This is a genomic window from Cellulomonas sp. NPDC055163, assembly GCF_053607065.1.
This window is the reverse complement of sequence record NZ_JBSGSU010000016.1, coordinates 1-54,781: the sequence shown is the minus strand read 5'-3', so window position 1 is coordinate 54,781 and position 54,781 is coordinate 1. Positions and strand designations below refer to the sequence as shown.

The window sequence follows — 54,781 nt, the reverse complement described above, 5'->3', positions numbered from 1 at the left end:
CCGCGCCCGCGGACACGCAGGCCGCTCGGCAGCGTGAGGACGCCCTCGCCGGACGGGTCCCAGGTGCTCATGGGCGGACGCTAGCGAGCCGGGTCGACCCGGGGCGAGGGGGCGCTCAGCGTCGCCGGGCGCGGCCGGCGCGCGTCGGGGCGGGGTCGTCCTCGGGTCGTCGCATGAGCGAGCCCATGAGCTGCGCGAGCCGCCGCCGGGTCACGAGGCGGCTCACGGCGACGAACGCCCGGTTCGCCGTGCCGGAGACGACGCTCGGCGGCGGGTTGCGGCGGTCGAGCGTGCGCAGCGCCGTGGTGACGACCTGCTCGACGGTCTGGCGACGCGTCCCGTCGCCGCTGGTCCGCCACTGCGCGACGTCGAAGAACTCGGTCTCGGTCGCACCCGGGGACAGCGCCAGCACCCGCAGCCCGGTCCCGAGCGCCTCGCCCCACAGCGCCTCGGTGAAGCTCAGCACGAACGCCTTCGTCGCGCCGTAGACCGCGAGGTTGGGGTTGCCCTGGTACGCCGCGATGCTCGAGAGGTTGACCAGCACGCCGTTGCCCGCGGCGCGCAGGTCGTCGACGAGCGCGTGCGTGAGCTCGACGAGCGCGAGCACGTTGAGGGTGATCTCCTCGCGCACCCGGTCGGGGTCCTCGTCGTGGAACGGGCTGTGCGTCGCGAAGCCCGCGTTGTTGACGAGGCTCGTGACCCGCAGACCCTGCCGGTCGAGCTCCGCCACGAGGTCGGCGACGGCGGACGGCTCCCCGAGGTCGAGCGCGATCACAGTTGCCCGGACCCCGTGCGCGGCGACGAGCTCGGCGGCGAGCGCGTCGAGGCGGTCCCGCCGCCGGGCGACGAGGACGAGGTCGGAGCCGCGCGCCGCGAGCTGGCGGGCGAACTCGGCGCCGATGCCCGAGCTCGCGCCCGTGACGAGGGTCGTCTGGTCGCGGTAGTCGACTGCGGGCATGGCGGGTCCTCCGGGCGTACGCGGGCTCCTCGGACGCCGGGCGGCGGGGAGCGGTGCTCCCACTCTGCGCGCGCGTGCGCCCGGGGGCACGTCGGCGCGCAGCGCGCGCGTGCGCCGGGCGGCTCCTCGGCGCGTGGGCGGCCCACCCCGCGAGCGGGGCGGCCTCAGCCCAGCAGCTCCTCGAGCGCGCCGCTCGTGAGCAGGTGGTCGACGACCATCGTGCTGGCCCCGAGCACCCCGGCGCGGCCCTTGGTGCGGCTCGACACGATGCGCAGGTGCTGCGTCGCGAGGGGGAGCGAGCGGCGGTAGACGACCTCGCGGATCCCGGCGAGGAGGTGCTCGCCGGCCTCGGCGACGCTGCCGCCGAGCACGATGACCGACGGGTTGAGCATGCTCACGCACGTCGCGAGCACCTCGCCGATGGCCCGGCCGGCGTCGCGGACGGTCCGCAGCGCGGTCACGTCGCCCGCGCGGACGAGGGCCACGACGTCGGCGCTCGTGAGCGCCGGCAGCCCCGCGGCGGCGAGCTCGGCGGCGATGGCCCGCCCGCCGGCGACGGCCTCGAGGCACCCGGTGTTGCCGCAGCGGCACAGCACGTCGCGCCCGCCGGGGACCGCGATGTGCCCGACGTCGCCCGCGGCGCCCTGGGCCCCGCGGCGGATCGCGCCGTCGCTGATGACGCCCGCGCCGATGCCGGTCGCGACCTTGACGAAGAGCAGGTGGTCGACGTCGGCGAACTCGGTGGCGTGCTCGCCGAGCGCCATGACGTTCACGTCGTTGTCGACGAGGACCGGGGTGCCGAGCAGCGCGCCGAGGTGCCCGGCGACGTCGGCGTCGTCCCAGCCGGGCATGATCGGCGGGTTCGTGGGGCGGCCGGTCGCGTGGTCGACGGGTCCGGGCAGCCCGACGCCGGCCCCGACGAGCTCGGACGTGTGCCGCCCGGTGTGCTCGACGAGCTTGGCGGCGATCGTCGCGACGTGGTCCAGCACGGGCCGCGGGCCGTCGGAGATCGCGATGGTCTCGAGGTGCTCGGCGAGGACGGTCGAGGCGAGGTCCGTCACCGCGACGCGGGCGTGCGTCGCGCCGAGGTCGATCGCGAGCGTGATGCGGGCGCCGGGGTGGAACGCGAGCGTCGCGGGCGGGCGGCCGCCGGTCGAGCTGGCCTCGCCCGCAGGGGTCACGAGGCCGGCGGCGAGGAGCTGGTCGACACGCGCGGAGACGGTCGAGCGGGCCAGGCCGGTGAGCTGGCCGAGCTCGGCGCGGGTGCGCGGCTGCCCGTCGCGCAGGAGCTGGACGACATCGCTGAGGTCCCCGGAACGTCGTTCACCTGCACCCATGCGCGCAAGTCAAGCACACGCGCAGAAGTCCGCCGACAGTCAGGCATGTTTTGCTTGACTTCCGGCAGAAGTGGACTAGCGTCCGTCGCATGGTCGATGACGACTCCCGCGGCGGTGCCGGTGCAGGCGATGGGCGCACAGACGGCGCCCACCGAGGCGATGCCCTCACCGGCGGCGCGCTCGCCGGCGGAGCGCTCGCCGGCCGCGCGCTCGGAGGCACGGCCGACGCCCCGCTGCTCCAGATGCGCGGCATCGTCAAGCACTTCCCCGGCGCGAAGGCCCTCGACGGCGTCGACCTCGACATCCTCCCCGGCGAGGTGCACTGCCTCCTCGGCCAGAACGGCGCCGGCAAGTCGACGCTCATCAAGGTCCTCGCCGGCGCGCACAAGCCCGACGCCGGCACGCTCACCTGGCGTGGCGAGCCGCTCGCGGTGACGACTCCCGTCGCCGCCATGCGCGCCGGGATCGCGACGATGTACCAGGAGCTCGACGTCGTCGACGGGCTCACGGTCGCGGAGAACGTCTACCTCGGCCACGAGCTCACGAGCGGCGGCTTCACCCAGCGTCGCCGGGCCCACGCCCGGACCCGCGAGCTGCTCACGCGGCTCGGGCACGGCGACATCCCGCCGCACCGCGAGGTCGGGAACCTCTCCGCCGCGGGCAAGCAGGTCGTCAGCATGGCGCGCGCCCTGTCGCACGACGCCCGCCTCATCGTCATGGACGAGCCGTCCGCGGTGCTGGACTCCGAGGAGGTCGCGAACCTCTTCCGCGTCGTGCGGGAGCTCACCGCGGCGGGCGTCGCCGTCCTCTACATCTCCCACCGGCTCGAGGAGATCCGCCAGATCGGCGACCGGATCACGGTGCTCAAGGACGGCCGCACGGTCGCGTCGAACCTGCCCGTGGTGTCGACCCCGACCCCCGAGCTCATCCGGCTCATGACCGGGCGCGCCGTCGAGCAGGTGTTCCCGGCCCGGCCCCCCGTCGCCCCGGACGCCCCGACGCTGCTCGACGTCGACGGCCTCGCGCTGCACGGGGTGTTCCACGACGTCTCGTTCTCCGTGCGGGCCGGCGAGGTCGTCGGGCTCGCCGGGCTCGTCGGGTCCGGGCGCTCCGAGATCCTCGAGACGGTCTACGGCGCGCGCAAGGCCACCGCCGGGCACGTCCAGGTCGCCGGGAGGCCGCTGCGTCGCGGGTCGGTCGACGCCGCGGTGCGCGCCGGGATCGGGCTCGCCCCCGAGGAGCGCAAGAGCCAGGGCCTGCTGCTCGACGAGCCGCTCTACCGCAACGTCACGCTCTCGACGTTCGGGCGGTTCGCGCGCGGGCCGATGCTCGACGAGCCCGGCGAGCGTGCGGCGGCGCGCGAGCAGATCGCCGCGCTCGACCTGCGCCCCGCCGACCCCGACCGCGCGACCCGCACGCTCTCGGGCGGCAACCAGCAGAAGCTCATGCTCGCCCGCTGGCTCGTGCACGGCTGCACGGTCCTGCTGCTCGACGAGCCCACGCGCGGCGTCGACGTCGGGGCCCGCGCCGAGATCTACGCGCTCGTCCGGGCGCTCGCCGACGCCGGGACCGCCGTCGTCGTCGTGTCCAGCGAGATCGAGGAGGTGCTCGGGCTCGCGCACCGGGTCCTCGTCGTGGCCGAGGGCCGGGTGCTGCACAGCGGCCCCGCGGAGGAGATCGACGAGCACCGCGTCCTCGACCTGATCATGGAAGGAAGTGCCGCGTGAGCGAGCAGAACCCGCCGACCCTGGCGACCGCCGGCGGCGTGCCGCCCGACCCGGAGCACCCGTCGCGCCTCCAGCGCACCGGACCGACGCCCGGCGCCGGTGCCGAGCGTTCCGGCCGCGGCCTCCTGCACGGCGCCGCCGGGCGCAACATCGGCCTCGTGATCGCCCTCGCGGCGCTGTGCGTGGTCGGCGTCGCGACTGCCGGCGACCGGTTCGCGAGCATCGACAACGTCATGACGATCCTGCGGCTCGCGGCCGTGATCGGCGTCCTGAGCATCGGCATGACGTTCGTCATCACGGGCGGCGGCATCGACCTCTCGGTCGGCTCGGTGCTCGGGCTCGCGTCGGTGTGGGCGACGACCCTCGCGACGCAGACGATGGCGCAGGACACGCACTGGATCGTCATGGTGCTCACCGCGCTCGCGGTCGGCACGGTGTGCGGGCTGGTCAACGGGGTCCTGGTCGCCTACGGGCAGGTCGTGGCGTTCATCGCGACCCTCGCGATGCTGGTCGGCGCGCGCGGCCTCGCCGAGGTCATCGCGAACCGTCAGACGCAGATCGTCACCGTGCCGGAGTTCCTCACGGTGTTCCGGGCGGAGCCGCTCGGCGTCTCGGTGATCGTGTGGATCTTCGTGGTCGTCGCGATCGCCGGCTGGGTCCTGCTCAACCGCACGACGTTCGGCCGGCGGACCCTCGCGGTCGGCGGCAACCCCGAGGCCGCGCGGCTCGCGGGCATCCGGATCCGTCGGCACACGATGTACCTGTACGCGCTCTCGGGCCTGACCGCGGGGATCGCGGGCGTGATGATGCTCGCCCGTACGACCGCGGGTTCCTCGACGAACGGGCAGCTCTACGAGCTCCAGGTCATCGCGGCGGTCGTCGTCGGCGGGACGCTCCTCGCGGGCGGGCGCGGCACGATCGTCGGCACCGTGCTCGGGGTGCTGATCTTCTCGACGCTCACGAACGTCTTCACGCAGAACAACCTCTCGATCTCGGCGCAGTCCGTCGCGCAGGGCGCGATCATCGTGCTCGCCGTGATGCTCCAGCAGCGGTTCGCGGCCCGCTCGCGCAGCAGCTGAGCCACCCCCCACCTCGCCCCCCGGGCTCCGCTCCGTCCGAGCGGGCCCGCACCCCCGCACGGCCACCGCAGGAGTCAAGGAGGATTCCCATGTCCGCACGCACCGTCGCCCGCCCCACCCGGCTCGCCGGGACCGGCACCACCCGCACCGCCCGCCGCCGCCTGCTGCTCACCGCCGGCGCGCTGCTCACGACGGCCGGTCTCGTCGCCGGCTGCACGTCCAACGAGCCCGCGGAGGACGACGACGCCCCGCAGGCCGCGTCGAACTCCGGCGGCGAGAACGACGAGTCGGGCGAGACCGTCCGCATCGGCTTCTCGGCGCCGGCCGCCGACCACGGCTGGATGGGCGCCATCACGAAGGCCGCGGTCGACGAGGCCGACAAGTACGACGACGTCGAGCTCATCGTCGCCGAGGCCACCAACGACGTGAACCTGCAGATCAGCCAGGTCGAGACGTTCATCAACGACGGGGTCGACGCGATCGTCCTCCTGCCGTTCGACGGCGCCGCGCTCACCGAGGTCGCGACGGAGGCCATGGAGGCCGGCATCACCGTCATCAACGTCGACCGCGAGTTCTCGAGCCCGTTCGCCGCGCGCACCACGGTCCTCGGCGACAACTACGGCATGGGTGTCAGCGCGGGCACGTACGTGTGCGAGCAGGTCGGCGACAACCCCGACGCGGTCGTCGCGGAGATCGCCGGCATCGACTCCCTCCCGCTCACGCAGGACCGCAGCCAGGGCTTCGCGGACGCGCTCGCCGACTGCGGGCTCGACGTCGACAACCGCGTCGCCGCCGACTTCACCGTGCAGGGCGGTCAGCAGGCCGCCGCGAACCTGCTGCAGGCCGCCCCGAAGATCGACGCGCTGTGGAACCACGACGACGACCAGGGCGTCGGGGTCATGGCCGCGATCGACGAGGCCGGGCGCGACGAGTTCGTCATGGTCGGCGGCGCCGGGTCCGCGAACGTGATGCGCTCGATCGAGGCGGACGACACGGTCCTCAAGGCCACGGTCATCTACCCGTCCACGCAGGCCGCCGACGGTGTCCGGCTCGCCCGGCTCATCTCGCAGAACAAGTCGATGGGCGACCTCGTCTCGGTCTCCGTCCCGCGCACCGTCCAGCTGTACGCGCCCGTCGTGACCAAGGGCAACGTCGACGAGTACCTGCCGACCGCGTTCGAGTCCTGAGCGGCACGTGAGCGGCACGTGAGCGGCACGGACGAGCGGGTCGACGGGAAGGGGAGGGGCATGGCGCAGCACGAGGACGGCAGGCTCGGCGTCGGGATGATCGGGTACGCCTTCATGGGCGCCGCGCACTCGCAGGCGTGGCGCGTGGCGCCCCGGTTCTTCGACCTCGCGCTGCGCCCGGAGATGACGGTCGTCGCGGGGCGGGACAGCACCGCGGTCGAGGCGGCGCGCGCCCGGCTCGGCTGGGGTGCCGCCGAGACCGACTGGCGAGCGGTGGTCGCCCGTGACGACGTCGACCTCGTCGACGTCTGCACCCCGGGCGACACGCACGCCGAGATCGCGATCGCGGCGCTGCAGGCCGGCAAGCACGTGCTGTGCGAGAAGCCGCTCGCCAACACCGTGGCCGAGGCGGAGGCCATGACGGCCGCCGCCGAGGCCGCGGCGGCGAAGGGCGTCCGCGCGATGGTCGGGTTCACCTACCGCCGGGTCCCGGCGATCGCACTGGCCCGCCAGCTCGTCGCCGAGGGGCGCATCGGGCAGGTGCGGCAGGTGCGGGCGCAGTACCTGCAGGACTGGATCGCCGACGCCGAGGCGCCGCTGTCGTGGCGGCTCGACAAGTCCGTCGCCGGGTCCGGGGCGCTCGGGGACATCGGGGCGCACGTCGTCGACCTCGCGCAGCACGTCACCGGCCAGGTCCTCACGGGCGTGAGCGGCCTGCTCGAGACGTTCGTGCACGAGCGGCCCGTCGCCGCCGGGTTCTCCGGGCTGCACGGCTCGGCGGGCACCGAGCGCGGGCCGGTCACGGTCGACGACGCCGCGGTGTTCTTCGGGCGGCTCTCCGGCGGTGGGATCGCGACGTTCGAGGCGACGCGGTTCGCGTGGGGCCGCAAGAACGCGATCCGCCTCGAGATCAACGGCTCGCACGGGTCGATCGCGTTCGACTTCGAGGACATGAACGTGCTGCACCTGTACGACGCGACCGACGAGGCGCGCGTCGCGGGCTTCCGCCGGATCGTCGTGACCGAGCCCGAGCACCCGTACGTGGGGGCGTGGTGGCCCGCGGGGCACGGCCTCGGCTACGAGCACGGGTTCGTGCACCAGGTCGTCGACCTCGTCGGGGCGCTCGCCGCGGGGGAGCAGCCGACCCCGTCGTTCGCGGACGGCCTGCAGGTGCAGCGCGTGCTCGACGCGGTGGAGCGGTCCGCGGCCGACGAGAGCCGCTGGACGTTCGTCGACCCCGGCCCCACCGCGCCCGCGCGTGCGTCCGACGACGGCCTGCCCGGTGCCGTCGCCCCCGAACCGAAGGAGAGCTGACGTGGCACGACCGATCACGCTGTTCACCGGCCAGTGGGCCGACCTGCCGCTCGAGGAGGTCGCCCGGCTGGCGTCCGAGTGGGGCTACGACGGGCTCGAGCTGGCCTGCTGGGGCGACCACCTCGACGTGCGGAGGGGCGCCGAGGACGACGCGTACATCCAGGACCGGCTCGACCTGCTCGAGCGGTACGGGCTCAAGGTCTGGGCGATCTCGAACCACCTCACCGGGCAGGCGGTGTGCGACGACCCGATCGACCAGCGCCACCACGACATGCTCCCGCCCGACGTGTGGGGCGACGGCGACCCCGAGGGCGTCCGGCAGCGCGCCGCCGAGGTCATGCAGCTCACGGCCCGCACCGCCGCGCGGCTCGGCGTGCAGACCGTCGTCGGGTTCACCGGCTCGGCCATCTGGAAGTACGTCGCGATGTTCCCGCCGGTCACCCCGGAGCTCGTCGACGCCGGGTACCGGGACTTCGCGGACCGCTGGAACCCGGTCCTCGACGTGTTCGACGAGGTCGGTGTCCGGTTCGCGCACGAGGTGCACCCGAGCGAGATCGCCTACGACTACTGGACGACGGTGCGGACGCTCGAGGCGATCGGTCACCGCGAGTCGTTCGGCCTCAACTGGGACCCGAGCCACTTCGTCTGGCAGGACCTCGACCCCGTCGGCTTCCTGTGGGATTTCAAGGACCGGATCTACCACGTGGACTGCAAGGACGCGAAGCGCCGGGTCGGCAACGGGCGCAACGGCCGGATGGGCTCGCACCTGCCGTGGGCCGACCCGCGACGCGGCTGGGACTTCGTGTCGACCGGCCACGGGGACGTCCCGTGGGAGGACTCGTTCCGGATGCTCACGACCATCGGGTACGACGGGCCGATCTCGGTCGAGTGGGAGGACGCCGGGATGGACCGGCTCGTCGGGGCGCCCGAGGCGCTCGAGTTCGTGCGGCGCATGGCGTTCCCGCCGCCGACCGCCTCGTTCGACGCGGCGTTCAGCACGCGCTGACGTCGGGCGGAGGGGCCCGACGGCGACGCTGCCGGTGCGGGGGTGGGCGTGGGGCCCGGCGCGGGGGTGCCGGGCCTCACGCGTGCCCGGGCCGTGCGGGCGCGGGCGGCGGGCCGCGGGGGTGCGGGCCGTGCGGGTGCGCGCCGCGGGGGTGCGGGGGCGGTGGTCAGGTCGTGGCGTCCGGCTCCCGTCCCGTCCTCAGGTCCTGGGCCAGCATCACGAGGATGCCGCTCGGTCCGCGGAGGTAGGTCAACCGGTAGACGTCCTCGTAGGTCGCCACGCCACGCAGCGGGTGGCAGCCGTGCCGCGCGGCGACCGCGAGGGCCTCGTCGAGGTCGTCGACCGAGAAGGCCACGCGGTGCATGCCGATCTCGTGGGGCCGCGTCGGTGCGGTCTCGATCGCGTCGGGGTGCAGGTACTGGACGAGCTCGAGGCGGCCGTGCCCGTCCGGCGTCTGCAGCAGGGCGATGCGTGCGTGGTTGCCGTCGAGGCCGACGGCGGTGTCCGCCCACTCCCCGCTGACGGTGTCCCTGCCGAGGATTCTCAGTCCCAGGTCGGTGAAGAAGGCGATCGCCGCCTCGAGGTCGCGGACCGCGATGCCGACGTTCTCGAGCGCGATGGGCATGGGCACCACGCTACCGAGGGCCCGGCGACCGTGGGCGGTCGAGCGGCTCGGCCGCGCCGCCCACGGTCGCCGGTGTGCTCAGCCGAGGAAGACCTGCGCGCAGAGCACCCCGCGGGGGCCCGTGACGCAGCCGATCCCGACGGAGCTGTACGAGCGCAGGATGTTCGCGCGGTGGCCCTCCGAGTTCATCCAGCCCGTCATCATCGCGTCCGGGGTCCGGTAGCCGAGCGCGATGTTCTCGCCGACCGAGCGTGCGCGGCACGCGGTGAGGATCGGCCCGAGCGGGTCGTGCTCGAAGCGGTTCTCGGCGACGAGCACGCCCGCCCGGGCGACGGCCTGCTGCGTCGCGCAGTCCGACACGACGAGCGCGGGCAGGCCCGCGGCGGCGCGCTGCTCGTTCGTGAGCGTGACGAGGGTCGCCGCGTACTGCTGGTCCGTGGTGAGGCCGGGGGTGGTCGGCGCGGGGGTCGCGACGGGGGGCGCCGTGCCGGGCTGCGACGCGGACGGCACGGGGGTGGGCCGGGGGGTGCGCGTCGGTGCCGGGGCCGGGGTGCGGGTCGGTGCCGGGGTGGCGGCCGGGGCGGTGGGGGCCGGCGTCGGCGCGGCGGTCGGGGCGGCCGTCGGGGTCGGGGCGGCCGTCGGCACCGCGGTGGGCTCCGGGGCGATCGTCGGGACGATCGTCGGGGACGGCGTGGCGGTCGGCGCCGGCGTCGGGCGCGGGTGCCCGGGTCGGGGCCAGCGACCGTGACGGTAGCCCGACGAGGCCGACCAGCCGCTGCCGGCGGAGTACGCGGTGTACCAGGCGGCGGGCGAGTGGCCGGGCTGCCAGTCGCGCCCGGCGGTGTAGGCGGCGTACCAGCCGCGTGCGGAGGCCTGCGCACCGGCGCCACCGTCGCGTCCCGGCGCCTCGGACTGCCAGGGCGCGACGGCCCACGCGGACGCGGCGCCGGTGCACAGCGCGAGGGACATGACGACGATCGCCCGGGCGCGGAACCGGTGCCGGCGCGCTCGCGCGACACGCGCGCGGCGGACGTCACGCCGTCGCGGTTCGGTCGGGGTCGTGCTCTGGGTCGGGTTCATCTCCAGCACGTTATAGAACCGTTATCTACCCTGACCGCCCGTTCGGATTGGAGTTCTCTCATCCGGCGGGCGTCGCGGTCGGGGGCGTCGCGGTCGGGCGTCGCGCGCGTGCGACCGTAGACGCCATGACCGCCGACGAGCACGGGCTGTTCCCCGGTAAGCACTTCATCAGCACGGCGCTCGAGGCGCTCGAGACGAAGACCGCGATGTCCGGCGAGCTCGCGCGGCGCTACCTGCAGCGTGCGGGGATGGCCGGGGTCCTCATCGGCATCTTCTACGGCACGTACTTCGCGGTCGTCGCGGCGTTCACCAGCATCGACGTCGGCGCCGGGACCCTCCAGCCGCTCGGGCGGATCGCCGGTGCGCTGGCGTTCGGGTGGGCGCTCGTCTTCATCTACTACACGAAGTCCGAGCTGCTGACCTCGAACATGATGATCGTCTCGATCGGGGCGTACCACGGCCGCACGACGTGGGGGAAGGCGGTGCGGCTGCTCGGGCTCTGCTACGTCGGCAACCTGCTCGGCGGGCTGTTCGTCGCGGTGCTCGTCCGGTTCTCGACCCTCGTCGACGGGCTCGCGCTCGACGTCATGCTCGCGTCCGTCGAGCACAAGCTCGACTACGTCGCGTCGGGGCCGGCGGGCTGGGTCGACCTGCTCGTGCGGGCCGTGCTGTGCAACCTGATGATCAACCTGGCCATGCTGCTGGTCTACAACGGGCTCATCCGGGACGACCTGACCAAGAGCCTCGCGATGATCGTCTCGGTGTTCGTCTTCGCGTTCCTGGGCCTCGAGCACTCGGTCGCGAACACCGTGCTGTTCACGATCGTCGGACTGAAGGAGGGCATCGACGTCGGGCTCGCGGCCGCGAACGTGGGGATCGCGCTCGTCGGCAACTTCCTCGGCGGCGGCGTGCTGATCGGGCTGTACTACGCCTACGTCAACGACGACTCCCGGTACCTGCGGACGCCCGCGGACGGCTGACCGCCGGACGGCTCGGCCCGAGCCGTCCGCGTACGCCCGCCGCACGGGTGGGCGTACGCGGACGCGCCGGTCAGCGGGAGGCCGCGGCGGCGGCGCGGCGGACGAGCACGAACCACACGACGCCGGCGACGACGTGCATGAGCGCGAGCCCGACCTGCGTCCCGGTCGCCGCGTCGACGGTGAACGGCATCACCACGGTGAGCAGGCCGAGGGCGAGGCCGACGGCGGCGAGCGCGCGCCACGCCCGGGCTCCCCACCGGCGAAGCAGGAGCAGCAGCGCCGTCGCCAGCAGGACCGGGACCACGGTCATGACGCCGACCATGACGAACGTGACCTCGGTGGCGGGCGCGTCGGGCGTCTGCTGGACGAGGAAGTCGGCGCCCACGGCGCGGGACACGACGAGGACGAGGAGATTGACGACCACGGCGACGCCCGCGACGGTCAGGCCGGTGCGCCAGGTGGTCGCGGCGGTCACCCGGAGAGGTGCGGACGTGCGTGCGGGGACGGGCGTGACGGTGCTCATCGTTGCGCTCCTCGATGGTTGACATGTTCAAGTATTCGAGAGTTGCGCATGGTGCTTGACCATGTCAACCATCGAGGCGGCCAATATGCTGACCCCATGAGGGACGCGGACCAGGACCCCGGCTGCGGAGGTGGTTGGGCGCCGCAGCCGACGCTGAGCCAGCGCCTGTTCGCGGTCGCCGAGCTCGCGCGCGCGGGATTCGCGGAGACCGTCGGCCGCCACGGGCTCACACCCGTGCAGGCGCGCGCCGTCCTGATGCTCGACGAGCCCATCGCCATGAGCTCCGTCGCCGGCCACCTCGCGTGCGACGCGTCGAACGTCACGGGCCTCGCGGACCGCCTCGAGGCCCTCGGCGTCGCCGAGCGGGTCCCGAGCAGCGACCGCCGCGTCAAGCTGCTCCGGCTCACCGACAAGGGAGCGGCGCTCCGCCGCGACCTCGGGCGCGAGCTCGCCCGGGGATCCGCCGTGACGGACCGGCTCACCGCCGCCGAGCGCGCGCAGCTCGAGGTGCTGCTCGACACGATGCTGACGCCTGACGCCTGACGCCTGACGCCTGACGCCTGACGCCTGACGCCTGACGCCTGACGCCTGACGCCTGACGCCTGACGTCGGGCGGCCATGAGGGGCGCGCGCACGGAGAGAGTCGCGCCGCCGCTACGGTGACCTGCGACCGCCCGGGGCTGCCGGGGGACGCGACCGGGAGGTGCTGCCGTGGACGCTCCACGCCGCCGGCCGACCCTCGACGAGGTCGCCCGCCGTGCCGGGGTCTCCCGCACGGTCGCCTCGCGCGCGGTCAACGGCGGGCCCGACGTCAGCCGGGCCAAGCGGGAGGCCGTCGCCCGGGCCGTCGAGGAGCTCGGCTTCGTGCCCAACGCCACCGCGCGGGCGCTCGCGACGCACCGGGCCGGGGCGGTGGTGCTCGTGGTCGCGGGCGACGACCCCGCGCTGTTCGCCGACCCCTTCCACGCGCGGCTCGTCATCGGGGTCGCCTCGGTCCTCGAGGAGGCGGACCTCGACCTCACGCTGCTGCTCGCCGCGTCGGCGCGGGGCCAGGCGCGGCTCGAGCGCGCGCTGCGGGCGGGGCGGGCGGACGGCTTCATGGTCGTCGCGGCCCGTGCGGACGACCCGCTGACGCGGTTCGCGGCGTCGACCGACCGGCCCGTCGTCTTCGGTGGGCGCCCGCCGCGCGGGGAACCGGGCACGTACGTCGACGTCGACAACGTGGCAGGCGCGCGCCTCGCGACCGAGCACCTCCTCGCCCTCGGGCGGCGCCGCGTCGTGCACCTGGGCGGGCCCGCGGGCCTCGACGCGTCGGCCGCTCGGGAGCAGGGGGTCGCGGAGGCGCTCGCGGGCGCGGGTGCGCCGCCCGCGCCGGTCGAGCGCGCCGACTTCGACGTGGCCGACGCGTCGCGGGCGATGGCGCGGCTCCTCGTAGCGCATCCCGACCTCGACGGCGTCGTGGCCGCGTCCGACAACATCGCCGCGGGGGCCCTCCGGGCGCTCCGTGCCTACGGGCGCTCGGTCCCGGAGGACGTGGCCGTCGTCGGCTTCGACGACCTCCCCGTCGCGCAGCAGACCGAGCCGGCGCTCACCACCGTGCACCAGCCGATCGAGGACCTCGGTCGCGAGCTCGCCGCGATGCTCGTGCGCCTCCTGGAGGGCGGCTCGGCGTCGCCGGTGATCCTCCCGACGCGGCTCGTCGTGCGCGGGTCGGCCCCGGCCGTCGGCGGGTAGGTCGCCGAGCCGATCGCCTCGGACGTCGGTGGGGGGCACCGGGCCGGCGTGCGCTGGCCGGGTCCGCGCTGCCTCTCCGGGTCGTGCCGGTGCCCGTGACGGGTGGCGTGTCGGACCCCGGTGGCAGCGTGGGCGCATGGAGATCACACGTCTGCAGCCGGCCGGGCTCGTGCAGAGCCCGGCGTTCAGCCACGTCGCCGTCGTCCCGCCGGGGGCGACGACGATCTACGTCGGCGGCCAGGACGGCGTCGACGAGACGGGGGCGCTCGTGTCCGGCGAGGTCGCCGCGCAGTCGGTCCGCGCGATGGAGAACGCGCGCGTCGCGCTCGAGGCGGCGGGGGCGACGCTCGCTGACGTCGTGCAGTGGACCGTGCTGCTCGTCGCGGACGCCGACCTGAACGCCGCGTACGGCGCGATCGCGCCGCTGCTCGCCGGGCCCGGGGCGCCGCCGCTCGTGATCGCCGCCCGGGTCGTCGGGCTGGGCGTCCCGGGTGCGCTGATCGAGGTGAGTGCGATCGCCGCGGTGGTCCGGGACTGAGTGCGGGAGCGCGCTCCCGGGGCTCCTGGACGCGTCAGCGGGCTCGGGGGCGGCGGCGCGCTGGAGCCGGCCCGCGGAACGCCGGTGCACGGGACCCCAGGACGCCGCCCACCAGCGCGGGGGCAGGGCCGGGCGGCTCGTCTTGACGGGTGCACCGGGTGAGGCGCAGGATGGCGGCGCAAACTGGAAGCGCTTCCAGTTTGAGCTCGCGCGATCCGCTCCAGCCGACACCGACGTCGGCACGACCCCCGGAGAGTCACCATGGCAACCCCCGCACGCAGGCGGTGGGGCATCGTCGCCCTGACCGTGTGCGCCCTCGCCCTCAGCGCCCTCACCGCCTCGCCGGCCTCCGCGGCCAACGACGTGCTCGACCCGACGACCCGCCTCTACGTTGACCCGCACAGCACGACCAAGGACGCTGCGAAGGCCCTGCGCGGGCAGGCGAAGCGCGACGCCCTCACGCTCAGCCGCATCCCGAGCGCCACCTGGTTCACCGAGGGCACGCCCGCCGAGGTGCGGCACGACGTGCGCACGCTCGTGCGCCGCGCGGGCCACAAGGTCCCGGTGCTGGTCGCCTACAACCTGCCGTTCCGCGACTGCGCGCTGTACTCGGCCGGCGGCGCCGCGGGCGCCGACGCGTACAAGGCGTGGGTCGACGCGTTCGCCGCCGGGATCGGCGACGAGGAGGCCGTCGTCGTCCTGGAGCCGGACGGGCTCGGCGTCATCCCCTGGTACACGACGCTCGACGGTCAGCTCGAGGGCTGCCGCCCCGCGGAGCTCGACCCGGCGACGACCGGGGTCCAGCCGTCCGCCGAGCGCTTCGCGCTGCTGCGCTACGCCGTCGAGCGGATCGCGCAGCAGCCGAACGTCGCGCTGTACCTGGACGGCACCGGGCCGTCGTGGCTCGCCGTCCCGGAGATCACCGACCGCTTGCTCAAGGCCGGGGTGCAGGGCGCCGACGGCTTCTTCCTCAACGTCTCGAACTACGAGCGCACCGAGAACGACGTGCTCTACGGCACCTGGATCTCGCAGTGCCTCGCGTACGCGACCGTCGTGGCGCCCGGCAGCGTCGCGGAGTGCGGGCACCAGTACTGGAGCGGCGGCCCGGCGAACGACTGGACCGGCGCCGTGCTGCGCAACACCGGCATCTGGAGCGACACGGCGGAGGACCCCACGCTCAACACGGCGGGCATCACCTCGCGCTACGAGCTCGTGCTCGGCGGCGTCGAGCCGACGACCCACTTCGTGGTCGACACGAGCCGCAACGGCCAGGGCCCGTGGACCGCGCCGGCGGGGAAGTACACCGACGCGGAGACGTGGTGCAACCCGCCCGGACGTGGTGCCGGCCTGCGCCCGACGACGCAGACGGGCAACGAGCTCGTCGACGCCCTGCTGTGGATCAAGGTGCCCGGCGAGTCCGACGGGCGCTGCCTGCGTGGCACCGCCGGACCGACCGACCCCGAGCGCGGCATCGTCGACCCGGCCGCCGGCCAGTGGTTCGTCGAGCAGGCGCGCGAGCTGGTCGCGCTGGCTCAGCCTCCTCTCCGCTGAGTCGCGTGCACCGCGCCGGCCGCGAGGCTGCGGCGCGACCGAGGGCCTCGGCGGTGAGTGCCGGGGCCCTCGGCCGGCGCGTGGGGATGTGCGCCGCGGCCGTGAGGTCAGGCCGCGGGATCGCTCGCGCGCGCGCCCGTGGGCGGGATGTCGTCGGCGCCCTCTCCGGGTGCTGGGTCCGCGACCGTGTGCGGCGACCCGAGCGGCCGCGAGCCGGGGCGGTACCGCTGGACGCCGCCGTCGCCGCGCCGCTTCGCCTCGTACATGGCGATGTCGGCACGGCGCAGCAGCTCGGTGGGGTCGTCGCCGGGGGCGCCGTCCACGACACCGAAGCTGGCCCGCACGACGAGCCGGTGGCGCTCGACCTCGACGGGTGCCAGCAGCGCGTCGACGATGCGGACCAGGACCGCATCGACCGCGTCGCGGTCGAGCCCCGGGAGCAGGATGGCGAACTCGTCGCCGCCGAGGCGGGCCACGGTGTCGCTCGCGCGCAGGGAGGCACTCATCCGCTCCGCGACCTCGACGAGGAGGCCGTCGCCCACCGCGTGCCCCAGCGTGTCGTTGACGGACTTGAAGTCGTCGAGGTCGACGAGCACGAGGCTCATGCGCTCTCCGGGGGCCGCGCTCGACACCGCGGCCCGGACGCGGTCGCCGAACAGCGCGCGGTTGGCGAGCCCCGTGAGCGCGTCGTGCGTGGCCTGGTGGCTCAGGCGCTCCTGCACCTCGCGGGTCTCCGTGACGTCGCGGGCGTTGCTGACCCAGCCCTCGACGTGCGGCTCGTGCACGAGGTTCGACGCGACGACCTCGAGCCACCGCCACGACCCGTCGGCGTGCCGGAGCCGCATCTCGTAGGTGGCGGCGGCGCCGGGCGTGCCCGCGACCGACGCGACGGCGGCTCGCGCCGCGCCGTGGTCGTCGGGGTGCGCGAGCTCCAGGACGTGCCGTGCCAGCAGGCTGTCGGGGTCGCGCCCCAGCACTCTCAGGACCGACGGGCTCACGTAGCGGATCGTGCCCCCGGGCTCGGTGATCGTGACGATGTCGCTGCTGTTCTGCACGAGCAGGCGGAACTGGCGTTCGTGCGTGCCGATCACCGACAGCAGGGCGGCGTTCTGCCGGAACGCGAGGAGCTGGCGGACGATCACGAGCGCGGTCAGGGTGACCGCCGCGGCGACCACCACGAGACGGTCGGGCGCGTCCTGCACGGACGTGCGGACGAGCAGGACCGCGACGGCGGCCACCGCGACGTAGGGCAGCGTGCTGAAGGTGCGCGGGCGGGCGGCCGGCGCACCGGTGCGCGCGGCGTCGGCGACCTGCAGGTGCGCACTCAGGGCGATGGTCACCGAGGCGATCGGGTTGAGGAGGAGCTGGACGTCGACGTCCGGGCGGACCGAGAGCAGCAGCACCCCGACCGCCGACCCGAACCCCCCGACGAGCGCGGACACCGCGCGGAGGTAGAGGGCGCGCCGCGGCACGACGCCGGAGCCGGCGAGCGCGGCCTTGGCGGCGAGGAGCACCGCCATGAGCGCCGGGGCCATCACGGGAGCGACCTGCGAGACGGTGCTGCGGGTGATCTCGCCCCCGGCGAACGTCACCACGAGGTGCCACATGAGGACGCCGGCCGCGATCACGAGCGTGGCGACATCCAGGGCGAGCTCGGCCTTCTGGGTCCGGGTGCGCAGCCCGAGCGGGATCCGCACGATCGAGGCCGCGAGCAGGACGGCACCCATCACCTGCGGCACGGTGTGCGCCGGCGCCGGGAGGTCGGACGCACCGGTCACGATCACGAGGCGCACCGCGATCGACGCCGCGATGAAGGTCATCCCTGCGGCTGTCAGGCGCCAGACGGTGCGGGCCACCACGGGCGTCGTGGGGTGCTGGGCCGCGCGCCGGCAGAGGCCGACCGCGAGCGCCGCGACGAGCGGGTTGAGGACGTGGCCGAGGGTGGGCAGCACGGACCACCCGGTGATCAGCTCCGCCACGAACGCGACCGTGTTGAGCGTGGCCAGTGCGACCAGGACCCGCGCGAGCGTCGCGCGGGGCGCGGAGGGGACGGCGTCGCCCGCGACGGCGTGGTTCATCGGGCACCCCCCTGGACGACGCTCCGGGCGGGGCGACGTCGAGCAGATCGGCACTCCGGGTGCTGCCGTGAGCGTCGCCGCGGGTGGATCCGCCGTGCACCTCCCGCCGGATCAGCGGGTGCGGAACGGTCCGTGCAGCGCGGCCCACTGCAGCAGCAGGATCGTCTTGGCGTCGGCGATCTCGCCGGTGAGCGTCATCGCGAGCGCGCGCTCGAACGGCAGCTCGACGACGTCGATCTCCTCGCCCTCGTCGGCGACCCCGCCGCCCGCGGTGGTCCGCTGCGCCGGGGTGTAGCGCGCGGCGGAGAAGTGCAGCCGCTCGGTGACCGACCCGGGGCTCATCCAGACGTCGAAGACGTGCTCGAGCTCGCCGATCTCGACGCCGGTCTCCTCGGCGGCCTCGCGGCGGATCGCGGTCTCCGGGTCGTCGTCGTCGAGCAGGCCCGCGGCGGTCTCGAGGAACATCCCGTCGGGGTGCCCGTTGACGTACACGGGGAACCGGAACTGCCGCGTGAGCAGCACGGTCGCGCGCTCGGGGTCGTAGAGCAGCACGGTCGCGCCGTTGCCGCGGTCGTACGTCTCGCGCTGCTGGCGGGTCCAGCGGCCGTCGGTGCCGAGGTACTCGAACGTCGTGCGGCGGAGCACGTGCCACGCGGCGGCGAGGAGCTCGACGCCCAGGACCCGGACGCGAGGGTTGCCCGTGAGGTCGAGGCCGGTGCGGTCGAGGTCCGTGCGGCCGCGGTGGTCGGGGACGCGGGTGCCGGGCCGTGCGGTGTCGGCGTCGGAGTGGCGGGTGGGCTCGTCGAGCGGCGTGTAAGGAGGCATGTGTGGGACACTACGTGCATCATCCGGCAAGAACAAGGAGAAACGTGCAATGCTGACCGCGCAGCGCCGCGACGTCCTGCTGTCCCGGCTGCGCGACGAGGGTCGCATCGTCGCCAAGGACCTCGCCGCCGAGCTCGGGCTGTCCGAGGACACCCTCCGGCGCGACCTGCGCGAGCTCGCCGCCGCGGGGCTCTGCCAGCGCGTCTACGGCGGGGCGCTGCCCGCGTCCCCGGCCACGGCCGACTACGCCGCGCGCCGCACCGTCGGCGTGCCGAGCAAGGAGCGCGTCGCCGCCGCGGCCGCCGCGCTCGTGACCCGGGGGAGCACCGTGATCCTCGACGGCGGCACCACCGCGCTCGCGGTCGCCCGCCTGCTCCCGCCCGACCTCGACGCGACGGTCGTCACGCACAGCCCGACCGTCGCAGCCGCGCTCGTCGAGCACCCGCGCGTCGAGATCGTGCTGCTCGGCGGGCGGATCTTCAAGCACTCGGCGGTCGCGTGCGGGGCTGCCGCGGTCGAGGCGGCCGAGCGCGTGAGCGCCGACGTGTTCCTGCTCGGCGTCACCGGCGTGCACCCCACCGCCGGCCTCACCACGGGCGACGCCGACGAGGCTGCGATGAAGCGCGCCCTCGCCCGCCGCGCCGCCGACACCTACGTGCTCGCGAGCGCCGAGAAGATCGGCGCCGCGTCGCCGTTCACGGTCCTGCCGCTCGGGGAGGTCGCCGGCGTCGTCACCGACGTCGACCCCACGGACCCCACGCTCGTCGAGCTCGCCGGTGCCGGGGTACCGATCGTCCACGCCTGATCGCGGTCGCGCCGCCCCGCCCCGCCTCGCCCCGACGCGACGCGACGCCCGACCCGGCACGAGGGGAATGCCGGGCCGGGCGTCGGGCGCGCGTGCGCCGGAGGGGAGTCAGGCCGACGTGCGCCGGCGGGGAGTCAGGCCCCCGTGCACGTCGCGGTCGGCGTCCCCGGGTCGCCCGACGCGAGGAACCCCGCGGTCGTGCTCGCGCCGGGGGCGAGCACGCTGTTCCACGACGCGCTCGTCAGGGCCCCGCCGGACACCGTCGCGTTCCACGCCTGCGTCACGGTCGAGCCGGGGACGGTCGACCGCCAGCCCGTGGTCCCCGCGGCGCCCGCGGTCACGGTGAGCTCGCCCTGCCAGCCGCCGGGCCACCGCCCGACGACCCGCACCGCCGCCGCGCACGTCCCGGTGCCCGCCGTGGGTGTGGGTGTGGGCGTGACGGTGGGAGTGGCAGTGGGAGTGGGGTTCGGTGTGGCGGTGGTTGTCGGGGTGGGCGTCGGGGTCGCGGTGGGCGTGGGCGTAGGCGTGGGCGTCGTCGCCGGTCCGCCGATGCTGAGGTCGCTGCACAGGTAGTACGACTGGTCGGAGTGGCTGGCCTGCCAGATCGTGTAGAGGATCGCGCGGCCCGACCGCCCGCTCAGGTCGACGTCGGTGCGGTACTCGCTGGCCGGGGCGTACCGGCCGGTGACCTGGAGCAGCTGCATGTCGGACCAGGCGGGCGCGGCGCGCGTCGGGTCGAAGCCGGGCTTCGTGACGTAGACGCGCAGGTAGTCCGCGCCGTGCTTCGCCTGGTCGGTCAGGGTGAGCGTGAACCGCTGCGGGACGGTCGTCGCGACCCACGCACCGGGCGTGTCGAGCGCGGCGTACCGGTCGCCGCCGGTGCGTCCGCCCGAGCAGAGCTGGCCGTCGGGGATCTCCTGCTCGTGGCGGCCCGCGACGCCCTCGCGGTAGAGGCCGTTCCAGTTCCACATCGCGGTGGTGTCGGCCTGCCACGCCTGCGCGCACATCGGGTCCTGCGCCGCCATCGCCGGGTCCTGGAAGCGCGAGCCCCAGACGTCCCAGCAGCGGTAGTTGCGTGAGGGCGGGTCGGTCACGGAGCCGTGCGCCGCGGCGGGCACGGCGGCGACGACGGTCGTGGCGACGACGGCCAGCGGCAGGGCGAGCGCGAGGGTGCGCAGCCGGGTTCTCCAGGTCATCCGAGGTCTCCCGTTCGGGTCGGGACGCGCCGGACAGGCGTCGCCCCGGGGGTCCGGCGACGCTGCCGGGTCCGCGGCGACGCGAGCGCGTCGCGGCTCACCGTCGCTCCGCGGCGATCTCGGCGGAAGGCGTTGAAGCGTTTCGATGCGGAAGCGCTTCGACTGAGGTGGGTTCAGCGGCCCCACGGCACCGGCGGCCTCACGGCGCCGGCGGCCTCACGGCGCCGGCGGCCTCACGCCGCCGGCGGCTGCGGGACGACACGGCCTGGCCAGGCTCCAGCGGTGCGTCGTCCCGGCGTCAGGACGAGGAGACCGCCGCGCTCGCGCCGAGCGGCTCCGCGCCGTCGACCGCGATCCCCAGGACCGCCGCGATCGTCCGCACGACGCCGTTCTCGTCGTTGCCCGGCGCCACGAACCGGGCGCGCTCCCGCACCTCGGGGTGCGCGTTCGCCATCGCGTACGACCACGCGGCGGCGTCGAGCAGCTCGCGGTCGTTGAGGTAGTCCCCGAACGCCATCGTCTGCTCGCGCGTGACCCCGAGCGCGCGCTGCACCGTCTCGAGCGCGGCGCCCTTGTGCGTCGTCGGGTTCATGACGTCGACCCAGTGCGCGCCGGAGACGACGACCTGCTGCGTGTCGCGGAAGCGTGCGAGCGCGGGCTCGGTCGTCGTGGCGGCGTCCCCGAAGTCGAAGACCGCGACCTTGAGCACGTCGTCCTCGACCGCGGTGAGGTCGTCGACCCGCGCGAGGAGCGCGTAGTACCGGTCGCACTCGTCGACGAACGCGGCGTCGTGCCGCTCGACGTACGCCGACCGCGTCCCGCACACGACGACGCCGACGTCCGCGCCCGACGCGGCGAGCGCGCGCACCGCCTCGACGACCCCCACGACGACCGCGGGGTCGACGACGTCGGTGCTCAGCACCTCGCCCTCGCGCACCACGATCCCGCCGTTCTCGGCGATGAAGCACAGTCGGGGTGCGTGCGCGCCGAGCTGCCGGGCGAGCGTCGCGAGCTGCCGGCCGCTCGCCGGGCAGAACGCGATGCCGCGTGCGTCGAGCGCGTCGAGCAGCGGCCACAGCGTCGGCGGGACCTCGTGGTCCGGGTCCAGCAGGGTCCCGTCCATGTCGACCGCGACGAGGCGGATGTCGGGCACGTCGGAGGGCGTCGCGGCGGAGGGGGTCGGCACGTCCCCATCCTCCCAGGGGCTCGCTGGCTACGCTGAGCCGCATGAGGCAGCGTGCGTTCGCCCAGGTCGACGTGTTCACGGCGACGCCCTACCGGGGGAACCCCGTCGCGGTCGTGCTCGACGGCTCGGACCTGACCGACGACGAGATGGCGGCGTTCGCCCGCTGGACCAACCTGTCCGAGACGACGTTCGTGCTCCCCCCGTCGGACGCGGCCACCGCGGACTACCGCCTGCGCATCTTCACGCCGGGCGGCGAGCTGCCCTTCGCGGGCCACCCCACGCTCGGCAGCGCGCACGCCTGGCTCGCGGCGGGCGGGGCGCCGCGCGAGGAGGGCGTGCTCGTGCAGGAGTGCGGCATCGGGCTCGTGCGGCTGCGCCAGGACGCCGGGCGGCTCGCGTTCGCCGCGCCGCCGCTGCGCCGCTCGGGCCCGGTGTCGCCCGAGCTGCGCGCCCGGGTCGAGGCCGCCCTCGGCCTGCCCGACGACGCCATCGTGGCGTGCGAGTGGGTCGACAACGGTCCGCCGTGGGTCGCCGTCGTGCTGTCCGGCGCGCGCGAGGTGCTCGCGATCCGGCCGGACCCGGCGCCCGCGGGTGACCTGTTCGTCGGCGTCGTCGGGCCGTGGGACCAGGCGCACGAGCCCGACGTCGAGGTGCGGGCGTTCATCTTCGGTGAGTGGTTCGCCGAGGACCCGGTCACCGGAAGCCTCAACGCGGGCCTCGCGCGCTGGCTCATCGGCACAGGCACCCTCCCGCCGCGGTACGTCGCCGCGCAGGGCACGGCGCTGCGGCGCGAGGGGCGCGTGCACGTCGAGCAGGTCGGCGAGGACATCTGGGTCGGTGGCGACACCGTGACGTGCATCGACGGGACCGTCCTGCTCTAGGCCTCCCGAACCCGGCGTCCCGGACCCGGCGACTCGGCCTGGCGTCACGGGCGCCGCGGCCGGGGGTGACCGTCCGGCGTCCCTCGTCGGGTGCCGACGGGCGCCCAGGTGGACCGCACCCCGACGGGTGACATCTCCCCGGCGCGCTCCAGGACGGGCCCGGCGATGTCGATGCGCTCTTCCTCGACGACGAACAGGGAGGCCCCGCGATGCGCATCGGCTTCGACATCTACCGGGTCGGTCCGGACCAGGACCACCAGGAGCCCGCGAGCTCGTGGGGCTGGACGCCGCGCCGCGGCGAGGTGCCCACGGGTGAGACGGTCGTGCAGGACCACGACTTCGCGCTGACGTACACCGGGACGGACTCCGAGCTGGCCGCCGCGTTCGGGCGGGGGGCGAAGCTCATGGAGATCGTGCGGCTGTGGCCGGAGCTCTCGTTCTACCCCTCGACGGCCGGGGACACCCTGCCCGACGGGTCGGTGTTCCCCGTCCGCGGCGAGGGCCGGCCGACGAGCGCCCTGAGCGCCCTCCGGGGCCGGTTCGGCCGCCGCTCCGCGGGCGCCCAGGCGGCGAGGGCAGCGACCCAGCCGTGAGGTGAGGGGCGTCCGCGCCCCGGTGCGCGGTCGGGAGCGCGGGACGTTGCGCGGTGCGGTGGGGTCGACCCTCCGCCCGGCGCCGGCTGGGGGTCACCGCCCGGCGCGGCTCGGCAGGGTCAGGATCTCGGCGCCGTCGTCCGTGATCGCGATCGTGTGCTCGCTGTGCGCGGTCAGGCACCCGGTCGCGCTGCGCAGCGTCCAGCCGTCCGCGTCGGTCACGAGCTCGTCGGTGTCGGCCATGACCCACGGCTCGAGCGCGAGCAGCAGCCCGGGCCGGAGCGTGAATCCCCGGCCGGGGCGCCCGGTGTTCGCGACGTGCGGGTCCTGGTGCATCGTCGAGCCGACGCCGTGCCCGCCGAACTCGGTGTTGACCGGGTACCCGGCGGCGCCGAGCACCGTGCCGATCGCGTGCGAGAGGTCCCCGATGCGGGCGCCGGGGCGCGCGGCGGCGATCCCGGCGGCGAGGGCGCGCTCGGTCGCGTCGATCATCGCGAGGCTTCCCGCGGGCGCCGACCCGCCGACGACGAAGGTCACCGCGGAGTCCGCGACGAGGCCGCGCAGCGAGACGGCGAGGTCGAGCGTGAGCACGTCCCCGTCGGCCAGGGCGTAGTCGTGCGGCAGGCCGTGCAGCACGGCGTCGTTCACGGACGTGCAGATGTAGTGCCCGAACGGGCCGCGCCCGAACGACGGCGCGTAGTCGACGTAGCAGGACTGCGCGCCGGCCTCGACGATCATCGCCTGGGCCCACCGGTCGACGTCGAGCAGGTTCGTGCCGACGGTGCAGCGGCTGCGCACGGACTGCAGGATGTCCGCGACGAGCGCGCCGGCCGCCCGGGCGCGGGGGAGCTCGGCGGCGCTCAGGATCTCGATCACGGGGTGCTCCTGCCGGTGTTCCAATAACTATCCCGGTCAGACTATCCCGGTATTACTATCGGCGTCATGGTCAGGCTGCCGCTCACCCCCGCCGACGTCGAGCGCGGCCGCCGGCTCGGCGCGCTCCTGCGCGAGGCCCGCGGCGAGCGGTCGATGCTCACGGTCGCGCTCGACGCGGGGATCTCGCCCGAGACGCTGCGCAAGATCGAGTCGGGCCGCGTCGCGACACCGGCGTTCCCGACGATCGCGGCGATCGCGGCCGTGCTCGGCGTCTCGCTGGACGCGCTGTGGGCGGAGGTCGGCCCGTCGGCGGGCTCCGCGCGGCGCGAGTCACGGGAGCGGCTCGTCTCCTGAGCCCGGCGGGCCGCCCGAGGAGCGGCTCCCCGGGCGCCCGTGAGCGGTCGGCGCGGCGCGGCGCCCTAGTCCACCCGCACCACGCCGTACACCAGGGTGTCGTCCCGGAACGTCACCTCGTACCGCGCCGGGCCCTGCGTCATCAGGACGTTCGGCGCCCCCTGCTCGGCGACACCGTCGTTCTCGGGGTCGCCGAAGACGGTCGCCCCGGTGCCGTCCACGTCGAACAGGAAGTCCTCCACCGGGTGCGCGCCGAACGCGGTGGTGACCCGCCAGGTGTGGTCGGCGACGAGCTCCATCGGGACCGCCGCCCAGCCGGTGCTGATCCCCCGGAGCGTCATCGCGGGGTACGTGCTGACGAAGCCGCCACCACCGCCCCCGTCGCGGACCACGGTGTACCGGAGCGACGCGAGGTCGAACGTCACGGTGTACGTGCCGGCCCCGGGCACCCGGATGTCCGCTGCGCCCGCGTCGGCGACGCCGTCCGGCTCGGCATCGCCGTAGGAGCCGCCGCCCGGCAGGACCTCGATCCGGAAGCGCTGGTCCGGCTCCGCGCCGAACTGCGCCTGCGCGGTCCAGGTCCCGGGTGCGCCGGGGACCTCGGTCATCGGTGCCGGTGTCCAGCCGTTGTGGGTACCCGTCAGGTGCGCCGCCTGCGCCGCCACGCCGAGGTCGACGTGCACGACGGCGCCGTCGGGCCCGGACTGCTCGGTGTGGATCCGGACGCCCGACGCCCGGTCGGTGAACGTCTGGCCGACGCGCAGCGGTGCGTCGTCGACCCAGCCGCCCGGCGTCGTGTCGACGAGCGAGGCCCCCCAGCCGTCGCCCCGGCGGATCGTCACGCCGTCCATCAGCGCCGGGTAGTCGGCGACCTTCGCGTCCCAGAGCCCGTGCGGGCGCCGGACGTCCACGTCGTAGGACAGGCCCGACGCGAGCGGGATGCGCAGGAGCTGGGGCTGGTCGGTCCGCACCTCCGACGGGGCGAGCGTGTACGTGCCCGACACGGTCACGGTCGTCACGTTCGCCTCCGCGATCCAGCCCAGGCGGGCCTTGTGGCGGGCCGAGAACTCCATCTGGTTGTAGGCGTTGCCCATGGTGTCGTACGGGTCCCCGTACTCCTCGACGCGGCACGAGCCGCCGTCCTCCTCGATCGCGCTCGGGAGGCCGGCGGGGGTGGAGCACTGGAGCGCGGACGCGTGCAGCAGGCCGAGGTTGTGCCCGAGCTCGTGCTGGAGCACGGCGCGGGTCGCGTCCGCGCCGCTCATCAGATTCACCGACACCTGACCGCCGATGTACGCCCAGCCGCCGAACCAGCAGCCGCGGTCCGCGGAGTCGAGCAGGAACGCCACCCGGTCGTACCCGGTCAGGTCGATCCCCGCGGCCTGCACGGCGGCGATCCCGGCCTGCTCCTCCGCGGAGCAGGGGGTGTCCGCGGGGACGGTCAGGTAGCCGTACACGTCGCCGTCGGGCCGGTCGCGCCCGCGCAGGTCGAGCTGGGACCACGAGCTCTCGCGGAAGAAGCTCGCGACGGCGCCGGGGCCGGTGAAGACGAGGTCGCGGACCTCGTCGACGGACATCGGCGCCGGCCCGTCGTCCCCGAGGCGCAGCAGGACGACGGCCGCGGTGTCCTCCTCGGACATCTGCGGCGCAGCGGCGGCGGTCAGCTCCCGGACGGCGGTGGCGTCGATCGTCGGCGCCTCCTCCGTCGCGTCGGGCGGCGCCGCGGTCACGGTCCCGGTGACCGCGACGCGCTGGCCGGGGACGACGTCGTCGAGCAGCGCCGGGTCGGCCTCGACACGCACGCGGTCTCCGTCGGCCAGGCGCACGAACTCCTGCGTCGCGTCCTCGGGCAGCGCCGCGTCGTGCGCGGCGTGCGGGGTCGCGGCGCGCGCGCCGGGTGCGGGTGGGTCGGCCGGGTGGAGGGGCGGGTCGACCTGGCGGATCTCGTAGGTCCCGACGACCGTGCTCGGCGGTGACGCGGCGGCGGCGTTCGTTCCCGCCGCAACCGGGGCCGCCGCGGCGAGCGCGAGGACGAGTCCGGTCAGGGTCGCGAGGGCCGTGCGCGGTCGGTGGTGCTGAGGCGGCAGTCCGGCGGTGGGCTGCGGCGCCTGGCTCTGGTGCATGGGGCGGATCCGTTTCGTCGGAGCAGGTGGGTCGCCGGCGTGTGGCGCCGGTTCCGGTGGTGCGCGGGCGCGTGCAGGGCCCTCGCCGCGGCGCGCAGGGCGGGAGCGGGAGGGTCTGTCGGTCCGGAGGGGCGGGAGGTGCGGATGCGCGGCGCCGGGCGGTCGTGCCGGCCGTCCGGTGTGCGGCTGGTCGTGTGGTGGTGGTCGGAGGCGCGAGGGCGCGTGGGCGCCGTGCGCGAGCGCTCCACCCCGTTCCGGCGGTCCCGTCCCTGCGCGGGGCAGCAGGTGGAGGGTTGTCGTCGGGAAGCGCGTCGACGTCGTCAGGCCGCTGAGAGAGCGCTCCCACCGGCGCTTGAAGCTTCGCGGGCAAGGAACGGACATGTCAACGCAATCCGGACGCCGAGCGCGCTGTGCACAGGGTGAAACGCGGCGGCCGGCCTACGTCGTGGGGTCCGACGCGCGGGGTCGGCTCGGACGAGCTGCTTCCCCGCCACCCACGGAGGGCACGACGTCGCCGCCGCGCAGCCGCGCCACGGCGACGGCGCACGCCGCGGGGAGGCGGGGGAGCGGGCGCTCGTCCGAGCGCTCCGGACTCCTGCCGCTCAGTCCCGGCCGCGGCCCAGCATCTCGAGGTAGTGCGGGTTGGTCATCACGCCCAGCACGTTGCCGAACGGGTCGACCACCGACGCGGTGACGAAGCCCTCGCCGCGCTCCGTGATCGGCTCGCGCAGCGTCGCGCCGAGCGCGAGCAGCCGGTCGACGGCCGCGGCGAGGTCGTCGACGTGCCAGTGCACGACCGCGCCACCCGGCGCACCGGGCTCGCCCTCGGGGGCGTAGCGCCGGTCGATGATGCCGAGCTCCTGCCCGTGGTCGCCGATGCGGAACTCGTGGTAGCCGGGGCGCTGGAAGTACGGCTCGATGCCGAGCAGCTCGGCGTACCAGGCGGACCCGGCGGCGTGGTCGGCGGCGTAGATGTTCACGGTGGCGACTCCACGGAGCATGTCGGTCCCTCTCGTCGGGGGCGGTCCGTCCCGCCCAGCAGCCCAGCCTCGACGGTGACGTGCTCACCGAGTGAGCACTTTCCGGCGCACACTGGCGGCATGCGCGCAGACCGGCTCGTCGCCACGCTCCTGCTGCTGCAGACCCGCGGGCGAGCGACCGCCGCGGAGGTCGCCCGCGAGCTCGAGGTGTCGCTCGCGACCGCCCGGCGGGACCTCGAGGCGCTCGCGGCGGCCGGCGTCCCGGTGTACCCGCAGGCCGGGCGCGGCGGAGGCTGGCAGCTCGTCGGCGGCGCCCGGACCGACCTCACCGGGCTCACGGCCCCCGAGGCGCGCGCCCTGTTCGCGCTGCTCGGCCCGGCGTCGTCGGGTCAGGCCCGTCCGGAGGCCCGCTCGGCCCTGCGCAAGGTGCTGCGCGCGCTGCCCCAGACCTTCCGTGCCGAGGCCGCCGCCGCGGTGGACGCCGTCGTCGTCGACCCCGTCGGCTGGGGCGAGCCGGGACGGGTGCGGCGCCCGGCGCTGGCCGACGAGCTCGAGTCCGCCGTCGTGCGCCGCCGCCGCGTCCGCCTCCGGTACGCCGGCCGCACGCGTGCGCCGTCGGAGCGCCTCGTCGACCCCTGGGGCCTCGCCGACAAGGACGGCACCTGGTACCTGCTCGCCGGGACCGACCGCGGGCCGCGCACGTTCCGGCTCGACCGCGTCGAGCGCGCCAAGGTCACCGACCTGCCGGCGCAGCGCCCCGACGACCTCGACGTCGAGCGGCTGTGGGACCGCACGGTCGAGGAGGTCGAGCGCCGCCGCTCGACGCTGCGGGCGACCGTCCTGATCGACGCGCACCTCCTGCCGATCCTCCAGGAACGGATGGGCCGGCACTGCGAGCCTGCGGGGACGCATGACGACGGGCGCGCGCGGGCGCACGTGACCGCACCGCGCGCGCTCGACGTCGCCCGCCACCTCGCGGGCTGGGGCGGCGACGTCGAGGTCCTCGAGCCCGGGTCGGTCCGCGTCGAGCTCGCGCGGATCGGGGCGGCGCTCGTCGCCCGCAACGGCGGCTGACCCGTCCCCTGTCGCGCCCGACGCGCGGGCGCGTCCGCCCCTGCCCGGCGCGCTGCCCGCGGTCGGATCGTGTGCGTGGGCGGACCCGCATCCTGTCGTGGCTCCTGCGCGACGCGCCGACGTCCGGGCGTCGGGCGCCGTGAGAGCGGCGCAGCCCCGCGCGGTGGAGCGCTGCGCCGTCGTTGGCCATACTGACCGCCATGAAGCTTGCCGAGGGCCTCGCGATCCGTGCGGACGCAGCGCGCCGCGCCGAGCAGCTGCGCGCCCGCATCGCCGCGAGCGCGCGGTACCAGGAGGGCGAGCCGCCCGCCGAGGACGCCGCGGCGCTGCTCGCCGAGGCCGACGCGGTGCTCCGCCAGCTCGAGGACATGATCCGGCGGATCAACCGGACGAACTCCGCCACGCCCGTCGAGGGCGGCACGCTGACGGACGCGCTCGCCCGTCGCGACGTCCTGCGTCTGCGGCACGCGCTCCTGACGACCGCGGCGGGCGCCGCCGCCGGTGACGGGCAGCGCGGGTTCCGCCAGCTCCGGTCGGAGCTGAAGATGATCCCGGCGCTGCCGGTGGCCGAGCTGCGCACCCGCGCGGACGACGTCGCCCGGCAGCTGCGCGAGGTCGACACTCTGGTCCAGCGGACCAACTGGGAGGCCGACCTGCTGGACTGAGGACGAGGTGCGGAGCAGGTAGACGTCGTGGAGGCGTGCACCGACCCGAGGACCGGCGGGCACTACCGGTCCACTGCTGGCGCGCCGCGGGCAGGCGCCGGGGTTCGACTCCCCGACACACATCGCACGCCCAGCACGTCGCACAGGTGACGACGCACGACGCACGGCACACCACCGGGTGCAGATCCACGACGTCGAGGGCGGGCACGGGGCATCCGCACCCGGACGGCCCGAGCGGGGGCAGGGCGCACGCGGGTCGCCGTGCCCCCGCCCGGTGCGCCACGTCCCGTCGTCGCGCTCCCGGACCGTGCCGTGCCACCCTGACCCCATGAGGCTGTTCGGTCGGCACGCCGAGGTGCCCGCGGAGGTGGGCGACGGGTTCGTCGCCGGCGAGGCCGTCGCGCTGCAGACGTCGTTCCAGGCGGCGCTGTCCGGGCGCGAGCGGTCCGCGCGCGCGCCGGTGCCCGCCGAGCTGCAGCTCGACGGTGGCAAGGGCGGGCGCGTCGTGCTGATCTGGCGCAACGTCGTCGTCGGCTTCGTCCCGCCCGCGCACGAGGCGGACCTGCGCGGGCAGCTCCACCGCGCGGGCAAGGACCGCCTGGTGTGCCCGGGGCAGGTGTACCGCGACGGTGACGTGTGGCGCGTGTGGGTCGGCGCGCGCCCGCCCGTGGGTTCCCCCGAGCCCGAGCCCGGCTCCGACCGGCTCGCCGCCCCGCCGACCCGGATCTTCGGGCTCGCACTGCCGCGCCCCGTCGACGACGACGAGGACTGAGCACCCTGCCCGCGGCGCGCGTCTCACACGCGCCTCGCGGCCCCCGCTCAGCGGGCTCATAGCGACGCGCACCGTAATGGGAGACGTCACCGACCGGCCACCCGCCGGTCACCCGACGATCACCCGAGGACGTCATGCCCCAGCCGCTCATGCTCGCGACCGACCTGGTCGCCATCTCCCTGCTCGCCTTCGGGCTGTACTTCCCCCGCCACCGGCGCCGCGACCTCGTCGTCGCGTTCCTCGGGGTCAACGTCGGCGTCCTCGCCGTCGCCGGGGCGCTCGCGACGAGCACGGTCGGCGCGGGCCTCGGCCTCGGGCTGTTCGGCGTGCTCTCGATCATCCGGCTCCGCTCGACGGAGCTCGACCAGCGCGAGGTCGCCTACTACTTCGCGTCGCTCGCGCTCGGCCTGCTCGGCGGGCTCGGGGCGTCGATCGGCTGGCTCGCGACGGTCCTGATGGCGCTCGTGCTGCTGGTCATGCTCGTCGGCGACCACCCGCGCCTGTTCGCCCGGTACCGCCACGGGGTCGTCGTGCTCGACGCCGCGGTCCCCGACGAGCTCGCGCTCGTGGCCCGGCTCGAGCAGCTGCTCGGCGCGCGGGTGCACGGCGCGAACGTCCAGCGCCTCGACCTCGTGAACGACACGACGACGGTCGAGGTCCGGTACGAGGTGCTTCCCGGCGCGACCGTGACCCGGCCCGGCGTGCGCGGGGTGCTCGCGGAGGCGGCGCGGTGAGCCCGCTCGTCACCGGCACCGTCGCACCGCTCGAGGCGCTCGCGGGCATCACGCTCGACGCGCTGACCGCGACGGCGTCGCTGCAGACCCGGGTGGACCGCAAGTACGTGCTGACCACGGACGCGCTGCGTGGCCTGCTCGCCGCGCTCGACGGCCGCACGCACGTGCTCGAGATCGACGGGTTGCGCACGTTCGGGTACGAGTCGGTGTACTTCGACACCCCGGACCTGGCGAGCTACCACCTCGCCGCGCACCGCCGCCGGCGGCGGTTCAAGGTCCGCACCCGCACCTACCTCGACACGCGCTCGTGCTGGCTCGAGGTCAAGACGCGAGGCGCTCGCGGCAGCACGGTCAAGAACCGGGTGCCGCACGGTCTGGACGCGCGCGACCGGCTCGGCCACGGCCGGTGGTTCGTCGACGAGGTGCTCGGCGGCGAGGAGACGGAGCCCGTGCTCGCAGGGGCCGCGGCTCTGGCGTTCGCCCCCGTGCTGACCACGCGCTACCGGCGCACGACGCTCCACCTCCCCGGGGAGCACGGCCGTCCCGCCAGCCGCGCGACGATCGACACCGACCTCACGTGGGAGGTGCCGGGCCGGCGGCTCGCGCTGCCCGGCGCGGTGGTCGTCGAGACCAAGACCGGCTCGACCGCCTCGGCCGTCGACCGGCTGCTGTGGGCGCACGGGCACCGCCCGGCCCGCCTCTCGAAGTACGCGACGGGGCTCGCCGCGCTCGACCCGTCGCTGCCCGCGAGCCCGTGGAACCGCACGCTGCGCCGCCACTTCGTCCCGATGACCCTCGCCGGCGCCGCTCCCGGCGACCCCGCGACCTCCGCCGCCCTCCCCGGCACGACCCCCGACGACAGGACCTGACATGCGACGCCCGACCCTGACGACCCTCGTCCCCGCGGTGCTCGTCGCCGCGATCCTCGCGGGCTGCACCGCGACCGACGACGCCACGACCGCCGCGACGGCCGGGGCGGACGCCGCCGTCGTGCAGGCCGCGGCCGACGCCCGGGCGGGGACCACCGCCGAGGAGGCGATGGCCGCGAACGCCCAGGCCCACGCGGAGGACGGTGACGAGGCCTACGACGCCGCGTCCGCGACGACCGTGACGCTCGACGGCTCCACCGCGAGCGCCTCGGGCGACGGCGTGAGCGTCGACGGCTCGACGGTGACCGTCACGGCGGCCGGCACGTACGTGCTGAGCGGGACGCTCGACGACGGCCAGGTCGTCGTCGACACCGCGGACGCCGGGACGGTGCGGCTCGTGCTCGACGGGGTCGACCTGACGAGCTCGACGTCGGCGCCGCTCGTCGTGACGAGCGCCGAGGAGGTCGTGGTCGTGCTCGCCGACGGGTCGGAGAGCTCGCTGACCGACGCCGCGGAGTACACCCACCCCGACGCGACGACCGACGAGCCGAACGCCGCGCTGTTCTCCACCGCCGACCTGACGATCACCGGCACCGGCGCGCTCGACGTCACGGGCAACGCCGCCGACGGCATCGCGAGCAAGGACGGCCTCGTGATCCGGTCCGGCACCGTCACCGTCACGGCCGCCGACGACGGCATCCGCGGCAAGGACTACCTGGTGGTCGAGGGCGGCACGGTCACCGTCGACGCGGGCGGTGACGCCCTCAAGGCCGACGAGGCCGAGGACGTCGAGAGGGGCTACGTCGCGGTGACCGGCGGCACGCTCGCGCTCACCGCGGGCGGCGACGGGATCGACGCGGCGACCGACGTGGTCGTGACCGGCGGGGACGTCGGCGTCGCGTCCGGCGGTGGTGCCGGTGCGACGCTCGCGGCCGACACCTCGGCGAAGGGCCTGAAGGGCGGGGTGCTCGTCGTGATCGGGGGCGGGACGGTCGAGGTGGACTCGGCGGACGACGCGGTGCACTCCGACGGCGTCTACAGCCAGACGGGCGGCGACGTGACCGTGGCCTCGGGGGACGACGGCGTGCACAGCGAGGTCGCGCTCGACGTCGCGGGCGGCACGCTGACGGTCACGGAGTCGGAGGAAGGCGTCGAGAGCGCGCTCGTCACGGTGAGCGACGGGACCGTCGACGTCACGTCGAGCGACGACGCGATCAACGGCTCGGCGAGCGAGGTCGACACGGCCGACGACGGGGCGACGGACGACGCGGCGGGTGCGGGTGCCGGTGCGCCCGGTGGCCCCGGCGGTGGTGGCGGCGGCGCGTTCGCCGCGGTCGAGGGCGTCGCGGTCACGATCACGGGCGGCACGGTCCTGCTCGACTCGGGCGGCGACGGCCTCGACTCGAACGGCACCGCGCTGGTGAGCGGCGGGACCGTCGTGGTCGCCGGACCGACGAACGACGGCAACGGTGCGCTCGACGTCAACGGCACGTTCGAGGTGACCGGTGGCACGGTGCTCGCCGCGGGCAGCGCCGGGATGGCCGTCGCGCCCGGGACGGCAGGGCAGGGCTGGGTCTCGGCGTCGCTCGGCGCGTCGCAGCCCGCGGGGACGGTCGTCCAGGTCGTCGCGCCGGACGGGACGGTCGTCGCCGCGTACGAGTCGACGAAGGCGTTCCAGTCGGTCGTGCTCTCGACCGCCGGGATCACCGCGGGCGAGTCGTACGAGGTCTACGCGGGCGGGTCGCTCGTCGGTGACACGGTCGGCGGGCTGGCGGCGGACGGCGACCTGACCGGTGCCGGCGTGATCGCCACCGTGACCGCGGGCGAGCACACCGGCGGGATGGGCGGCGGCGGGATGGGCGGCGGCGGCATGCGGGGCGGCGGTCGTGCACCCGGCGGGACGCCGCCCGCAGCCCCGCCTGCCGGCGACGCGGGCACGACGGGCACGACGGGCACGACGACCGGCTCGACGGGCACCGACGTCTGACCCGGTGTCCGCGCGGCGGCGGCGGCCGGTACCCGTGCCCGGTACATACCGCGAGGCGTCGCCGTCCCGGCCCGGGAACCGCGACGGACGCCGCCGTGACCACAGCGCCACCGGCCAGGGGACTCCCCGGCCGGTGGCCTGCGTCGCGCGTGGTGGCGCCGGGCCGACGGCGCGCAGCCGGCCGCGACCGGATCGGCTCAGCCGAGCTCGAAGCCCCGGAACAGCACGCTCGCGAACGCGAGCCCGGCGACGAGGTTGAACGCCGTCGCGGCGGCGAAGACGCCCACGGGCCGCCACCCGGCGTCCTTGAGCGCCTTCGCCCGGAACTCCAGGCCGATGCTCACGAACGCGAGGATGAAGAACAGCGTCCGCAGGTCGTTCGCGACGGCGAGGACGGGCTTGCCCGCGTCGGCGCCGACCTGTGCGAGGTACACGGTCGAGATCACCGACGCGGCGAGGAACCCGAGCACGAACTTCGGGAAGCGCCGCCAGACCTCGCTCACGCCGGGGGCGTGCGCGTCGGGCCGCCGCTCGACCTTGAACGCGAAGTAGGCGGTCAGGGCGATCGCGACGACGCCGATGAGCGCGTTCTGGGTCGACTTCACGATCGTCGCGAGCGCGAGGACGTCCTCGCCCGCGATCGACCCCGCCGCGGCGACGGCCGCCGTCGTGTCGATGTTGCCGCCGATCCAGGCGCCGGTCACCGCAGGGGACAGGTCGAGCAGCCCCGCGATCCACGGCAGCACGAAGATCGAGGGCAGCGCGAAGACGATCACGAGGCTCGCCGCGTAGGCGAGCTGCTCGCGCTTCGCCTGCACCGCGCCGGCCGCCGAGATCGCCGCGCTCACGCCGCAGATCGACACCGCGGACGCGAGCAGCGCGCGGAGCTTGTCGTCGAGTCCCGCGCGGCCGCCGATCCACCAGGTGAACAGGAACACCGACGTGATGAGCAGCAGCGCCTGCGCGATCGCCGGCAGCGCGGCCGACACGATGAGGCTGAGGTTGACGGACGCACCGAGCAGCACGACGCCGGTCTTGATGAAGAACTCGGTGCGGAACGCCGCAGCGAGCCGGTCGCGCAGGTCGAGCGCCAGCAGGGCGGCGTTGCCGAGCAGCCCGAGGGCGATCGCGTAGACCGGGAACTCCACGGACTTCGCGACGCCGCCGAGCGGCGTTCCCTCGGTCCACACGGGGACGTTCTGCTCGAGGTAGCGCGTGAGCGCCGCGAGCGCGACGACGAGCACGAGCCCGCCGACGACGGCCGCAGGCGTCGGCCGGCCGGCCGCGTCGGGGTCCGCACCGTCGGTGCCGTCGGTCCTGTCGGCTCTCGCGGCGTGGGCGTCGGTGGTGGCGACGGCCGTCGGGTGGGTGGACCCGTCGTCCGCCGGGGTGCGGGGCTGGTCGGCGCCGGCGCCGGGGCGGGTCGTCGCGCTCATCACGGCACCACGTCGGCGCCGAGGACGCCGGTGAGCACGAGGCCGAGCAGCACGAGGCCGACGACGGTCGCCGCCCAGTCCTCGTTGAGGTGGAAGCGGCGCGTCGCCTCGGGAGACGCGGTGCCGGTGGGACCGGCGGGGCTGGGGGTGTGCGGGGTGGCCATGCTGGGGCTCTCCTGACCTGGGGCGGGTGTCCGGTGCGCACGGGCGCGGGCGAGCCGTGGCTCGCGACGAGCTGGACGGGCGCCGGGAGGAGCGGTCAGGGGTGCCGCGGCGTGCGACGGCGGGTCCGGTCCGGCAACGGGCGTGCCCAGCGGGGCAGACCGGTCCAGGGACGACCGCGGAGCCTCCCGGCTAGCGACAGGTACAGGCGCGCGCGCTCGCGACAGCGCGTGAGGCGCTGCGGGGTGCGGTCGGCCAGGGGGTCACGCGAGGGATCGTGCTCCCGCCCCCGGCCGTCCGCCAGCGGTGTCCGGATCATGGACGCTCCTGAGACGAGAGGCGCTGCGCATCCTGGGCGGCGCCTCGGAAGGTGCGACGCGGCCGCGAACGTCCAGCGTGGTCGCGAGACGTGGTCGTGCGGGCAGCGCCGCGGTGCGGCGCCCGGACGTGCGACGAGGGCCGCGGCGCACCCGCGCCACAGCCCTCGTCGTCCCGCGGCGGTGCGTCCCCGTCCGGGGCGCCCGCGGTGGACCGCCGGTCAGCAGGTGAGCACGCGCTCCCAGCCCGCGCCGGTCTGCCGGGCCGAGACGCGCACGAAGCTGCTGACCCGGCCGAGCCGGTCGCCGCTGCCGGTCGCGTACGCGACACCGAGGCGCCGCTCGGCACGCCCGGCGTCGACGTGCGCGCGCGTGCTGGACCGCACGCACGTCGCGGCCGGAGCCGTCGGGGACGGCGCGGGCGTCGGGTTCGTCGTCGGCACCGGGGTCGGGGTGCCGGGCGCCGTCGGGGCGGGCGTGGGCGTGCCGGGGACGGTGGGGGTCGGGACCGGCACGGTGGTCGAGCGGACGAGCGCGGCCGCGAAGTCGGCGCCCTCGGTCACGTCACCGTTCGTGCGGTAGGCGAGGTGCGCGGCGAACGACGAGCCGCCGCCGCAGACCGGGTCGCCCGTCGCGCAGAAGTCGCGCGCGCGGGCCGCGTACGTCGGGCTCGCCGTGGCGATCGTGCGGCCGCTGATCCCGAGGGGGTTGCCGAAGACGACGACCGCCGCGACGCGCGGCTCGAGCGCCGCGGGGATCGCGGTGCCCGTCGTCGTGCCCGTGCGGATGCCGAGCGCGATGTCGACGACCGAGGCGCCCTGCGAGTAGCCGCCGAGCACGAACCGCGTCCCGGGGCAGGCGGCGGCCGTCGCGGTGAGGTGGGTGGTCAGCGCCGTGGCGCCGGGGCCGGCGCTGCGCTGGGACGACTCCGCGGCGTAGTCGACCGCGTAGGAGGTGACTGTCCGGTCGCTCAGGGCGCTCGTGAGCGACCGGACGAACGGGGTGCCGAGGACGCCCGGGCCGGGCGCCTCGCCCGTGCCGCGCGCGAACAGCACCTCGACGTCCGCGCAGGCCGGTGCCGCGGCCGCGGTGGGGGCGGCGAGCGTGGAGAGCGCGCCGGACGTCGCCACGAGGGCGAGGGCGGCGGCGAGGGTCCGTCGGAGACGGTGGGCGGCGCGGGGGCGGGACGGTGCTGCGGGCGGCGTGAGCGGGTGCACGAGGTCTCCTCGTCGGGGGACAGGGCCGACCGGGTGATCGCTCACACGTCGCCGACGGTGCCCGCGAGGTGTGACCGGCACCACCCGGCCACGGGGACCGTAGGAGAGCCCGGACAAACCGGACAAGGGTCCGCGCGGCCCGTCCCTCGCACGGAGGACCGCCGATCGGGTGGCACCCGGTGCCCGGCGGGCGCGGCCTGCGCGCCCCCCGGGCGTCACCCGATCGCCCGCCGACCGCCACCCGCGCGCGGCGTCAGCCGACGATCTGGATCAGGTTCCCGCACGTGTCGTCGAGCACCGCGGTGGTCACGGGGCCCATCTCCACGGGCTCCTGCACGAACCGCGCGCCCGCAGCCACGAGCCGCTCGTAGGACGCCTGCACGTCCTCGACCGCGAACGCCGTCATGGGGATACCGTCGGCGACGAGCGCGGCCCGGTACGGCGGGACCGCGGGGTGCGCGGCCGGCTCGAGCACGAGCTCGGGGCCGTTCGGGTCGTCCGCGGAGACGAGCGTGATCCAGCGGTACTGGCCCATCGGGATGTCGTTCTTGACGATGAAGCCGAGCACGTCGGTGTAGAAGTCGAGGCCCTTCTGCTGGTCGTCGACGTAGATGCTGCTGAACTGGATCCGGGGCATGGTCGGTCCTCTCGGTGGCGGTGCGCTGGTCGTGCGGGGCGTCGGTGGTGCGGGGCGTCGATCGTGGCGGCGGTGCTCGGGTCGTGCGGGGTCAGGGGCCGGGCGTGACCTCGGGTGGCGGCTGCGGCCACCGCTCGCCGATCTGCGCGAGCGGGCGCGTGTCGAGGTGGTGGAACTTGTACCGGCCGTCGCGGCGCACGGTGACGAGGCCGGCCTGCTCGAGCACGTCGAGGTGCTGGGAGACGGCCTGCCGCGTCGAGCCGAGCCCGTGCCTCATGGTGAGCCGGGCGCAGATCTCGAACAGCGACTGCCCGTCGCGGTCCACGAGCTCGTCGAGGATGGCGCGCCGCGTCGGGTCCGCGAGCGCGCGGTACACCTCGTCGGCCATGCCCCACCATAGGCAAGCACAGACTTGCCTGACAAGGGCATCGCCGTCGGCCGCAGCCCGGCCGAGGGCGGCCCCCCGGGTACGCTCGCCGGACCCCTGGGACGCACCGCCGGTGCACCACCGTCCCGCCCCGCGCCGCGCACCCGGTCGTGCCCCGCGCACCCGGTCCCGCGCCGCGCCGCGAGCCCGGTCCCCGCCCGCGACTAGGGTGACGCGGTGTCCCGCGAACCGCTCCCCGTGCCACCCCACGAGCCCGCCCCGGAGCCGTCGCCCGCGCCGACCGGGCGCCCCCATCGCGGCCGGGTCGTCATGCAGGTCCGCTGGTCGGACGTCGACCTCTTCGGCCACGTCAACAACGCCGCCTACCTGCGCTACCTCGACGACGCGCGCTTCACGCTGTTCCCGGTCATGGGGGTCGACGAGCACGGCGCGCTCACCGCGTCCCTCCTCGTGGTCGTCAAGCACGAGATCGACTACCTGGCCCCGCTGACCTTCCGCCCCGCGCCGTTCGCGGTCGAGGTGTGGGTCCCGCGGATCGGCACGTCGTCGGTCGACTTCGCGTACGAGATCGTCGACGTCGCCGACCCCGGGACGGTCTACCTGCGGGCGCGCTCGCGCATGGTGCAGCTCGACCACGCGACCCACACGGCGCGCGCGTTCACCGCCGAGGAGCGCGCGCTGTTCGAGACGTACCGCGAGGACGGGCCCGCGCTGCGCGGCTGGTGAGGGCGACGGCGGGTCCGCGCTGCGGCCGGTGAGCCGGGGACGGCCTCGCGCCGCGCACCGGGTGGGTGCGACGTCGGGCCCGTGCGGCGCGGCCCGTGAGCCCGGCGACGGGCCCGTGCTGCGCGGCAGGTGAGGCGGCGGGTGAGCCGGCGCGGTGTGCCCGTCCCGCTCCGCGACACCGGAACGTCACGCACTGGATACGCCGCGGGTGTTCCCCCGCGGTCCGGCGGGGCGCATGCTGGGGCCCTCACCGCCGACCCGAAGGTGTGTGCCCGATGACCTACTCCCCGCCCGCCCCGGTCGTCTCCGGCGTCCCGTACGCCGTGCTCGACGTCGACGGACGCACCCCACGGACCGTCGACGACTTCGTCGGGCGCGTCGCGCTGACCGTCGAGGGCCGCACCGGGCGCCACGTCGTCCGCGGGGACGCCTCGGTGCGCGACGGCGTCGTCCGGCTGCACGAGAAGAGCGACGTCGACGGCGGCGGCAAGGACGTCCGCACCTGGCGGGTCACGCCGACCGACGCGGGCGGGTTCTGCGCGGAGACCGCCTGAGCGGAGACGGCCCAGGCCGGAACGCCTCGCGCCGAGACGCCTGAGTAGGGACGCCGCGCGCCGCGACCGCCCGACCAGCCGCCGCTCAGCCGCGGGCGAGCAGCGCGCTCAGCAGCTCGACCACGGGCACGAGGCCGTCGACCCGCACGAGCCGCGGGTGGGCGGACAGCCGCGGCGGCAGGTCGAGCGACGGGTCGACGGCGAAGACCAGCGTCCCCGCGGCGAGCGCCGCTGCCACACCGCTCGACGAGTCCTCGACGACGAGGCAGCGCGCCGGGTCGACGCCGAGCGCACGGGCCGCCGCGAGGTAGGCCTCGGGGTGCGGCGCGAGCCGGTGCACGTCGTCGCCCGAGACCACGGTCCGCAGCGTCCCGACGGGCGTCGCGCGCACCACGAGCTCGGCGAGGCTGCGCCGGCTCGTCGAGACGAGCGCGCTCGGCACCTCGGCCCAGCGGAGCAGGGTCAGCAGGTCCAGCGCACCCGCGCGCCACGGCAGCTCGAGCGCGAGCCCGAGGCCGACCTCCTCGTGCAGCAGCTCCGCGATGCGCTCGGCGGCGAGCGGCACCCCGCGCTGGTGCAGGAGTGCCGCGACGTCCGGCGCCGGGAGCCCGGCGATCCCGGCGGCGTCGAGCGGGCTCCACGAGCACCCGTGCAGGCGCGCGTGGTCCGCGGCGGCGGTCGACCACAGCGGCTCGGAGTCGACGAGCGTCCCGTCGAGGTCGAGCAGGACTGCGGCGGGGAGGTTCACGGCCGGCCCGCTCGGTGCGGAGCGGGGTGCGAGGGAGCCGCGGACGCGGGCGCGAGGGACGGTCCGGCGGCCAAGCGCGGCTGCGGTGCGGGGTGGGACGTCACGGTGCTCCCTCGTGCCGGCGGCTCTCGGAGGGTGGTCGTCCCAGCGTCCTCGCGCCCGCGAGGTCACCACAAGGCGCTGCCGCCGGTGTTCACGCGGGTTTCACGTGGCGGGCCGTGCGCTCACACGCCCGCAACACCCCCGACCCGCGGAGGTGCGCCGCACGCTCCGGGTGCCCGGGCCCGCGCCGCATGTTCTGCTGGACCGGTGCTCAGCCACGCCGACCCGTCCCAGCTCACGGGCCTCGCCGGGTGGGCCGTCTCGACCGTCGAGCTCCTCGGCCCGGTCGGTGTCGGCGTCCTCGTCGTCCTCGAGACCGTGTTCCCGCCGATCCCGAGCGAGGTCGTGCTGCCCGTCGCCGGGCTGCTGGCCGGGCAGGGCCGGATGTCGCTCGCGCTCGCGGTCGTCGGCGCGACGGCGGGCTCCGTCGTCGGGGCGCTCGTCCTGTACTGGGCGGGCATGCGGCTGGGGTCCGACCGCCTCCAGCGCATCGCCGACCGGCTGCCGCTCGTCGAGCCGCGCGACGTCCAGCGCGCCGAGGACTGGTTCCACCGGCACGGCGGCTCGGCGGTGCTGATCGGGCGGTGCGTGCCGGTGGTGCGCAGCCTCGTGTCGATCCCCGCGGGCGTCGAGCGCATGCCGCTCGGGCGCTTCCTCGCGTACACGACGCTCGGCAGCCTGGTCTACAACGGCGTGCTCGTGACGCTCGGCTACGCGCTCGGCAGCCGCTGGACGCGCATCGGCGAGTACAGCGACTACATCAACTACGCGATCTACGCGGCGTTCGCCGTCGCGATCGGGGTGTTCGCCCGCAAGCGCCTGCGCAGCCGGTCGCGCGAGGACGCTGCGGCACGCTGAGACGGAGCCCGGGCGCCGCGCGCGCCGGTGCGTCTCCCACGCCTACGCCCGCACCCGCGCTGAGACGCGCCGCCACCCGCTACCGGTGCTGCGCGGGCGTCAGGGCACGTGACGCCCGCGCGGCGCCGGTAGGCCGCTCAGTCACCGCCACCGCCACCACCCCCGTCGCCGCCACCGCCGTCGCCGCCCCAGCCCCCGCCGTCGTGCCCGCCCCAGCCGGAGCCGTGGTGGTGCCCGCCGTGCCCCCCGCCGTCCCCGCCGTCCCCGCCCCACGAGCCGCCGTCGTGCCGCCCCGACGGGGCCGCGCGCGGCCGGGGTGGGTGGCGCGCGGAGCGGACCGCGAGCGTGAGCCCGCCGACCACGAGCGCGACGAGCAGGACGCCGAACGCGACGCCGACATCAGCCATGGGTGTGCTCCGTCCTGAGAGGTGGTCCGCATGCTAGGGCCCGCGCGAACGCGCCGTCCTCGGGACCGGTGGGTACGCTCGCGCAGGTGGAGACACGGATCGCCGCCTACGGGATCGTGGTCGACGACGGCCGGGTGCTGCTCGCCCACTGGGTGCTCGACGGCCACTCCGGCTGGACGCTCCCCGGGGGCGGGATCGACCCCGGCGAGGACCCGGCCGACGCCGCCGTGCGCGAGATCCTCGAGGAGACCGGCTACACCGCCGAGCTCGAGGGGCTCCTCGGGATCGACTCGGTCGTGGTCCCGGCGGCGGAGCGGATCGTGCAGCCCGCGGTCGACGCGCACGCCATCCGGGTCGTCTACCGCGCGCGCGTCACCGGCGGGGAGCTGCGCGCCGAGGTCGGCGGGACGACGGACGCCGCGCGCTGGTTCCGGCTCGACCAGGTGCCCGCGCTCGACCGGGTCCGGCTCGTGGACCGCGGGCTGGCGATGGCCGGGCTGCTCGACGACGCGCCGGGCGCCGGCGCGCGCGTCGTCCCGTACCGCGGGCGCTGACCCGAGGCTGCACGCACGACCCGCGCGGACCCGACGCTCCGCGACCCGCACGCACCCGTGGCTCCGCGACCCTCGCCACCCGCCCACCCGCAGCGCTCCCCGGCGCCGCGGGTGGCCGCGTCACGCCTGCGGCGAACACGGGCAGTAGGCGGGGGGTCGCGCCGTTACAGTCGAACAACGCCGACCTGTCCCGGGCGCTCAGCCGGGACGAGCGCTGCTCGTGAGGAGTGTGCACATGTTCGAGAGATTCACGGACCGAGCCCGCCGCGTGGTCGTCCTCGCCCAGGAAGAGGCGCGGATGCTCAACCACAACTACATCGGGACCGAGCACATCCTCCTGGGGCTGATCCACGAGGGTGAGGGTGTCGCCGCCAAGGCGCTGGAGTCGCTCGGCATCTCGCTGGACGCCGTCCGCGCCCAGGTGCAGGAGATCATCGGCGAGGGCCAGCAGGCCCCGTCCGGTCACATCCCCTTCACCCCGCGCGCCAAGAAGGTGCTCGAGCTGTCTCTGCGCGAGGCGCTGCAGCTCGGCCACAACTACATCGGGACCGAGCACATCCTGCTCGGCCTCATCCGCGAGGGGGAGGGCGTCGCCGCCCAGGTCCTCAACAAGCTCGGCGCCGACCTCAACCGCGTGCGCCAGCAGGTCATCCAGCTCCTGTCCGGCTACCAGGGCAAGGAGCCCGTCGCCTCGGGCGGCCCCGCCGAGGGTCAGCCGTCCGGCTCCGCCGTCCTCGACCAGTTCGGGCGCAACCTCACGCAGGCCGCGCGCGACGGCAAGCTCGACCCGGTCATCGGGCGCGAGAAGGAGATCGAGCGGGTCATGCAGGTGCTGTCGCGCCGCACCAAGAACAACCCGGTGCTGATCGGCGAGCCCGGCGTCGGCAAGACGGCGATCGTCGAGGGCCTCGCGCAGGACATCGTGCGCGGCGACGTCCCCGAGACGCTCAAGGACAAGCAGCTCTACACGCTCGACCTGGGTGCGCTCGTGGCCGGCAGCCGGTACCGCGGTGACTTCGAGGAGCGCCTGAAGAAGGTCCTCAAGGAGATCCGCACGCGCGGCGACATCATCCTGTTCATCGACGAGATCCACACCCTCGTGGGTGCGGGTGCCGCCGAGGGCGCGATCGACGCCGCGAGCATCCTCAAGCCGATGCTGGCCCGTGGCGAGCTCCAGACGATCGGTGCGACGACCCTCGAGGAGTACCGCAAGTACGTCGAGAAGGACGCCGCGCTCGAGCGCCGGTTCCAGCCGATCCAGGTCGCGGAGCCGAACCTCAAGCACGCCATCGAGATCCTCAAGGGCCTGCGCGACCGCTACGAGGCGCACCACCGCGTCTCGATCACCGACGGTGCGCTCGTCGCTGCGGCGACGCTCGCGGACCGCTACGTCAACGACCGGTTCCTCCCCGACAAGGCGATCGACCTGGTCGACGAGGCCGGTGCCCGCCTGCGCATCCGTCGCATGACGGCTCCGCCGGAGCTGCGCGAGCTCGACGAGCAGATCGCCGAGACGCGCCGCGACAAGGAGTCCGCGATCGACGAGCAGGACTTCGAGAAGGCCGCTCGCCTGCGCGACGCCGAGAAGCAGCTCGGCCTCAAGCGGATCGAGAAGGAGAAGGCCTGGAAGTCCGGCGACCTCGACGCGGTCGCGGAGGTCGACGAGGAGCTGATCGCCGAGGTCCTCGCGCTCGCCACGGGCATCCCGGTGTTCAAGCTCACCGAGGAGGAGTCGAGCCGGCTGCTCCACATGGAGGACGAGCTGCACAAGCGCGTCGTCGGCCAGGAGGCCGCGATCAAGGCGCTCTCGCAGGCCATCCGGCGCACGCGTGCGGGCCTCAAGGACCCGAAGCGTCCCGGTGGGTCGTTCATCTTCGCGGGGCCCACGGGCGTCGGGAAGACCGAGCTGGCCAAGGCGCTCGCCGAGTTCCTCTTCGGGGACGAGGACGCGCTGATCCAGCTCGACATGTCGGAGTTCTCGGAGAAGCACACCGTCTCGCGGCTGTTCGGCTCGCCCCCCGGCTACGTCGGGTACGACGAGGGCGGTCAGCTCACGGAGAAGGTGCGCCGCAAGCCGTTCTCGGTCGTCCTGTTCGACGAGGTCGAGAAGGCGCACGCGGACATCTTCAACTCGCTGCTGCAGATCCTCGAGGACGGTCGCCTGACCGACTCGCAGGGCCGGGTGGTCGACTTCAAGAACACCGTCATCATCATGACCACGAACCTCGGCACCCGGGACATCGCCAAGGGCCTGCAGACCGGCTTCCAGGCCGGCGGGGACCTGTCGACGTCGTACGAGCGCATGAAGGGGAAGGTCAACGACGAGCTCAAGCAGCACTTCCGCCCGGAGTTCCTCAACCGCGTCGACGACGTGGTCGTCTTCCCGCAGCTCTCGCAGCCGGAGATCTTCGCGATCGTCGACCTGATGATCGCCAAGCTCGACGTCCGCCTGCGCGACAAGGACATGAGCCTCGAGCTCACGGACGCGGCGAAGAAGCTCCTCTCGGAGAAGGGCTACGACCCGGTCCTCGGGGCGCGGCCGCTGCGCCGGGCGATCCAGCGGGAGATCGAGGACGTCCTGTCCGAGAAGATCCTGTTCGGTGAGATCAAGGCCGGTCAGACGGTCGTGGTCGACGCCGAGGGCGAGGGCATCCTCGGGGAGTTCCACTTCACCGGGAAGCCGCGCACGTCGCTCACGAAGGACCCGGTCCCGGTCGGTGCCGCGGTGGGGACCCCGAACTCGGGGATCGACCTGCCGGCCGCGCCGCCGTCGGCCGCACCCGGCGAGCTGGGCGCGGGGCCGCAGACGCAGCTCGGCTGAGCAGGCGAGCAGCACAGCACGACCGACCCGACCCGGGACCGCGCAGCGGTCCCGGGTCGGGTCGCGTCCGGGGCCGCACAGCGGTCCCGGGTCGGGTCGCGTCCGGCGCCGCGCGGTGGTCCTCTACGGTGAGGCGGTGCCGGCCTCGGGCCGGTCGACGGCGGGCCGGACGGTCAGGAGCACAGGAGGCGGAGCGCGATGACGGACGCGGCACGTGAGGTCGGGTCGCCGGTCGAGGCGGTCGACCGGGCGCTGCTCGCGCTCCAGCAGCTTGCGCGCGCGGGAGCCCGTGGGCTGACCCTCGCGGAGCTCGCGTCGTCGCTCGACCTCAACAAGACGACCGTGCACCGCGCACTGGCGGCGCTGCGGTTCCGCGGCTTCGTCACGCAGGACCCGGCCACCGGCGCGTACGTGCTCGGACCGGCGGCCACGCAGCTCGGCGACGACTTCCTCAGCGACGAGAACCTGCCCGCGCTGCTGCACCCGGCGCTCGTCGCGCTCTGCGAGGCGGCCGACGAGCTCGTGCACCTCGGCGTGCTGAGCGGGTCGGAGGTCGTGTACCTCGACAAGGTCGAGCCGGAACGCCCGCTGCGGGTGTGGTCCGCGGTCGGGCGGCGCAGCCCCGCGGTCACGACCGCGCTCGGCCGGGCGCTGCTGGCCCACCGCGGCGCGGACGGCGCGGTGCTGGCGGGGTACCTGCGCGCGGCCGGCGACCGGGCCCGGCTCGATGCGGACGCCACGGCGGCGCTGCTCGCGCGGGCCCGGCAGCGCGGCTTCGCGACCGAGGAGCAGGAGAACGAGCCGGGCATCAGCTGCCTCGCCGTCCCGCTCCTGCGCTCCGGGACGGCGATCGCCGCGGTGAGCGTCACGGCACCCGCCGAGCGGATGACCGCCGAGCGCTTCACGTCGCTGCACGAGCAGATCCGGGCGATCCTCCCGGCGCTGCTGCCCGCGGGGCTGACGCTGCCGTAGCCCGCTCCCTCGCGTCCGGTCCGGGCCCGTCGGCGGAGCTCAGAGCGCGGCGCGCGCCTCCGCGATCTGCCGCAGGGTCGCGGCCACGACGGCGACCCGGGTGGCGACGTCGGCGTCGGCGGGCCGGACGGCGGCCTTGAGCCCGACCCGCGGCACGTCGCCGGCGGCCTTGAGCGTCGCCGCGATCTCGTCGGGTCCGAGCAGCGACACCGAGGACGCCTCGAGCGCCGGTGCGTCGCCCCGGGAGGGAATGTGGGTGTCGGCCCACGGCACGCCCCAGGCCGACTCGACGTCCGTCGCGCCCGAGAGCGCGAGCACGCGCAGCAGGCCCGCCTCGGCGACGGCCTGCGTGTGCTCGACGGCGAGGGCGGGGTCGCGGCCCTCGATCGCGGACCGGCCCCAGTTGACGGCCATGCCGAGCACGTCGGGGGCGAGCCCGTAGGACTGCACGGTCGCGAGCTCGTCGTCGAGCGTGAAGAAGCCCTTGGCGGCGCGCTGCCCAGGCACGTGCGCGTCGCAGTGCTCGACGAGCAGCTCGGCGCCGGCGAGGTCCCAGGTGAGGATCTCGTCGAGCGAGCGGCTGAACGCCTCGCGGGTGCCGTGCACGGGGCCGGGGGCGGTGTGGATCTCGATCGCGCCGACCCGGCGCCGGCCGTCGGCCTGCGCGAGCGACGTCGCGAGGTCGCGGGCGCGGGCCACGTCGGCGAGCGCCCGCCGGCGCTGCGTCTCGTCCGCGGAGGCGAGCCCGTAGGCCGGCTCGGTGCCGAGCCGCACCATCATCGTCGGCACGAGCGACAGGACGAGGTCCCACGTCGGCTGCACGTGCCGGGCGATCCAGGTGAGGTCGAGCGTCCGGGTGCCCTCCGGGGCGACGGCGAGCTCGAGCCCGCCGAGGCCGAGGTCGGCGAGCGAGTCGAAGAACGCGTCCTCCTGCACGGGGTCGGTCGGCGCCGCGATGTAGCCGGACAGGAACAGGTTCTCGAACGTCGTCATGCGTCCTCCGTCGGTGTGCCGGCTGCGCTGCCGGGGGTGGTGGTGCGTCGTACGGGCGTGCGGCGCCCCGGGATCGGGGCCGACGGCCCGGTGCCCTGGACGGTTGACCGGACCGATTCGCCCGGCTACGGTTCCGCACTGTGGAACTGAGTTCCACGGAAGTCTGACACCGAGGTCGAGACCCGCGCAACACCGCCGCCGCAGCACCGACGCCGCGCACGGCACACCCCCGACGCTCCCCGCGGAGCGCACGAGAGCCCACGAGCGTGGGCCGACAAGGAGCTCACGATGAGGCGAAACACCGTCGTTTCCGTCACCACCGCGATCGGCGCCGTGCTCGCTCTGGCCGCCTGCGGCGCCGAGGGCGGGACCGCGGCAGCCGGCCCGAGCGAGGGCGCAGGCTCGGGCGGCGGCGCCACGACGACCTTCAAGCTGGCGTTCAACCAGCAGCCCAACCACCCGCAGTTCCGCGCCCTCGACGCGATGGGGGACCGCATCAAGGAGCGCACCGACGGCGCGTACGACATCGAGGTCTTCCCCAACGAGACCCTCGGTGCGCAGAAGGAGACGATCGAGCTCGTCCAGTCCGGCGCGATCGAGTTCACGATCGTCGCGAGCCCGCTCCTCGAGAACTACAACCCCGACTTCGTCGTCTTCAACCTGCCGTTCACCTTCGACTCGCAGGAGCACCAGCGCACCACGACGAACGACCCCGAGATCGTCGAGGAGCTCTACTCCTCGCTCGACGCCGAGGGGCTGCACGTCCTCGCCTCGTTCCACGGCGGCGTCCGCTCGATGTACAACGCGAAGGGCCCCATCGAGACGCCCGCGGACCTCGAGGGGATGAAGGTCCGCGTCATCGAGTCCGACACGAACATCGAGATGATGCGGCTCATGGGCGGCACGGGCACCCCCATGGGGATGGGCGAGGTGTACACCGCGATCCAGTCCGGCGTGATCGACGGCGCGGAGAACAACGAGCTGACCTACGCGAACGTCAAGCACTCCGAGGTCGCGCCGTACTTCAGCTACACCAGGCACCTCATGCTGCCCGACTACCTCCTCACCAACCCGAAGGTCATGGACGGGCTCCCGGACGACGTCCGCGAGATCTTCGAGGAGGAGCTCGCCGCCGCCGTCGAGGAGGAGGGCGAGCTCTGGGAGACCGAGATCGAGGTCGCCAAGGAGATGGCCGAGGCCGACGGCGCGACGTTCAACGAGGTCGACGCCGACGCGTTCGCCGAGGTGATCGCGCCGCTGACCGAGTCGAAGCTCGACAACGACGTCATCCGCGAGATCCACGCGAAGGTCCGCGCCGCCGCCGAGTGAGCGCCGCCCCCACACCCGACCCGCGAAGGACCTGACCGACGATGACCTCCACCCCCGGCACGCCGCCGTCCCCCGGCGGACCCCCACCCCCTGACGAGCCCGCCTCCCCGCCGGCTGCGGGGCCTCCCTCGTCGCCGTACACGGCGGTGCTCGACACCGCGTTGCGCGCGATCTGCGTGACGCTCTTCGCGCTGCTCGTCGTGCTCGTGACGTGGCAGGTGCTCACCCGCCTGGTCCTGTCGGAGCCGAGCGTGTGGACCGAGGAGGCCGCGCGCTACGTGTTCATCTGGCTCAGCCTCATCGGCATCTCGATCGCGACCGGCGAGAAGGCGGACGTGGCGATCGACTACTTCGTCCAGAAGGCGCCGGTCGCCGCGCAGCGGGTGCTCGAGATCGTCGCGTACCTCGCGACGCTGAGCTTCGCGCTTCTCGTCATGGTGTGGGGCGGCTGGACGAACGCGATGCAGAACTGGCACCAGGCCAACCCGGTGCTGCCGGTCTCCGCGGGGGTGCTGTACCTCGCGGTGCCTGTCGCCGGGGTCCTGGTGACGTTCTACCTGCTGCTGCACCTCGTCCAGACGTTCTCCCCGCGGTACGCGGGCGTCCAGACGATCGCACCCGAGGACGGGGTAGAGCTGTGACCGACGTCGGGCTCGTCGCCCTGGTCCTCGTGGGCGGGATGGTGGTGCTGATGCTGATCGGCGCGCCGATCAGCATCAGCATCGGGCTCCCGTCGGCCGTCTCGATGATCCTGGTGCTGGGCCTCGAGAACGGCGCCTCGACGTCCGCGCAGCGGATGTTCCATGGGGTCAACTCGTTCGCGCTGCTCGCGATCCCGTTCTTCGTCCTGGCCGGCGGGATCATGAACAACGGCGGGATAGCGACCCGGCTGATCAACCTCGCGAAGGTCCTCGTCGGGCGGACGCCGGCGCCGCTCGCGCAGACGAACGTCCTGGCGAACATGCTGTTCGGCTCGGTCAGCGGCTCCGCGATCGCGGCGGCGGCGGCGGTCGGCACCACGATGGCGCCGATGCAGGCCCGCGAGGGGTACGACCGGGCGTTCACCGCGGCGACGAACGTGGCCTCGGCGCCGAGCGGCATGCTCATCCCGCCGAGCAACCTCATGATCGTGTACGCCCTGGCCAGCGGCGGGACGTCGGTGGGGGCGCTGTTCCTCGCCGGCTACGTCCCGGGCGTCCTGTGGGGTGCCGCGTGCATGGCAGCCGTGTGGTTCTACGCCCGGAAGCACCGTGAGCTGCGGGCCCCGGCCTGGGCGAGCCTGGGCGAGATCGGCCGGGTCTTCGTCCAGGCGCTGCCCTCGCTGACGCTCGTGGTCGTCGTGATCGGCGGCATCATCGGGGGGCTGTTCACCCCCACCGAGGGCTCGGCGATCGCGGTGGTGTACTCGCTGCTGCTGTCGTTCCTCTACCGGGCGATCGGGCTGCGCGACCTGCCGCGCATCCTCTACTCGGCGGCCCGCACCAGCTCGGTCGTGATCTTCCTCATCGGTGTCTCGTCGATCATGTCGTTCGTCATGAGCTTCACGCGGATGCCGCAGCTCATCGCCGACGCGCTGTTCGGGTTCACCGACTCGAAGGTCGTCGTCCTGCTGATCATGATGCTGATCCTGCTGGTCATCGGCATCCCGCTGGACGCGACGCCGGCGATCCTCATCTTCACGCCGATCTTCCTGCCGATCGCCGAGAGCTACGGGATCCACCCGGTGCACTTCGGGATCATGATGACCTTCAACCTGTGCATCGCGGTGATCTCACCGCCCTCGGCCCCGGTGCTGTTCGTGGGCGCCCAGGTGTCCGAGGTGCGGGTCGAGGCCGTCATCGCCCGCCTCACGCCGTTCTTCCTCACGCTCGTCGCGGTGCTCTTCCTCGTGACGTTCGTGCCGCAGCTGTCCCTGTGGCTGCCCGGGCTCTTCGGCCTCCTGTAGCTGGACGCGACGGGGGTGGTGCGTGCCACCCCCGTCGCCCGGCCCGCGACCCGCGGGACCTCCGGACTCATCCCGACACCTCCGACACCCCCGACGCCGTGAGAGGCACTCCATGGAACAGCGTTACGCCACCAGCCCCGACCAGGTGCCCGGCCTCGACACCGCCGGGCTGCGCAGCCGGTACCTCGTCCCCGACCTGTTCGTCGACGGCGAGGTCCGCTCGGTCCTCACCCACCACGACCGCCTCGTCCTCGCCGGTGCCGTCCCCACCGACGCGCCGCTCGACCTCGTCGGCGCCCCCGAGATCCGCAGCGAGCAGTTCCTCGCCCGCCGCGAGGCCGGGATCGTCAACGTCGGCGGGCCGGGCACGATCACCGTGGACGGCACCACGTACGACGCCGGGCACGGCTCGTGCCTGTACGTCGGCCGCGGGGCCGAGCGGGTCACCTTCGCGTCGACGGACGCCGGCGGCGCGGCCGGCCCGGCCCGGTTCTACGTCGCCTCGGCGCCCGCGCACGCGTCCTTCCCGACGACGTTCGTCGCCGCGGGGGAGGGCACCGTGCGCGAGCTCGGCGACCCGCTCACGTCGAACCGGCGCACGCTCACCCAGTACGTCCACGAGGACGGCGTCCGCAGCTGCCAGCTCGTCATGGGGGTCACGCAGCTGCACCCGGGCAGCATGTGGAACACGATGCCCGCGCACACGCACGACCGCCGGACCGAGGCGTACCTCTACTTCGACCTGCCGGCGGACGCGCGCGTGGTGCACCTCCTGGGCCGGCCCGACGAGACGCGCCACCTGCTCGTCGGCAACCAGGAGGCGGTGATCTCCCCGAGCTGGTCGGTGCACTCCGGGGTCGGTACCGCGAGCTACTCGTTCGTGTGGGCCATGGCAGGCGAGAATCAGGCGTTCGACGACATGGATGGGCACCCCATCACCGACATGCGCTGACGCGCACCGACGACAGGCAGACGGACATGGTCACCGACTCGACGCCCGCACCAGGCACTCGACGAGGAGACCAGCCGCCGGGCACCCTCCACGCCGGCCCCGGCGCTCCGGTCGCGCACGTCGCGCCGGTGCTGGGGGCGAGCGAGAAGACTCTGCTCGTGCTCGAGGCCGCGATGGCGCACGGCCGGTTCACCGACGTCGTCGAGGCGACGGGGCTCGCGAAGGCCACGACGCACCGGATCCTCGCGACGCTCATCGACCGGCAGTTCGTCTCGCTGGCCGCGGACGGCACCTACCTGCCGGGGCCCAAGATCCTGTCGCTCGCGGGGCAGGCGATGGCGCGCATCGACATCGCGGCGATCGCCCAGCCGTTCGTCGACGAGCTCGTCGAGAGGACGCACTGCACGGTGCACGTGGGGGCCAAGAACGGCGACGAGATCGTCTACCTGGTCCGCGCGGACTCCGACAAGCCGTACCTCATGCCGTCGCGTGTCGGCCTCGCGATCCCGCTGCACACCTCGGGGATCGGCAAGGCCGTGCTCAGCGGCTTCACCGACCAGGGGCTCGAGCGCTTCGTCGAGCGCGTCGGCCTGCCGCGCCGGACCCCGCACACGATCACGACCCTCGACGCGCTGCGCGCCGAGGTCGCCGAGATCCGGCGGCTCGGCTACGCGATGGACCGCGAGGAGAACGTCCCGGGGGTCGCCTGCGTCGCCGCACCGATCCGGGACACCACGCACAGCATCACCTACGGCGTCAGCATCTCGACCCTGACGCTCGAGCACAGCATCGACCAGATCGAGGCGATGGCCCCCTTGGCCGTCGCGACCGCGGAGCGGATCTCCGCGGCGCTCGGTCACACGGGCTGACCCTCCGGTCGGCTCGCCACCCTTCGCCAGGAGAGCCGACATGACCACCGCCACGAGTCCCGCGACACCGCACAGCACCGCCGCGTACGCCGAGAGCCTGCTCGGGCTCTCGGGCCGGCTCGCCGTCGTGACCGGGGCGAGCCGCGGGATCGGCCTCGCGATCGCCGAGGCGCTGGCCTCGGCGGGCGCCGACGTCGTGGGCGTGAGCCACGAGATGCCCGCCGGCGCGAGCGAGGTCCGGTCGGTCGTCGAGGGGCTCGGTCGCACGTTCGTCCCGCTGCGGGCGGACTTCTCGGACCGCGCGCAGGTCACGGCGCTGGCCGCCGACCTCGCGGCGCGCGACGTCGACATCCTGGTGAACAACGGCGGGACGATCCGCCGGACGCCCGCGGCGCTGCACTCCGACGAGGACTTCGACCACGTGCTCGACGTGAACCTGCGCTCGGCGTTCGTGCTCTCGCGCGAGGTCGGCCGCACGATGGTCGCGCGGGGCTCGGGCAAGATCGTGAACACCGCGTCGATGCTGAGCTTCCAGGGCGGCATCAACGTGCCCGGCTACACGTCGTCGAAGTCGGGCATCGCGGGGCTCACGCGTGCGCTGGCGAACGAGTGGGCCGAGTCGGGCGTCAACGTCAACGCCGTCGCGCCCGGGTACGTCGCCACCGCGAACACCCGCGACCTGCGTCAGGACCGGGCGCGCAGCGACGAGATCCTCGGCCGGATCCCGGCGGGGCGGTGGGCGCTGCCCTCCGACATCGCGGGTGCGGTGCTGTTCCTGTGCTCGCACGCCGCGGACTACGTCAACGGCGCGATCCTCCCGGTCGACGGCGGCTGGCTCGCGCGCTGACGGTGCGGCCGGCGCGGGCCGCGGCGGTGCGCGCCGCGCAGCCCGCCCGCCGCCAGGGTTGAGCCGTGGGGCGTTCGTGTGCGACAGTCGTTTCACACAACGACACGCACATTACGCCTAGCGGAATGGAAGCCGGATGGACACCCTGTCAGCCCTCGCCGAGGCCCGCCTCGTCCCTGTGGTGGTGCTCGACGACGCCGCGGACGCCTCGGCCCTCGGGGACGCGCTCGTAGCCGGCGGCCTCCCCGTCGCCGAGGTCACGTTCCGCACCGCTGCCGCGGCCGACGCGATCCGCGTCCTCGCCGACCGCGGCGACGTGCTCGTCGGCGCCGGGACCGTGCTCACCGTCGGGCAGGTCGACCAGGCCGTCGCCGCGGGCGCGAGCTACGTCGTCTCGCCGGGCACGAGCCGCGCGGTCGTCGAGCGCTGCCACGAGCTCGGCGTCCTCGCCCTGCCCGGCGCGGTCACCGCGACCGAGGTCCAGGCGGCCCTCGAGCTCGGGCTCACCACCGTCAAGTTCTTCCCCGCGGGCACCTCCGGCGGTGCACCGGCGATCGCCGCGCTCGCCGCACCGTTCGGCGGCGTGCGGTTCGTGCCCACCGGCGGCGTGAGCCCGACGAACCTGCACGAGTACCTCGCGCTGCCGTCCGTCACCGCCGTCGGCGGCTCGTGGATGGTCCCGCGCGAGAGGATCCGGGCGCGCGACACCGCCGGCATCGCCGAGCTCACCGCCGCCGCCGTCGGGCTCGCCGCCCGCGGCGCCTGACCGCCGGACGACCCGGACCGGGACGCGGGGCCCTGGGGAGGCGTGACCTCCGCGGCGCCCGCCCGGACCCGACGACCTCGGTCGCCGCACCCCGCAGCACCCGCGCCACCCCGCACCCGCAGCACGCCGCACCTGCCGCACCCCGTGCCCGCCCGACCCCGACGAGGAAGCCCCCGATGACCGAGCTCCAGATCCGCCCCGCGTCCGAGTGCCGCTACGACATCGTCTCCCTCGGCGAGGTCATGCTGCGGCTCGACCCCGGCGAGGGCCGCATCCGCACCGCCCGCCAGTTCCGCGCCTGGGAGGGTGGCGGCGAGTACAACGTGGCCCGCGGCCTGCGCCGTGCGTTCGGGCTGCGCGGCGCGATCGTCACCGCGCTCGCCGACAACGAGATCGGCCGGCTCGTCGAGGACCTCGTCCTCACCGGCGGGCTCGACACCGAGCACATCCGCTGGATCCCGTACGACGGCATCGGGCGCAGCGTGCGCAACGGCCTCAACTTCACCGAGCGCGGGTTCGGGGTGCGGGGCGCGGTCGGCGTGAGCGACCGCGGGCACACCGCTGCGAGCCAGCTCAAGCCCGGCGACGTCGACTGGGACCACCTGTTCGGCACGCTCGGCGCGCGGTGGCTGCACACCGGCGGCATCTTCGCGGCGCTCAGCGAGTCGGCGGCCGAGACCGTGATCGAGGCGGTCACCGCCGCCAAGCGCCACGGCACCGTCGTCTCCTACGACCTCAACTACCGCCCGAGCCTGTGGAAGGCGATCGGCGGCCAGGCCAAGGCCCAGGAGGTCAACCGGGCCATCGCGCCGTACATCGACGTGATGATCGGCAACGAGGAGGACTTCACGGCCAGCCTCGGCTTCGAGGTCGAGGGCGTCGACGAGAACCTCTCCGAGCTGGAGCTCGACTCGTTCACCGCCATGATCGAGAAGGCCGCGGCGACCTACCCGAACTTCTCCGTGATCGGCACGACGCTGCGCACCGTGCGGTCCGCGACCGTCAACGACTGGGGCGCGATCGCCTGGTCGAAGGCCACCGGCGTCGTGCAGGCCACGCACCGCGAGCGCCTCGAGATCCTCGACCGCGTGGGCGGCGGCGACTCGTTCGCGTCGGGGCTCATCTACGGCCTGCTCGACGGGCAGCCGCTGGGGACGGCCGTCGAGTACGGCGCGGCGCACGGCGCGCTCGCGATGACGACCCCGGGCGACACGACGATGGTCACCAAGGCCGAGGTGCTCAAGCTCGCGGGCGGCGGCAGCGCGCGCGTCGACCGCTGAGGACCCGCGGGGCAGGCGCCGATGCCGGCCCCGCGCAGCACGACGGTCCCCCGGGTGCGCGGTGCGCCGGGGGGACCGTCGTACGTCCCGCCGTCGCGTCCCCAGACCTCCGCGTCGGGCGGCCCCTGGCGCACGGCCTCTGGCGCACGGCCCCGGGCGCACGGTCAGCGCGCGCCGGCGCCCGCCACCGCGTGCCGGTCGATCTCGGCCAGCTCGGCCGCCTCGCCCGCGCCCGCGCCCGCGCCGGCGCCGGCCGAGCGTCCC

The 54,781-nt window shown here is 74.8% G+C and carries 55 protein-coding genes (1 of these 55 cut by a window edge); 34 read left to right on the top strand and 21 right to left on the bottom strand.

All coding sequences use genetic code 11. From position 1 onward, the window contains the following. The 3 genes from ACWFNE_RS20705 to ACWFNE_RS20695 all read right to left on the bottom strand — a co-directional run. On the bottom strand, nt 1–71 hold the 5' portion of the coding sequence (locus tag ACWFNE_RS20705) for a protein-tyrosine phosphatase family protein (protein WP_452124314.1). The gene continues 367 nt to the left of window position 1, outside the view; 71 of the gene's 438 nt are visible here — the first part of the coding sequence; it begins with the start codon at nt 69–71; its stop codon lies off the left edge, out of view. Between the two features lie 44 nt (nt 72–115). Beyond that, nucleotides 116–958: an SDR family NAD(P)-dependent oxidoreductase gene (locus tag ACWFNE_RS20700; RefSeq protein ID WP_452124313.1), complete on the bottom strand. Its 843-nt coding sequence runs from the start codon at nt 956–958 to the stop codon at nt 116–118. A gap of 164 nt (nt 959–1,122) precedes the next feature. Beyond that, nucleotides 1,123–2,295 (bottom strand): ROK family protein, encoded by a 1,173-nt coding sequence (locus tag ACWFNE_RS20695; protein ID WP_452124312.1) that lies wholly within the window; start codon nt 2,293–2,295, stop codon nt 1,123–1,125. A gap of 242 nt (nt 2,296–2,537) precedes the next feature. Between ACWFNE_RS20695 and ACWFNE_RS20690 the strand changes: the two genes are divergently transcribed. The 5 genes from ACWFNE_RS20690 (at nt 2,538) to ACWFNE_RS20670 (ending at nt 8,608) form a co-directional block, all read left to right on the top strand. Beyond that, nucleotides 2,538–4,022 carry a sugar ABC transporter ATP-binding protein gene (locus ACWFNE_RS20690; protein WP_452124319.1) on the top strand — a complete coding sequence of 495 codons (1,485 nt, stop codon included), beginning with the start codon at nt 2,538–2,540 and terminating at the stop codon, nt 4,020–4,022. Then, nucleotides 4,019–5,101 carry an ABC transporter permease gene (locus ACWFNE_RS20685; RefSeq protein ID WP_452124311.1) on the top strand — a complete coding sequence of 361 codons (1,083 nt, stop codon included), beginning with the start codon at nt 4,019–4,021 and terminating at the stop codon, nt 5,099–5,101. The genes ACWFNE_RS20690 and ACWFNE_RS20685 overlap by 4 nt, the downstream gene beginning before the upstream one ends. 89 nt (nt 5,102–5,190) lie before the next feature. Continuing rightward, entirely contained in the window at nt 5,191–6,288 is a 1,098-nt protein-coding gene (locus ACWFNE_RS20680) for a substrate-binding domain-containing protein (protein ID WP_452124310.1), read from the top strand. Between the two features lie 60 nt (nt 6,289–6,348). Beyond that, nucleotides 6,349–7,602, top strand: a complete 1,254-nt coding sequence (locus tag ACWFNE_RS20675; RefSeq protein ID WP_452124309.1) for a Gfo/Idh/MocA family protein — start codon at nt 6,349–6,351, stop codon at nt 7,600–7,602. Nucleotide 7,603: 1 nt separating this feature from the next. Further along, nucleotides 7,604–8,608, top strand: coding sequence for a sugar phosphate isomerase/epimerase family protein (locus ACWFNE_RS20670; RefSeq protein ID WP_452124308.1), 1,005 nt, complete (start codon nt 7,604–7,606; stop codon nt 8,606–8,608). A gap of 166 nt (nt 8,609–8,774) precedes the next feature. On the opposite strand, the gene ACWFNE_RS20665 is transcribed toward ACWFNE_RS20670, so the two are convergent. Both ACWFNE_RS20665 and ACWFNE_RS20660 read right to left on the bottom strand, forming a co-directional pair. After that, nucleotides 8,775–9,233, bottom strand: a complete 459-nt coding sequence (locus ACWFNE_RS20665) for a VOC family protein (protein ID WP_452124307.1) — start codon at nt 9,231–9,233, stop codon at nt 8,775–8,777. 78 nt (nt 9,234–9,311) lie between these two features. Next, a complete protein-coding gene (locus tag ACWFNE_RS20660; RefSeq protein ID WP_452124306.1) occupies nt 9,312–10,313 on the bottom strand; it encodes a CAP domain-containing protein in 1,002 nt (333 codons plus the stop codon). A 125-nt stretch (nt 10,314–10,438) separates the two neighbouring features. Between ACWFNE_RS20660 and ACWFNE_RS20655 the strand changes: the two genes are divergently transcribed. Next, a complete protein-coding gene (locus ACWFNE_RS20655; RefSeq protein WP_452124305.1) occupies nt 10,439–11,293 on the top strand; it encodes a formate/nitrite transporter family protein in 855 nt (284 codons plus the stop codon). 70 nt (nt 11,294–11,363) lie between these two features. Here the strand turns inward: ACWFNE_RS20655 and ACWFNE_RS20650 are convergent, their stop codons facing one another. Further along, a complete protein-coding gene (locus ACWFNE_RS20650; protein WP_452124304.1) occupies nt 11,364–11,816 on the bottom strand; it encodes a DUF6069 family protein in 453 nt (150 codons plus the stop codon). A gap of 96 nt (nt 11,817–11,912) precedes the next feature. Between ACWFNE_RS20650 and ACWFNE_RS20645 the strand changes: the two genes are divergently transcribed. The 4 genes from ACWFNE_RS20645 to ACWFNE_RS20630 all read left to right on the top strand — a co-directional run bounded on the left by ACWFNE_RS20645 (nt 11,913) and on the right by ACWFNE_RS20630 (nt 15,639). Next, entirely contained in the window at nt 11,913–12,359 is a 447-nt protein-coding gene (locus tag ACWFNE_RS20645) for a MarR family winged helix-turn-helix transcriptional regulator (RefSeq protein ID WP_452124303.1), read from the top strand. A gap of 168 nt (nt 12,360–12,527) precedes the next feature. Next, on the top strand, nt 12,528–13,550 hold the full coding sequence (locus tag ACWFNE_RS20640; RefSeq protein ID WP_452124302.1) for a LacI family DNA-binding transcriptional regulator: 1,023 nt from the start codon (nt 12,528–12,530) through the stop codon (nt 13,548–13,550). A gap of 136 nt (nt 13,551–13,686) precedes the next feature. Continuing rightward, entirely contained in the window at nt 13,687–14,088 is a 402-nt protein-coding gene (locus tag ACWFNE_RS20635; RefSeq protein WP_452124301.1) for a RidA family protein, read from the top strand. A gap of 261 nt (nt 14,089–14,349) precedes the next feature. Beyond that, nucleotides 14,350–15,639: a glycoside hydrolase family 6 protein gene (locus ACWFNE_RS20630; protein WP_452124300.1), complete on the top strand. Its 1,290-nt coding sequence runs from the start codon at nt 14,350–14,352 to the stop codon at nt 15,637–15,639. A gap of 107 nt (nt 15,640–15,746) precedes the next feature. Here the strand turns inward: ACWFNE_RS20630 and ACWFNE_RS20625 are convergent, their stop codons facing one another. Together ACWFNE_RS20625 and ACWFNE_RS20620 are read right to left on the bottom strand one after the other, a co-directional pair. After that, nucleotides 15,747–17,717 carry a diguanylate cyclase domain-containing protein gene (locus ACWFNE_RS20625; protein ID WP_452124299.1) on the bottom strand — a complete coding sequence of 657 codons (1,971 nt, stop codon included), beginning with the start codon at nt 17,715–17,717 and terminating at the stop codon, nt 15,747–15,749. 111 nt (nt 17,718–17,828) lie between these two features. Further along, nucleotides 17,829–18,542: an NUDIX domain-containing protein gene (locus ACWFNE_RS20620; RefSeq protein ID WP_452124298.1), complete on the bottom strand. Its 714-nt coding sequence runs from the start codon at nt 18,540–18,542 to the stop codon at nt 17,829–17,831. A gap of 49 nt (nt 18,543–18,591) precedes the next feature. On the opposite strand from ACWFNE_RS20620, the gene ACWFNE_RS20615 reads away from it, so the two are divergent. Then, on the top strand, nt 18,592–19,347 hold the full coding sequence (locus ACWFNE_RS20615) for a DeoR/GlpR family DNA-binding transcription regulator (RefSeq protein WP_452124297.1): 756 nt from the start codon (nt 18,592–18,594) through the stop codon (nt 19,345–19,347). Nucleotides 19,348–19,481: 134 nt separating this feature from the next. Here the strand turns inward: ACWFNE_RS20615 and ACWFNE_RS20610 are convergent, their stop codons facing one another. Both ACWFNE_RS20610 and ACWFNE_RS20605 read right to left on the bottom strand, forming a co-directional pair. Further along, a complete protein-coding gene (locus ACWFNE_RS20610; RefSeq protein ID WP_452124296.1) occupies nt 19,482–20,543 on the bottom strand; it encodes a lytic polysaccharide monooxygenase in 1,062 nt (353 codons plus the stop codon). Between the two features lie 298 nt (nt 20,544–20,841). Beyond that, the gene (locus tag ACWFNE_RS20605) at nt 20,842–21,729 is read right to left on the bottom strand and encodes a Cof-type HAD-IIB family hydrolase (protein WP_452124295.1); all 888 of its coding nucleotides are present in this window, start codon (nt 21,727–21,729) and stop codon (nt 20,842–20,844) included. Between the two features lie 41 nt (nt 21,730–21,770). On the opposite strand from ACWFNE_RS20605, the gene ACWFNE_RS20600 reads away from it, so the two are divergent. Continuing rightward, nucleotides 21,771–22,610: a PhzF family phenazine biosynthesis protein gene (locus tag ACWFNE_RS20600; protein ID WP_452124294.1), complete on the top strand. Its 840-nt coding sequence runs from the start codon at nt 21,771–21,773 to the stop codon at nt 22,608–22,610. Nucleotides 22,611–22,819: 209 nt separating this feature from the next. Continuing rightward, nucleotides 22,820–23,203: a hypothetical protein gene (locus ACWFNE_RS20595; protein WP_452124293.1), complete on the top strand. Its 384-nt coding sequence runs from the start codon at nt 22,820–22,822 to the stop codon at nt 23,201–23,203. Between the two features lie 93 nt (nt 23,204–23,296). On the opposite strand, the gene map is transcribed toward ACWFNE_RS20595, so the two are convergent. After that, nucleotides 23,297–24,079 carry a type I methionyl aminopeptidase gene (map, locus tag ACWFNE_RS20590; protein WP_452124292.1) on the bottom strand — a complete coding sequence of 261 codons (783 nt, stop codon included), beginning with the start codon at nt 24,077–24,079 and terminating at the stop codon, nt 23,297–23,299. A 66-nt stretch (nt 24,080–24,145) separates the two neighbouring features. Here map and ACWFNE_RS20585 point away from each other — a divergent pair, with 66 nt between their 5' ends. Continuing rightward, complete coding sequence (locus ACWFNE_RS20585) at nt 24,146–24,433, top strand: helix-turn-helix domain-containing protein (RefSeq protein WP_452124291.1); 288 nt, start codon at nt 24,146–24,148, stop codon at nt 24,431–24,433. 65 nt (nt 24,434–24,498) lie between these two features. Here the strand turns inward: ACWFNE_RS20585 and ACWFNE_RS20580 are convergent, their stop codons facing one another. Beyond that, on the bottom strand, nt 24,499–26,556 hold the full coding sequence (locus ACWFNE_RS20580) for a zinc-dependent metalloprotease family protein (RefSeq protein ID WP_452124290.1): 2,058 nt from the start codon (nt 26,554–26,556) through the stop codon (nt 24,499–24,501). Between the two features lie 602 nt (nt 26,557–27,158). Continuing rightward, entirely contained in the window at nt 27,159–27,557 is a 399-nt protein-coding gene (locus tag ACWFNE_RS20575; RefSeq protein ID WP_452124289.1) for a VOC family protein, read from the bottom strand. 99 nt (nt 27,558–27,656) lie between these two features. Between ACWFNE_RS20575 and ACWFNE_RS20570 the strand changes: the two genes are divergently transcribed. From ACWFNE_RS20570 to ACWFNE_RS20545, 6 genes are all read left to right on the top strand, one after another. Next, the gene (locus ACWFNE_RS20570; protein WP_452124288.1) at nt 27,657–28,610 is read left to right on the top strand and encodes a helix-turn-helix transcriptional regulator; all 954 of its coding nucleotides are present in this window, start codon (nt 27,657–27,659) and stop codon (nt 28,608–28,610) included. A gap of 200 nt (nt 28,611–28,810) precedes the next feature. After that, on the top strand, nt 28,811–29,275 hold the full coding sequence (locus tag ACWFNE_RS20565) for a DIP1984 family protein (RefSeq protein WP_452124287.1): 465 nt from the start codon (nt 28,811–28,813) through the stop codon (nt 29,273–29,275). A gap of 328 nt (nt 29,276–29,603) precedes the next feature. After that, complete coding sequence (locus ACWFNE_RS20560) at nt 29,604–30,047, top strand: hypothetical protein (RefSeq protein ID WP_452124286.1); 444 nt, start codon at nt 29,604–29,606, stop codon at nt 30,045–30,047. Nucleotides 30,048–30,181: 134 nt separating this feature from the next. Then, nucleotides 30,182–30,781 (top strand): DUF4956 domain-containing protein, encoded by a 600-nt coding sequence (locus tag ACWFNE_RS20555; RefSeq protein ID WP_452124285.1) that lies wholly within the window; start codon nt 30,182–30,184, stop codon nt 30,779–30,781. After that, nucleotides 30,778–31,650, top strand: a complete 873-nt coding sequence (locus ACWFNE_RS20550) for a polyphosphate polymerase domain-containing protein (protein ID WP_452124284.1) — start codon at nt 30,778–30,780, stop codon at nt 31,648–31,650. Before ACWFNE_RS20555 ends, ACWFNE_RS20550 begins: the two co-directional genes overlap by 4 nt. 1 nt (nt 31,651) lies before the next feature. Next, nucleotides 31,652–33,637 carry a carbohydrate-binding domain-containing protein gene (locus ACWFNE_RS20545; RefSeq protein WP_452124283.1) on the top strand — a complete coding sequence of 662 codons (1,986 nt, stop codon included), beginning with the start codon at nt 31,652–31,654 and terminating at the stop codon, nt 33,635–33,637. Nucleotides 33,638–33,834: 197 nt separating this feature from the next. Here ACWFNE_RS20545 and ACWFNE_RS20540 read toward each other — a convergent pair whose 3' ends face one another. From ACWFNE_RS20540 to ACWFNE_RS20520, 5 genes are all read right to left on the bottom strand, one after another. Further along, nucleotides 33,835–35,073 (bottom strand): YeiH family protein, encoded by a 1,239-nt coding sequence (locus ACWFNE_RS20540; RefSeq protein WP_452124282.1) that lies wholly within the window; start codon nt 35,071–35,073, stop codon nt 33,835–33,837. Continuing rightward, a complete protein-coding gene (locus tag ACWFNE_RS20535) occupies nt 35,073–35,237 on the bottom strand; it encodes a hypothetical protein (RefSeq protein WP_452124281.1) in 165 nt (54 codons plus the stop codon). The genes ACWFNE_RS20540 and ACWFNE_RS20535 overlap by 1 nt, the downstream gene beginning before the upstream one ends. A gap of 536 nt (nt 35,238–35,773) precedes the next feature. Further along, complete coding sequence (locus ACWFNE_RS20530; RefSeq protein ID WP_452124280.1) at nt 35,774–36,769, bottom strand: cutinase family protein; 996 nt, start codon at nt 36,767–36,769, stop codon at nt 35,774–35,776. A 253-nt stretch (nt 36,770–37,022) separates the two neighbouring features. Continuing rightward, nucleotides 37,023–37,406 carry a VOC family protein gene (locus ACWFNE_RS20525; protein WP_452124279.1) on the bottom strand — a complete coding sequence of 128 codons (384 nt, stop codon included), beginning with the start codon at nt 37,404–37,406 and terminating at the stop codon, nt 37,023–37,025. Between the two features lie 91 nt (nt 37,407–37,497). Next, entirely contained in the window at nt 37,498–37,794 is a 297-nt protein-coding gene (locus tag ACWFNE_RS20520; protein WP_452124278.1) for an ArsR/SmtB family transcription factor, read from the bottom strand. A 216-nt stretch (nt 37,795–38,010) separates the two neighbouring features. Here ACWFNE_RS20520 and ACWFNE_RS20515 point away from each other — a divergent pair, with 216 nt between their 5' ends. Together ACWFNE_RS20515 and ACWFNE_RS20510 are read left to right on the top strand one after the other, a co-directional pair. Next, nucleotides 38,011–38,520: an acyl-CoA thioesterase gene (locus ACWFNE_RS20515; protein WP_452124277.1), complete on the top strand. Its 510-nt coding sequence runs from the start codon at nt 38,011–38,013 to the stop codon at nt 38,518–38,520. A gap of 275 nt (nt 38,521–38,795) precedes the next feature. Continuing rightward, entirely contained in the window at nt 38,796–39,074 is a 279-nt protein-coding gene (locus ACWFNE_RS20510) for a hypothetical protein (RefSeq protein WP_452124276.1), read from the top strand. An 85-nt stretch (nt 39,075–39,159) separates the two neighbouring features. Here ACWFNE_RS20510 and ACWFNE_RS20505 read toward each other — a convergent pair whose 3' ends face one another. Continuing rightward, nucleotides 39,160–39,822, bottom strand: coding sequence for an HAD family hydrolase (locus ACWFNE_RS20505; RefSeq protein ID WP_452124275.1), 663 nt, complete (start codon nt 39,820–39,822; stop codon nt 39,160–39,162). A gap of 309 nt (nt 39,823–40,131) precedes the next feature. On the opposite strand from ACWFNE_RS20505, the gene ACWFNE_RS20500 reads away from it, so the two are divergent. Beyond that, nucleotides 40,132–40,782 (top strand): DedA family protein, encoded by a 651-nt coding sequence (locus ACWFNE_RS20500; protein WP_452124274.1) that lies wholly within the window; start codon nt 40,132–40,134, stop codon nt 40,780–40,782. Nucleotides 40,783–40,919: 137 nt separating this feature from the next. Here the strand turns inward: ACWFNE_RS20500 and ACWFNE_RS20495 are convergent, their stop codons facing one another. Beyond that, nucleotides 40,920–41,189 carry a hypothetical protein gene (locus ACWFNE_RS20495; protein ID WP_452124273.1) on the bottom strand — a complete coding sequence of 90 codons (270 nt, stop codon included), beginning with the start codon at nt 41,187–41,189 and terminating at the stop codon, nt 40,920–40,922. A gap of 86 nt (nt 41,190–41,275) precedes the next feature. Between ACWFNE_RS20495 and ACWFNE_RS20490 the strand changes: the two genes are divergently transcribed. From ACWFNE_RS20490 to ACWFNE_RS20480, 3 genes are all read left to right on the top strand, one after another. After that, on the top strand, nt 41,276–41,743 hold the full coding sequence (locus tag ACWFNE_RS20490) for an NUDIX hydrolase (protein WP_452124272.1): 468 nt from the start codon (nt 41,276–41,278) through the stop codon (nt 41,741–41,743). Nucleotides 41,744–41,978: 235 nt separating this feature from the next. Then, the gene (locus ACWFNE_RS20485; RefSeq protein ID WP_452124271.1) at nt 41,979–44,564 is read left to right on the top strand and encodes an ATP-dependent Clp protease ATP-binding subunit; all 2,586 of its coding nucleotides are present in this window, start codon (nt 41,979–41,981) and stop codon (nt 44,562–44,564) included. A 198-nt stretch (nt 44,565–44,762) separates the two neighbouring features. Continuing rightward, complete coding sequence (locus tag ACWFNE_RS20480) at nt 44,763–45,536, top strand: IclR family transcriptional regulator (protein ID WP_452124270.1); 774 nt, start codon at nt 44,763–44,765, stop codon at nt 45,534–45,536. 39 nt (nt 45,537–45,575) lie between these two features. On the opposite strand, the gene ACWFNE_RS20475 is transcribed toward ACWFNE_RS20480, so the two are convergent. After that, the gene (locus ACWFNE_RS20475) at nt 45,576–46,529 is read right to left on the bottom strand and encodes a DUF4862 family protein (RefSeq protein WP_452124269.1); all 954 of its coding nucleotides are present in this window, start codon (nt 46,527–46,529) and stop codon (nt 45,576–45,578) included. A gap of 288 nt (nt 46,530–46,817) precedes the next feature. Here ACWFNE_RS20475 and ACWFNE_RS20470 point away from each other — a divergent pair, with 288 nt between their 5' ends. The 8 genes from ACWFNE_RS20470 (at nt 46,818) to ACWFNE_RS20435 (ending at nt 54,517) form a co-directional block, all read left to right on the top strand. Next, nucleotides 46,818–47,858: a TRAP transporter substrate-binding protein gene (locus ACWFNE_RS20470; RefSeq protein WP_452124268.1), complete on the top strand. Its 1,041-nt coding sequence runs from the start codon at nt 46,818–46,820 to the stop codon at nt 47,856–47,858. Between the two features lie 41 nt (nt 47,859–47,899). Then, nucleotides 47,900–48,499: a TRAP transporter small permease gene (locus ACWFNE_RS20465; RefSeq protein WP_452124267.1), complete on the top strand. Its 600-nt coding sequence runs from the start codon at nt 47,900–47,902 to the stop codon at nt 48,497–48,499. Next, nucleotides 48,496–49,803, top strand: coding sequence for a TRAP transporter large permease (locus ACWFNE_RS20460; RefSeq protein WP_452124266.1), 1,308 nt, complete (start codon nt 48,496–48,498; stop codon nt 49,801–49,803). The genes ACWFNE_RS20465 and ACWFNE_RS20460 overlap by 4 nt, the downstream gene beginning before the upstream one ends. A 112-nt stretch (nt 49,804–49,915) precedes the next feature. Then, nucleotides 49,916–50,755 carry a 5-dehydro-4-deoxy-D-glucuronate isomerase gene (gene kduI, locus ACWFNE_RS20455; protein ID WP_452124265.1) on the top strand — a complete coding sequence of 280 codons (840 nt, stop codon included), beginning with the start codon at nt 49,916–49,918 and terminating at the stop codon, nt 50,753–50,755. A 26-nt stretch (nt 50,756–50,781) separates the two neighbouring features. Beyond that, nucleotides 50,782–51,624, top strand: a complete 843-nt coding sequence (locus ACWFNE_RS20450; RefSeq protein ID WP_452124264.1) for an IclR family transcriptional regulator — start codon at nt 50,782–50,784, stop codon at nt 51,622–51,624. A gap of 40 nt (nt 51,625–51,664) precedes the next feature. Continuing rightward, entirely contained in the window at nt 51,665–52,471 is an 807-nt protein-coding gene (locus ACWFNE_RS20445) for an SDR family oxidoreductase (RefSeq protein ID WP_452124263.1), read from the top strand. Between the two features lie 136 nt (nt 52,472–52,607). After that, nucleotides 52,608–53,237, top strand: a complete 630-nt coding sequence (gene eda / locus ACWFNE_RS20440) for a bifunctional 4-hydroxy-2-oxoglutarate aldolase/2-dehydro-3-deoxy-phosphogluconate aldolase (RefSeq protein ID WP_452124262.1) — start codon at nt 52,608–52,610, stop codon at nt 53,235–53,237. A 176-nt stretch (nt 53,238–53,413) separates the two neighbouring features. Then, complete coding sequence (locus ACWFNE_RS20435) at nt 53,414–54,517, top strand: sugar kinase (protein WP_452124261.1); 1,104 nt, start codon at nt 53,414–53,416, stop codon at nt 54,515–54,517. The last annotated feature ends 264 nt before the right edge of the window (nt 54,518–54,781 follow it).

What these genes read in the sequence shown, in the direction of transcription:
- ACWFNE_RS20545 (WP_452124283.1), top strand. Translation starts at nt 31,652, where the DNA reads ATGCGACGCCCGACCCTGACGACCCTCGTCCCCGCGGTGCTCGTCGCC.
- ACWFNE_RS20570 (WP_452124288.1), top strand. Translation starts at nt 27,657, where the DNA reads ATGCGCGCAGACCGGCTCGTCGCCACGCTCCTGCTGCTGCAGACCCGC.
- ACWFNE_RS20675 (WP_452124309.1), top strand. Translation starts at nt 6,349, where the DNA reads ATGGCGCAGCACGAGGACGGCAGGCTCGGCGTCGGGATGATCGGGTAC.
- ACWFNE_RS20650 (WP_452124304.1), bottom strand. Translation starts at nt 11,816, where the DNA reads ATGAGCACCGTCACGCCCGTCCCCGCACGCACGTCCGCACCTCTCCGG.
- ACWFNE_RS20435 (WP_452124261.1), top strand. Translation starts at nt 53,414, where the DNA reads ATGACCGAGCTCCAGATCCGCCCCGCGTCCGAGTGCCGCTACGACATC.
- ACWFNE_RS20690 (WP_452124319.1), top strand. Translation starts at nt 2,538, where the DNA reads ATGCGCGGCATCGTCAAGCACTTCCCCGGCGCGAAGGCCCTCGACGGC.
- ACWFNE_RS20665 (WP_452124307.1), bottom strand. Translation starts at nt 9,233, where the DNA reads ATGCCCATCGCGCTCGAGAACGTCGGCATCGCGGTCCGCGACCTCGAG.
- ACWFNE_RS20700 (WP_452124313.1), bottom strand. Translation starts at nt 958, where the DNA reads ATGCCCGCAGTCGACTACCGCGACCAGACGACCCTCGTCACGGGCGCG.
- ACWFNE_RS20625 (WP_452124299.1), bottom strand. Translation starts at nt 17,717, where the DNA reads ATGAACCACGCCGTCGCGGGCGACGCCGTCCCCTCCGCGCCCCGCGCG.
- ACWFNE_RS20450 (WP_452124264.1), top strand. Translation starts at nt 50,782, where the DNA reads ATGGTCACCGACTCGACGCCCGCACCAGGCACTCGACGAGGAGACCAG.
- ACWFNE_RS20575 (WP_452124289.1), bottom strand. Translation starts at nt 27,557, where the DNA reads ATGCTCCGTGGAGTCGCCACCGTGAACATCTACGCCGCCGACCACGCC.
- ACWFNE_RS20680 (WP_452124310.1), top strand. Translation starts at nt 5,191, where the DNA reads ATGTCCGCACGCACCGTCGCCCGCCCCACCCGGCTCGCCGGGACCGGC.
- ACWFNE_RS20480 (WP_452124270.1), top strand. Translation starts at nt 44,763, where the DNA reads ATGACGGACGCGGCACGTGAGGTCGGGTCGCCGGTCGAGGCGGTCGAC.
- ACWFNE_RS20655 (WP_452124305.1), top strand. Translation starts at nt 10,439, where the DNA reads ATGACCGCCGACGAGCACGGGCTGTTCCCCGGTAAGCACTTCATCAGC.
- ACWFNE_RS20620 (WP_452124298.1), bottom strand. Translation starts at nt 18,542, where the DNA reads ATGCCTCCTTACACGCCGCTCGACGAGCCCACCCGCCACTCCGACGCC.
- ACWFNE_RS20520 (WP_452124278.1), bottom strand. Translation starts at nt 37,794, where the DNA reads ATGGCCGACGAGGTGTACCGCGCGCTCGCGGACCCGACGCGGCGCGCC.
- ACWFNE_RS20695 (WP_452124312.1), bottom strand. Translation starts at nt 2,295, where the DNA reads ATGGGTGCAGGTGAACGACGTTCCGGGGACCTCAGCGATGTCGTCCAG.
- ACWFNE_RS20465 (WP_452124267.1), top strand. Translation starts at nt 47,900, where the DNA reads ATGACCTCCACCCCCGGCACGCCGCCGTCCCCCGGCGGACCCCCACCC.
- ACWFNE_RS20565 (WP_452124287.1), top strand. Translation starts at nt 28,811, where the DNA reads ATGAAGCTTGCCGAGGGCCTCGCGATCCGTGCGGACGCAGCGCGCCGC.
- ACWFNE_RS20525 (WP_452124279.1), bottom strand. Translation starts at nt 37,406, where the DNA reads ATGCCCCGGATCCAGTTCAGCAGCATCTACGTCGACGACCAGCAGAAG.
- ACWFNE_RS20495 (WP_452124273.1), bottom strand. Translation starts at nt 41,189, where the DNA reads ATGGCTGATGTCGGCGTCGCGTTCGGCGTCCTGCTCGTCGCGCTCGTG.
- ACWFNE_RS20660 (WP_452124306.1), bottom strand. Translation starts at nt 10,313, where the DNA reads ATGAACCCGACCCAGAGCACGACCCCGACCGAACCGCGACGGCGTGAC.
- ACWFNE_RS20445 (WP_452124263.1), top strand. Translation starts at nt 51,665, where the DNA reads ATGACCACCGCCACGAGTCCCGCGACACCGCACAGCACCGCCGCGTAC.
- ACWFNE_RS20580 (WP_452124290.1), bottom strand. Translation starts at nt 26,556, where the DNA reads ATGCACCAGAGCCAGGCGCCGCAGCCCACCGCCGGACTGCCGCCTCAG.
- ACWFNE_RS20485 (WP_452124271.1), top strand. Translation starts at nt 41,979, where the DNA reads ATGTTCGAGAGATTCACGGACCGAGCCCGCCGCGTGGTCGTCCTCGCC.
- ACWFNE_RS20470 (WP_452124268.1), top strand. Translation starts at nt 46,818, where the DNA reads ATGAGGCGAAACACCGTCGTTTCCGTCACCACCGCGATCGGCGCCGTG.
- ACWFNE_RS20600 (WP_452124294.1), top strand. Translation starts at nt 21,771, where the DNA reads ATGAGGCAGCGTGCGTTCGCCCAGGTCGACGTGTTCACGGCGACGCCC.
- ACWFNE_RS20630 (WP_452124300.1), top strand. Translation starts at nt 14,350, where the DNA reads ATGGCAACCCCCGCACGCAGGCGGTGGGGCATCGTCGCCCTGACCGTG.
- ACWFNE_RS20635 (WP_452124301.1), top strand. Translation starts at nt 13,687, where the DNA reads ATGGAGATCACACGTCTGCAGCCGGCCGGGCTCGTGCAGAGCCCGGCG.
- ACWFNE_RS20540 (WP_452124282.1), bottom strand. Translation starts at nt 35,073, where the DNA reads ATGAGCGCGACGACCCGCCCCGGCGCCGGCGCCGACCAGCCCCGCACC.
- ACWFNE_RS20475 (WP_452124269.1), bottom strand. Translation starts at nt 46,529, where the DNA reads ATGACGACGTTCGAGAACCTGTTCCTGTCCGGCTACATCGCGGCGCCG.
- eda (WP_452124262.1), top strand. Translation starts at nt 52,608, where the DNA reads ATGGACACCCTGTCAGCCCTCGCCGAGGCCCGCCTCGTCCCTGTGGTG.
- ACWFNE_RS20555 (WP_452124285.1), top strand. Translation starts at nt 30,182, where the DNA reads ATGCCCCAGCCGCTCATGCTCGCGACCGACCTGGTCGCCATCTCCCTG.
- ACWFNE_RS20585 (WP_452124291.1), top strand. Translation starts at nt 24,146, where the DNA reads ATGGTCAGGCTGCCGCTCACCCCCGCCGACGTCGAGCGCGGCCGCCGG.
- ACWFNE_RS20560 (WP_452124286.1), top strand. Translation starts at nt 29,604, where the DNA reads ATGAGGCTGTTCGGTCGGCACGCCGAGGTGCCCGCGGAGGTGGGCGAC.
- kduI (WP_452124265.1), top strand. Translation starts at nt 49,916, where the DNA reads ATGGAACAGCGTTACGCCACCAGCCCCGACCAGGTGCCCGGCCTCGAC.
- ACWFNE_RS20615 (WP_452124297.1), top strand. Translation starts at nt 18,592, where the DNA reads ATGCTGACCGCGCAGCGCCGCGACGTCCTGCTGTCCCGGCTGCGCGAC.
- ACWFNE_RS20535 (WP_452124281.1), bottom strand. Translation starts at nt 35,237, where the DNA reads ATGGCCACCCCGCACACCCCCAGCCCCGCCGGTCCCACCGGCACCGCG.
- ACWFNE_RS20645 (WP_452124303.1), top strand. Translation starts at nt 11,913, where the DNA reads ATGAGGGACGCGGACCAGGACCCCGGCTGCGGAGGTGGTTGGGCGCCG.
- ACWFNE_RS20610 (WP_452124296.1), bottom strand. Translation starts at nt 20,543, where the DNA reads ATGACCTGGAGAACCCGGCTGCGCACCCTCGCGCTCGCCCTGCCGCTG.
- ACWFNE_RS20595 (WP_452124293.1), top strand. Translation starts at nt 22,820, where the DNA reads ATGCGCATCGGCTTCGACATCTACCGGGTCGGTCCGGACCAGGACCAC.
- ACWFNE_RS20510 (WP_452124276.1), top strand. Translation starts at nt 38,796, where the DNA reads ATGACCTACTCCCCGCCCGCCCCGGTCGTCTCCGGCGTCCCGTACGCC.